Annotated in this window: 52 protein-coding genes (1 of these 52 running past the window's edge); 49 read left to right on the top strand and 3 right to left on the bottom strand. The window is 48.6% G+C overall.

The features are described 5' to 3' along the window. The 7 genes from BKD12_RS12840 to BKD12_RS12815 all read left to right on the top strand — a co-directional run. On the top strand, positions 1 to 1036 hold the 3' portion of the coding sequence (locus tag BKD12_RS12840) for a DNA polymerase Y family protein (RefSeq protein ID WP_070089741.1). Its footprint begins 161 nt before the window's first position; 1036 of the gene's 1197 nt are visible here — the last part of the coding sequence; the start codon falls outside the window, past its left edge; its stop codon occupies positions 1034 to 1036. A 141-nt stretch (positions 1037 to 1177) separates the two neighbouring features. Further along, entirely contained in the window at positions 1178 to 2047 is an 870-nt protein-coding gene (locus BKD12_RS12835; protein WP_070089740.1) for a YitT family protein, read from the top strand. Positions 2048 to 2232: 185 nt separating this feature from the next. Next, positions 2233 to 2589 (top strand): hypothetical protein, encoded by a 357-nt coding sequence (locus BKD12_RS12830; RefSeq protein WP_070089739.1) that lies wholly within the window; start codon positions 2233 to 2235, stop codon positions 2587 to 2589. A 42-nt stretch (positions 2590 to 2631) separates the two neighbouring features. Then, positions 2632 to 3330 (top strand): hypothetical protein, encoded by a 699-nt coding sequence (locus BKD12_RS12825; RefSeq protein WP_070089738.1) that lies wholly within the window; start codon positions 2632 to 2634, stop codon positions 3328 to 3330. Positions 3331 to 3340: 10 nt separating this feature from the next. Next, on the top strand, positions 3341 to 3478 hold the full coding sequence (locus tag BKD12_RS16995) for a hypothetical protein (protein ID WP_176730969.1): 138 nt from the start codon (positions 3341 to 3343) through the stop codon (positions 3476 to 3478). Between the two features lie 124 nt (positions 3479 to 3602). Then, entirely contained in the window at positions 3603 to 5528 is a 1926-nt protein-coding gene (locus BKD12_RS12820) for an RNA polymerase sigma factor (RefSeq protein WP_070089737.1), read from the top strand. A 24-nt stretch (positions 5529 to 5552) separates the two neighbouring features. Next, positions 5553 to 6011: a hypothetical protein gene (locus BKD12_RS12815; protein ID WP_070089736.1), complete on the top strand. Its 459-nt coding sequence runs from the start codon at positions 5553 to 5555 to the stop codon at positions 6009 to 6011. Positions 6012 to 6065: 54 nt separating this feature from the next. Here the strand turns inward: BKD12_RS12815 and pepT are convergent, their stop codons facing one another. Continuing rightward, positions 6066 to 7280, bottom strand: a complete 1215-nt coding sequence (gene pepT, locus BKD12_RS12810; RefSeq protein WP_070089735.1) for a peptidase T — start codon at positions 7278 to 7280, stop codon at positions 6066 to 6068. Positions 7281 to 7404: 124 nt separating this feature from the next. On the opposite strand from pepT, the gene BKD12_RS12805 reads away from it, so the two are divergent. The 41 genes from BKD12_RS12805 (at position 7405) to BKD12_RS12610 (ending at position 53970) form a co-directional block, all read left to right on the top strand. Beyond that, the gene (locus BKD12_RS12805; protein ID WP_070089734.1) at positions 7405 to 8871 is read left to right on the top strand and encodes a UDP-N-acetylmuramoyl-L-alanyl-D-glutamate--2,6-diaminopimelate ligase; all 1467 of its coding nucleotides are present in this window, start codon (positions 7405 to 7407) and stop codon (positions 8869 to 8871) included. Then, complete coding sequence (priA, locus tag BKD12_RS12800; protein WP_070089733.1) at positions 8861 to 11089, top strand: replication restart helicase PriA; 2229 nt, start codon at positions 8861 to 8863, stop codon at positions 11087 to 11089. Before BKD12_RS12805 ends, priA begins: the two co-directional genes overlap by 11 nt. Before the next feature lie 30 nt (positions 11090 to 11119). After that, on the top strand, positions 11120 to 11608 hold the full coding sequence (gene def / locus BKD12_RS12795) for a peptide deformylase (RefSeq protein WP_070089732.1): 489 nt from the start codon (positions 11120 to 11122) through the stop codon (positions 11606 to 11608). A gap of 14 nt (positions 11609 to 11622) precedes the next feature. Further along, the gene (fmt, locus tag BKD12_RS12790) at positions 11623 to 12585 is read left to right on the top strand and encodes a methionyl-tRNA formyltransferase (protein WP_070089731.1); all 963 of its coding nucleotides are present in this window, start codon (positions 11623 to 11625) and stop codon (positions 12583 to 12585) included. Positions 12586 to 12748: 163 nt separating this feature from the next. Then, positions 12749 to 13450: a zinc metallopeptidase gene (locus tag BKD12_RS12785; RefSeq protein WP_070089730.1), complete on the top strand. Its 702-nt coding sequence runs from the start codon at positions 12749 to 12751 to the stop codon at positions 13448 to 13450. Between the two features lie 3 nt (positions 13451 to 13453). Continuing rightward, positions 13454 to 14752: a 16S rRNA (cytosine(967)-C(5))-methyltransferase RsmB gene (gene rsmB, locus BKD12_RS12780; protein WP_070089729.1), complete on the top strand. Its 1299-nt coding sequence runs from the start codon at positions 13454 to 13456 to the stop codon at positions 14750 to 14752. Continuing rightward, a complete protein-coding gene (gene rlmN, locus BKD12_RS12775) occupies positions 14745 to 15815 on the top strand; it encodes a dual-specificity RNA methyltransferase RlmN (RefSeq protein ID WP_070089728.1) in 1071 nt (356 codons plus the stop codon). The genes rsmB and rlmN overlap by 8 nt, the downstream gene beginning before the upstream one ends. Further along, on the top strand, positions 15793 to 16536 hold the full coding sequence (locus BKD12_RS12770) for a Stp1/IreP family PP2C-type Ser/Thr phosphatase (protein ID WP_070089727.1): 744 nt from the start codon (positions 15793 to 15795) through the stop codon (positions 16534 to 16536). Before rlmN ends, BKD12_RS12770 begins: the two co-directional genes overlap by 23 nt. Beyond that, the gene (gene pknB / locus BKD12_RS12765; protein WP_070089726.1) at positions 16530 to 18596 is read left to right on the top strand and encodes a Stk1 family PASTA domain-containing Ser/Thr kinase; all 2067 of its coding nucleotides are present in this window, start codon (positions 16530 to 16532) and stop codon (positions 18594 to 18596) included. The genes BKD12_RS12770 and pknB overlap by 7 nt, the downstream gene beginning before the upstream one ends. Positions 18597 to 18599: 3 nt before the next feature. Then, positions 18600 to 19478 (top strand): ribosome small subunit-dependent GTPase A, encoded by an 879-nt coding sequence (rsgA, locus tag BKD12_RS16665; RefSeq protein ID WP_070089725.1) that lies wholly within the window; start codon positions 18600 to 18602, stop codon positions 19476 to 19478. A gap of 2 nt (positions 19479 to 19480) precedes the next feature. Continuing rightward, a complete protein-coding gene (rpe, locus tag BKD12_RS12755; protein ID WP_070089724.1) occupies positions 19481 to 20143 on the top strand; it encodes a ribulose-phosphate 3-epimerase in 663 nt (220 codons plus the stop codon). Next, on the top strand, positions 20136 to 20798 hold the full coding sequence (locus BKD12_RS12750) for a thiamine diphosphokinase (protein ID WP_070089723.1): 663 nt from the start codon (positions 20136 to 20138) through the stop codon (positions 20796 to 20798). The genes rpe and BKD12_RS12750 overlap by 8 nt, the downstream gene beginning before the upstream one ends. 97 nt (positions 20799 to 20895) lie before the next feature. Further along, positions 20896 to 21996 carry a redox-regulated ATPase YchF gene (gene ychF, locus BKD12_RS12745; protein ID WP_070089722.1) on the top strand — a complete coding sequence of 367 codons (1101 nt, stop codon included), beginning with the start codon at positions 20896 to 20898 and terminating at the stop codon, positions 21994 to 21996. 17 nt (positions 21997 to 22013) lie between these two features. Next, positions 22014 to 22886 carry a prolipoprotein diacylglyceryl transferase gene (lgt, locus tag BKD12_RS12740; protein ID WP_070089721.1) on the top strand — a complete coding sequence of 291 codons (873 nt, stop codon included), beginning with the start codon at positions 22014 to 22016 and terminating at the stop codon, positions 22884 to 22886. After that, positions 22883 to 24061 (top strand): N-acetylglucosamine-6-phosphate deacetylase, encoded by a 1179-nt coding sequence (nagA, locus tag BKD12_RS12735; RefSeq protein ID WP_070089720.1) that lies wholly within the window; start codon positions 22883 to 22885, stop codon positions 24059 to 24061. Before lgt ends, nagA begins: the two co-directional genes overlap by 4 nt. After that, positions 24061 to 24798, top strand: a complete 738-nt coding sequence (locus tag BKD12_RS12730; protein ID WP_070089719.1) for a DUF5714 domain-containing protein — start codon at positions 24061 to 24063, stop codon at positions 24796 to 24798. Before nagA ends, BKD12_RS12730 begins: the two co-directional genes overlap by 1 nt. A gap of 192 nt (positions 24799 to 24990) precedes the next feature. Next, positions 24991 to 26280 carry a substrate-binding domain-containing protein gene (locus BKD12_RS12725; RefSeq protein ID WP_070089718.1) on the top strand — a complete coding sequence of 430 codons (1290 nt, stop codon included), beginning with the start codon at positions 24991 to 24993 and terminating at the stop codon, positions 26278 to 26280. Between the two features lie 114 nt (positions 26281 to 26394). Continuing rightward, positions 26395 to 27903: a sugar ABC transporter ATP-binding protein gene (locus tag BKD12_RS12720; protein ID WP_070089717.1), complete on the top strand. Its 1509-nt coding sequence runs from the start codon at positions 26395 to 26397 to the stop codon at positions 27901 to 27903. A gap of 18 nt (positions 27904 to 27921) precedes the next feature. Then, the gene (locus tag BKD12_RS12715; protein WP_070089716.1) at positions 27922 to 29577 is read left to right on the top strand and encodes an ABC transporter permease subunit; all 1656 of its coding nucleotides are present in this window, start codon (positions 27922 to 27924) and stop codon (positions 29575 to 29577) included. 167 nt (positions 29578 to 29744) lie between these two features. After that, positions 29745 to 31355, top strand: a complete 1611-nt coding sequence (locus BKD12_RS12710) for a response regulator (RefSeq protein WP_070089752.1) — start codon at positions 29745 to 29747, stop codon at positions 31353 to 31355. After that, positions 31345 to 33213 carry a cache domain-containing sensor histidine kinase gene (locus BKD12_RS12705; RefSeq protein ID WP_070089715.1) on the top strand — a complete coding sequence of 623 codons (1869 nt, stop codon included), beginning with the start codon at positions 31345 to 31347 and terminating at the stop codon, positions 33211 to 33213. The genes BKD12_RS12710 and BKD12_RS12705 overlap by 11 nt, the downstream gene beginning before the upstream one ends. Then, complete coding sequence (locus tag BKD12_RS12700) at positions 33173 to 34171, top strand: substrate-binding domain-containing protein (protein WP_242872771.1); 999 nt, start codon at positions 33173 to 33175, stop codon at positions 34169 to 34171. The genes BKD12_RS12705 and BKD12_RS12700 overlap by 41 nt, the downstream gene beginning before the upstream one ends. Before the next feature lie 31 nt (positions 34172 to 34202). Next, complete coding sequence (locus BKD12_RS12695) at positions 34203 to 35237, top strand: galactose ABC transporter substrate-binding protein (RefSeq protein WP_070089714.1); 1035 nt, start codon at positions 34203 to 34205, stop codon at positions 35235 to 35237. A 447-nt stretch (positions 35238 to 35684) separates the two neighbouring features. After that, a complete protein-coding gene (locus BKD12_RS12690) occupies positions 35685 to 36296 on the top strand; it encodes a DUF3267 domain-containing protein (RefSeq protein WP_070089713.1) in 612 nt (203 codons plus the stop codon). Positions 36297 to 36339: 43 nt separating this feature from the next. Further along, on the top strand, positions 36340 to 37563 hold the full coding sequence (gene tyrS / locus BKD12_RS12685; protein WP_070089712.1) for a tyrosine--tRNA ligase: 1224 nt from the start codon (positions 36340 to 36342) through the stop codon (positions 37561 to 37563). Between the two features lie 269 nt (positions 37564 to 37832). Continuing rightward, a complete protein-coding gene (locus tag BKD12_RS12680) occupies positions 37833 to 38072 on the top strand; it encodes a hypothetical protein (protein ID WP_070089711.1) in 240 nt (79 codons plus the stop codon). 173 nt (positions 38073 to 38245) lie between these two features. After that, positions 38246 to 39034 carry a Uma2 family endonuclease gene (locus BKD12_RS12675; protein WP_070089710.1) on the top strand — a complete coding sequence of 263 codons (789 nt, stop codon included), beginning with the start codon at positions 38246 to 38248 and terminating at the stop codon, positions 39032 to 39034. 131 nt (positions 39035 to 39165) lie between these two features. Further along, positions 39166 to 39804 (top strand): zinc ribbon domain-containing protein, encoded by a 639-nt coding sequence (locus BKD12_RS12670; RefSeq protein ID WP_070089709.1) that lies wholly within the window; start codon positions 39166 to 39168, stop codon positions 39802 to 39804. Between the two features lie 58 nt (positions 39805 to 39862). Continuing rightward, positions 39863 to 40660, top strand: coding sequence for a lectin-like protein (locus BKD12_RS12665; RefSeq protein ID WP_070089708.1), 798 nt, complete (start codon positions 39863 to 39865; stop codon positions 40658 to 40660). A gap of 34 nt (positions 40661 to 40694) precedes the next feature. Continuing rightward, the gene (locus BKD12_RS12660; RefSeq protein WP_070089707.1) at positions 40695 to 41354 is read left to right on the top strand and encodes a zinc-ribbon domain-containing protein; all 660 of its coding nucleotides are present in this window, start codon (positions 40695 to 40697) and stop codon (positions 41352 to 41354) included. A 2-nt stretch (positions 41355 to 41356) separates the two neighbouring features. Continuing rightward, positions 41357 to 43390: a WG repeat-containing protein gene (locus BKD12_RS12655; RefSeq protein WP_070089706.1), complete on the top strand. Its 2034-nt coding sequence runs from the start codon at positions 41357 to 41359 to the stop codon at positions 43388 to 43390. A 31-nt stretch (positions 43391 to 43421) separates the two neighbouring features. Then, positions 43422 to 45731, top strand: coding sequence for an FHA domain-containing protein (locus BKD12_RS12650; protein WP_070089705.1), 2310 nt, complete (start codon positions 43422 to 43424; stop codon positions 45729 to 45731). A 12-nt stretch (positions 45732 to 45743) separates the two neighbouring features. Further along, positions 45744 to 46295 (top strand): FHA domain-containing protein, encoded by a 552-nt coding sequence (locus BKD12_RS12645; protein ID WP_070089704.1) that lies wholly within the window; start codon positions 45744 to 45746, stop codon positions 46293 to 46295. A 16-nt stretch (positions 46296 to 46311) separates the two neighbouring features. Continuing rightward, on the top strand, positions 46312 to 48324 hold the full coding sequence (locus tag BKD12_RS12640; RefSeq protein ID WP_070089703.1) for a serine/threonine-protein kinase: 2013 nt from the start codon (positions 46312 to 46314) through the stop codon (positions 48322 to 48324). After that, positions 48321 to 48467 carry a hypothetical protein gene (locus BKD12_RS16990; RefSeq protein ID WP_176730968.1) on the top strand — a complete coding sequence of 49 codons (147 nt, stop codon included), beginning with the start codon at positions 48321 to 48323 and terminating at the stop codon, positions 48465 to 48467. Before BKD12_RS12640 ends, BKD12_RS16990 begins: the two co-directional genes overlap by 4 nt. After that, entirely contained in the window at positions 48464 to 49471 is a 1008-nt protein-coding gene (locus BKD12_RS16550) for a hypothetical protein (protein WP_083262957.1), read from the top strand. The genes BKD12_RS16990 and BKD12_RS16550 overlap by 4 nt, the downstream gene beginning before the upstream one ends. 19 nt (positions 49472 to 49490) lie before the next feature. Next, complete coding sequence (locus BKD12_RS16545; RefSeq protein WP_083262956.1) at positions 49491 to 49826, top strand: zinc ribbon domain-containing protein; 336 nt, start codon at positions 49491 to 49493, stop codon at positions 49824 to 49826. Positions 49827 to 49852: 26 nt separating this feature from the next. Continuing rightward, positions 49853 to 51703: a WG repeat-containing protein gene (locus BKD12_RS12625; RefSeq protein ID WP_176730967.1), complete on the top strand. Its 1851-nt coding sequence runs from the start codon at positions 49853 to 49855 to the stop codon at positions 51701 to 51703. A gap of 28 nt (positions 51704 to 51731) precedes the next feature. Further along, the gene (locus BKD12_RS12620) at positions 51732 to 52568 is read left to right on the top strand and encodes a zinc ribbon domain-containing protein (RefSeq protein ID WP_070089701.1); all 837 of its coding nucleotides are present in this window, start codon (positions 51732 to 51734) and stop codon (positions 52566 to 52568) included. An 81-nt stretch (positions 52569 to 52649) separates the two neighbouring features. Beyond that, complete coding sequence (locus tag BKD12_RS12615) at positions 52650 to 53384, top strand: M15 family metallopeptidase (RefSeq protein ID WP_242872770.1); 735 nt, start codon at positions 52650 to 52652, stop codon at positions 53382 to 53384. 64 nt (positions 53385 to 53448) lie between these two features. Further along, positions 53449 to 53970 (top strand): flavin reductase, encoded by a 522-nt coding sequence (locus BKD12_RS12610; RefSeq protein ID WP_070089700.1) that lies wholly within the window; start codon positions 53449 to 53451, stop codon positions 53968 to 53970. A 115-nt stretch (positions 53971 to 54085) separates the two neighbouring features. On the opposite strand, the gene BKD12_RS12605 is transcribed toward BKD12_RS12610, so the two are convergent. Further along, complete coding sequence (locus tag BKD12_RS12605; RefSeq protein ID WP_070089699.1) at positions 54086 to 55393, bottom strand: alpha-amylase family glycosyl hydrolase; 1308 nt, start codon at positions 55391 to 55393, stop codon at positions 54086 to 54088. Between the two features lie 242 nt (positions 55394 to 55635). Here BKD12_RS12605 and BKD12_RS12600 point away from each other — a divergent pair, with 242 nt between their 5' ends. Then, positions 55636 to 56094, top strand: coding sequence for a DUF1307 domain-containing protein (locus tag BKD12_RS12600; protein WP_070089698.1), 459 nt, complete (start codon positions 55636 to 55638; stop codon positions 56092 to 56094). 99 nt (positions 56095 to 56193) lie between these two features. Here the strand turns inward: BKD12_RS12600 and BKD12_RS12595 are convergent, their stop codons facing one another. Beyond that, a complete protein-coding gene (locus BKD12_RS12595; RefSeq protein WP_070089697.1) occupies positions 56194 to 57543 on the bottom strand; it encodes an MATE family efflux transporter in 1350 nt (449 codons plus the stop codon). Between the last annotated feature and the right edge of the window lie 128 nt (positions 57544 to 57671).

Here is a 57671-nt window from a genome sequence, read left to right as displayed (position 1 = left end):
TCCGGCAAAAAAATACGGGATCACCACGGGTGAACCGGTGGCGAACGCCCTGCGTAAATGTCCGAACCTTCACATGGAGCCGCCGGACCATAAGATGTACCGGCGCTACAGCCAGAAGTTGATGGAGTTTCTTCGGACGTATTCGGAAGAGATCGAGCAGGTCAGTGTGGATGAGTGTTACATGGACTTTACGGAAGCCGCGGCCAGATTTTCTTCGCCGGTGGAAGGGGCGCTTGAACTTAAAAATGAGGTGAAACGCCGGTTTGGCTTTACGGTAAATGTTGGAATCTCCAGCAATAAGCTGCTGGCGAAGATGGCGTCAGATTTTGAGAAGCCGGATAAGGTACATACGCTTTTTCCCCAGGAGATCCAGGTGAAGATGTGGCCCCTGCCGGTGCGGGAGCTTTATATGGCGGGAAGATCCAGTACGGAAACCCTGAAGAAACTGGAGATCTACACCATCGGCGACCTGGCAAAGACAGATCCGGCAATCCTGGAGCTGCACTTAAAAAGTCATGGCCGGAGACTGTGGGAATTTGCCAATGGCCTGGGAGAAGACCGGGTGGAGTCCGAGCCTGCGGAAGCAAAAGGGATCGGCAATTCCATCACCCTGCCCCGTGACGCCGTGACAGAAGAAGAGGCAAAAGAAGTCTTAAAAGAGCTGGCGGCCAGTGTGGCCAGAAGACTGAAAAAGGCTGGCCAGAAGGCTGGGATGTTAAGTGTGGAGATCAAATACCATACTTTTGAGAGTGTGTCCCATCAGCGGCAGCTTGCGAAAGCGACTAACCAGGAGGGAGACATTTATACAGAAGCGGTGAGCCTGTTTCTGGAGCTGTGGAATCATCAGCCCATCCGGCTTCTGGGGATCCGAAGCTCCAAGCTTTCGGAGGAAAGCGAACCGGAGCAGCTCAGTATTTTTGATATAGAAGTGGAACCGGAGGAAAAGCGTAAGAAGCGGGAACAGATCCGCAAAGCGATGGATGAACTCCGGGGCAAATATGGAAAAGATGTGATCCACAAGGGTCCGGGGTATTGACAAATTCAGGAAAGGCCGCTATACTTAGGCACATAAGAGCATCGGCGAATTATAGTTTTTATAGTTTGCAGGTGTTCTTTTTTTGTGGATATCAGAAATTGAAAGTACAGATAATAGCATGAGAAAGAGAGGTATGATCCGATGAAACGTATTGATTGGAAAGAGTTGGGGCTGGACATTTTGGTGGATATTGCGGCAGGTCTTTTGATCGCCATAGGTGTGTATAATTTTGCTTTAAATGCGGATTTCCCGGTAGCAGGGTTTTCGGGTATTGCAATTATCATGTATCATCTGCTGAATATCCCGGTAGGTGTCGGTACTGTGATCCTGAATATTCCGGTGGCGATTTTCTGCTATAAATTTTTGGGAAGAACATTTTTCTTAAAATCCTTAAAATCTATCATAATTACTTCGGCGATCATGGACTATGTGGCGCCGCTTCTGCCGGTATATGATGGCAGCCGTTTTCTGGCGGCATTGTGTATGGGAGTGCTTTGCGGCATTGGATACGCCATTATCTTCATGCGCGGATCATCCACCGGAGGCCAGGATTTCATCAGTGTATCTATTAAGAAGGTAAAACCGCACATTACTCTGGGAATCATTACGTTTGTGCTGGATATGGTAACTATCGTGCTGGGAACTGCCCTGGTATTCCGTGATGTGGACGGCTTGATCTACGGTATCATCGTAACATATCTGATGGCTATCGTTATGGACCGTATCATGTATGGAATCGATGAAGGCAAGCTGACCTTGATCGTCACCGAGAAGGGTGAAGAGGTGGCAGAACGGATCGACGAATATTCCGGAAGAGGTTCTACCATCCTGAAGGGAATGGGAAGCTACAGCAAAAATAAAAAGGATGTAGTCATGTGCGCCTGCAACAATAAGCAGATGTATACAATTAAAAAGATGGTTCGTAAGATAGATCCGAAAGCGTTTACGATCATCATGGAGTCTAATGAGGTAGTAGGAGAAGGCTTTAAGGAAGAGATTTCGGAACTGTAAGACAGGATCCTGCAAAAGGGCTGAAACATTTGGAAACAGTGTTTCAGCCCTTTTTCTGTAAAAAAATATTTTTTTCATTTTTATAAAACTTTTTTGAAACTTTGCTTGTCCTGGTAGTGAAAACAAAAAAGGGATAATGGAAATTCTATAAAATCCCAACTACCATGAAAAAGGAGAGAAAGAAAATGAGAAAAACAAAAATCAGGAAAATGCTGTGTGGAGGAATGATCATCATGAGTATGGCGGCAATGCTAGTCGCATGCGGAGCAAACAAGTGGGTCGGAGTCTATGGAGGAACAAGCTCAAGTGGAAGCAAGATAGAGATCACGGTTAATAAGGACGGCACTGTGGAGTATAACGATGATGGCGATGTGGAAAAGGGAACATGGAAGGAAAACGAACACAGTATCGAGCTTGATTTTGATGGAGCGGTTTCCAGCAGCAGTGAACCACTGATCGTGACGATGTCTTCTGACGAAAATGTCATTACGGTAGAATCGGATAGCAGCCATTGGAACGCAGATATTTATCAGAGGAGATAGCTCCTTTGGCAGCTGAAAAATAAACTGGACGGAGGAAAAACAATGAAAAGAAAAATGGCAGTTTTGTTGGCAGTGTGTATGACAGCAGCGGGAATCTGGGGCTGTGGAAGCCGGGAGACAAACGAGAGTACAAAAATAGAGACAGTGGAGGCAAAAGAAGAGAGCAAAGATGCCGCAAAGGAGGAAGAAGAGACGGTTCCGGCTGTCAGCATCACACCCGTAGAGACAACGTCCGAGGCTCCGGCGAAGATCGGAGAGTGGGTGGCAACAAAGAAGCCGTCTTCTGTGGATAATCAATTCCATACCGTGTACTATCGGATTACAGATGTTGTGCGGGATGAAGCGGAGGTGATGGCTGCCGTAGAGGCGTCTGGCAGTACCTTTGAACCGGATCCGCTGGATGAACACCTGGAATACTGTATGCTGACTTATGAGGTATATTTCCCCTCTGATTTTCCCCAGGAAGAAGCCGGGATCATGGATACAGGCCTGTCATTTTATGTAGAGAATCCGAACGGTTTTAATTATTTTGAAGCAGATGAGGGGAGTTATCAGTTCTACAGTGGAAGTGCAACGGACATTAGCGAATGGCCAGATGTATTTGAATTAAATGCAGGGGAGATTTTTACAGAGGGGAAGGCAGTATTCGCTATGGTAAAGGATGGTTCTGATTACATTTTCGAAACGTCTTATATGACGCAGACCGGAGAAATCGGACGTTCTTTTGTGGCGGGAAAATAAGTGGCGGGAGATGAGTAAACTGAACAATAAAAATGTGATCCAATGGTTTGTCTGTCTGGTCAGGCGGGATATGGAAAGCTATGCAGAAGATAAAGGAGAGAAGCGAAAGCTGTACCAGCTTTTGAAACGAAAGCTGAACTTTCCGTGATAGATCGGAATGATTGACGATATGCGGCATTTGAATTATAATTTTGTCAGAAAAATCTGTACGAATAGTTGAAATGTCATTGGTTTAACGTATGCTTGTTATAAGGAACAGAGGAGGAAATGGTGTGAACTATACAGAAGCAGTCGCCCTTGCAAAGGCAGGGGATGAAAGGGGATACGGTTTTCTTTATGAGACTACCTATAAAAGTAAATATTATCTGGCGCTCCAATACGTAAAAAATGAGGAGACGGCCAGGGATGTTCTGCAGGAAGCCTATATCAGGGCTTTTACGAAATTAGATATGCTGGCAGAGCCGGAGGCGTTTCCGGGCTGGCTGGGAAAGATCGTGGCAAATACGGCGAAGAACGTTCTGGTAAAAAAGAATCCCATGCTGTTTTCTGAGATGGGAGCAGAGGACGAGGGGGAGGATTTTGAATACAGGATTGAAGATGACAGCATTGAAAGTCAGCCGGAACTGTCCTATACAAGGCAGGAGACACAGGAGTTGGTGCATCAGATGATCGACTCCCTTTCGGAAGAGCAAAGAATGTGTATCCTGATGTTTCATATTGAAGGAGTTCCGATCAGCGAGATTGCTTCCACCCTGGGATGTTCAGAAAATACGGTCAAATCCCGGCTGAATTATGGACGGAAAAATCTGAAGAGAAAAGCAGAAGAATTACAGAAAAAGGGATACAAGCTGTACAATGTGGCTCCGCTGCCGCTGTTCCTTTATCTGCTGCGTACGCAGGAAGGATATCTTATGGCAGACGGAAGCCTGGCTGCCGCGGGGAAATCAGTGGTCGATGCGGTCTTCCGGTCGGTCTCGCAGGCAGGACCCGGCGGAGCTGGCGGCACCGGTACGGTGGCGCAGGATTCCTTTGGAGCACAGCCGGAAGCTGGTGTGCAGCCACCGCCGGGCGCGAAGCAGGGTTCCGGTATGCAGCCCACCCTGGGCGCTGCGCAGACAGCCGTAAAGACTGGATTTTTGCATACAACGATCGGAAAGGTTGCAGCTGTGACAGTCGGGGTATGCCTGGCGGGAGGCGCTGCATTTTACGGGGTGTCTCAGATCCTGGGACAGCAAGAAGAACCGGAGATCGTCCAGGAGAAGCAGGAGCCGGAAGAAGCCGGGGAACAGCAGAAGCAAAAGCAGGAGGCGGAAGAAACGCCGGCAGAAGTAAAGGATGAAGATTATCCAGAATTAATTGCCGGAAATCTCACCAAAGAAGAAGTGGAATATGTGCTCGCTTACGGTCCGCAGGAGATTCCGGAGCAGGGATTTACGGAAGAGGAGATCAGGCAGATTTTAAATGCAGTCTGTGAAGCTTCCAGCCGCAGCGGGGACATTATAGAAAGCTATGGGGCAGATGCAAATTGGCATCCGATGTTCTCGGCGGCAGATGTAAACCGTATGTTTGCCTCCTTTAGTGACTACCAGTTTACGGAGGAAAACGATGAAGACGGCGTAGAGTACGGCGTGAATATTGACGGCGAGGTGCTCACGTTTGTTCCGGCGACACTCAGCTATGTCTGCGAGACGGAGATTATATCAGCGGAATATACAAAGGAAACGATGGAGATATATTATAACTATGAATGTAGAAGAGTAAGTGGGCAGGAGAATGTCCAGAAAAAGGCGGTGCTCATGCCAAATGAGGAAGGCCTATACCAGATTACAAGCATCGAGGAAGTAGGAACGCCAATAGCAGGAAACGAGGGGGAGGCCGGAAATGAAGAGACTGGTCAGAGCAGCCCGGGATTCCCGGTGGGAACTTACAGTTATGTGGCGATGGCAGGAGGAACGAGAGCTGAACTGACGATCGAAGAATCCGGACGCACTACGATCATAGAGATCATGTCTGCAAGCGGAAAGACTTATACACACACTTACCAGATGTCTGTGGATACGAGTGCGACTGCGAATGGAGTGATAACCTATATTCTCACGCCTGTGGATGGCGGCACAGAACGAAGTTTTACGTATAATGAAAACCAGGGGAGCCTGTATGATGTGACGAATGGATTTTCCTGGACGAAAGTAGAGTGATAGGATATGAAGGGGGGAGATGAAATGGCAGGCAGGAGAAAATGGATCGTGGTCTTATCTGTCATACTCGTACTGCTTCTGATCGTGGCTGGGTTGTGTTATGTCAAGGGCTGGAGCTTCACAGGAAACAAAGACGGAGCAGGTGAACGGGAGCGTTGGCAGGAGGTATTGTCGGAGGAAGTCCTGGAGCAGTATGATTCGGGGGTGAGTTACAAGGAGCTGGTCGAGAAACCGGAAAAGTATCAGCAGAAGACGACTGTAGTGCTGTCCGGAACGGCAGAGGCTGTCTCCGACGCGCAGGGAGGGAATCGGCAGGTGGATTTCCAGACGGAAGACGGGCGTCTGATCGCCTACGCAGAAGATAAGACCGGAAATCTTGAGATTGAGCAGGGGAAAGAGTATGTGATCTGCGGACACTTCCAGGGAATGGACGTAAGCGGGGAAGTGCCGATGGTACAGGTGTTGGTAATAGAACCATTGTAGAGAAAACAATCCGGCCGGGAAACTTATGAACGTTTCCCGGCCGGATTTCTTTTATTAAGCGTATAATTTTACTAATTCTACCAGTACGTCTACGGCCTTATCCATTCCTTCTACGGTGATGTGCTCGTATGGCCCGTGATAAGCGTGTCCGCCGGTTCCAAGGTTCGGGCACGGCAGGCCTTTGAAGCTTAACTGGCATCCGTCTGTACCGCCGCGGATCGGAAGTACCAGAGGTGTAACGCCGGCTTTTTCGCAGGCAGTCTTTGCATTGTCGATCAGGTGCATGCAGTCTGCGATAACTTCAGCCATGTTTTTGTACTGATCTGTGATCGTCAGCTTAACTGTGCCTTCGCCCCATTTTTCGTTCAGATCCTTCTCGATAAGGCGCAGGGTGTTCTTGCGGCCTTCGAAGAAGTGCTTGTCATGGTCGCGGACAAAGTAGTTAAGCTCAGCATGTCCGCAGTCGCCGGACATGGATACCAGATGGAAGAATCCTTCGTATCCTTCGGTTCCGCGTGGTGTCTCAAGACCTGGCAGCATCTGATTGATCTCCATAGCTACCAGGCAGGCGTTGATCATGGTGTCCTTGGAGGAACCAGGATGTACGCTGAAGCCGGTGATCTCGAATTTTGCCTTGCAGGCGTTGAAGTTCTCATACTGGATCTCGCCCTCGGTGTCGCCGTCCAGAGTATAGCCATACTGAGCACCGAACTGCTCTACATTGAAGTGAGAAGCGCCGGTGCCGATCTCCTCGTCAGGAGTGAAGGCAACAGAGATTGGTCCGTGAGGCATCTTTGTCTCATTTAAGATTTCGATCAGGGTCAGGATCTCGGCGATACCTGCCTTATCATCAGCGCCAAGGACAGTGTGACCGTTGGTGGTGATCAGGGTGCGTCCCTTCAGGTCTTTTAAGTGCGGGAAGGTTTCCGTGCTTAAGATCAGGCCGCTGTCGCCTAAAGGAAGGTCCTCTCCATTGTAATTTTCTGTGATGACAGGGTGAATATCCTGGTCACAGAAATCAGATACTGTGTCCATATGAGCGATGAAACCGATAGAGGTCTTGTCCTCATATCCGGGAGTGGCCGGAAGCTTTCCATAGAGATAGCACTGGTCGTCCAGCACTACGTCTGTAAGTCCCAGGCCTTCCATCTCATCCTTCAGAAGGCGTGCCAGGTCAAACTGGCACTGGGAGGAAGGAACCGTCTCGCTGTTTTCATCACTTGGTGTACGTACAACAACGTACTTTAAGAGTCTTTCGTAAGCTTTCATGTTAAGATTCCCCTTTGCTTTGTTTTTCTCCTATATACTATAGCACAAATTCAGCTTTTCGGCACATAAAATTAATGTTATACTATTAGAAGTACCATACCATACAAAAGGGAGGCATTAAGCTATGAAATTAACCAGACTGCTGGAACGGTTAGAATATGAAGTGAGACAGGGAAGTGACGAGATCGAGGTCACGGAACTGATCAATGATTCCAGAAAAGTAACGGAAGGAAGTGTGTTTGTCTGCATCAGCGGGGCGGTGTCAGACGGACATGACTATATAGAAGATGTGGCGGAAAAAGGAGCGGCGGCCGTGATCGTGGAGCGGCCGGTAGAGGCGCCGGAGGGAATGACAGTGATCCATGTAGACGATACCCGGTACGCTCTGGCCCTGATGTCCGCCGCATATTTCGGATATCCGGCAGAAAAGCTGAAAGTGATCGGCATTACCGGAACGAAGGGAAAGACCACGACCACCTATATGGTGAAATCCATTCTGGAAGGTGTGGGACATAAAGTGGGGCTGATCGGCACCATCGAAGCGATCATTGGCGACAAGTCGATTCCGGCTAACAACACGACGCCGGAGTCCTATACCATCCATCAGTATTTTGCACAGATGTTGGAAGCAGGCTGTGACTGCGTGGTCATGGAGGTATCATCCCAGGGGCTGATGCTTCACCGGACAGCGGGGATCCAGTTCGAGATCGGTATTTTCACGAATCTGGGCGAGGACCACATTGGGCCCAACGAGCATAAAGATTTTGAGGATTATAAGCGCTGTAAAGGGATTCTGTTTACACAGTGCAGGCTTGGGATTGCAAACGTGGATGACCAGTGGTTTGAGGATGTGTTCCGCAATGCGACCTGCAAGGTGGAGACCTATGGATTCTCGGAGAAGGCTGACCTTAGGGCCACCAATGTACAGCACATTGCCACACCGGGTTATCTGGGCGTGAAATACCATGTCAATGGATTGATGGATTTTGATGTAGAGATCGACATACCGGGGAACTTCAGCGTATACAATTCCCTGACGGCGATCGCTGTATGCCGGCATTTCGGCGTTCCGGTGGAAAATATCAAGGCGGCTCTTAAGGAAGCAAAGGTCAAGGGAAGGGTAGAGATGGTCAAGGTATCCGATGAATTTACCATGCTGATCGACTACGCCCACAATGCCATGAGTCTGGAGAGCCTGCTGAATACGTTGAGAGACTATAACCCCGGACGGATCGTCACCATCTTTGGATGTGGAGGAAACCGTTCCAAGACCCGCCGTTACGAGATGGGAGAGGTGTCAGGGCGTCTTGCGGACTTTACGGTTATCACGTCGGATAACCCAAGATTTGAAGAGCCCCAGGATATCATCGACGATATCATTGTGGGCATGAAGAAGACAGATGGAAAATACATCGATATCTGCGACCGGAAAGAGGCGATCCGCTATGCCATCGAGCACGGACAGCCGGGAGACATCATTGTGCTGGCCGGAAAAGGCCATGAGACTTATCAGGAAATCAAGGGCGTCAAGTACGATATGGATGACAGAGTCCTGATCAGAGAAGTATTAGAGGAGTTACATGTACGCTGATATTATCATCGACATTACACATGAGAAACTGGATAAGATTTTCCAATACCGCATCCCCTCTCATCTGGAGGGGATGCTTAAAATTGGTATGGAAGTTCTGGTCCCTTTTGGAAGATACAATAAAGAGACCAAGGGCTATGTGACCGGATTTTCGGAAAAGGTGGATTACGATCCTGAGAAGATCAAGGAAATCAGCGGGATCGTGGAGGGAAGCATCGCCATTGAAGCGAAGCTGGTGGCGCTGGCTGCCTGGATGAAGGAATATTATGGCGGGACTATGATCCAGGCCTTAAAAACGGTGATTCCGATCAAGAGGCAGGAGCGGACCAGAAAACGGCGGACCGTTGTGCTGAAGCTTTCAGAGGAAGAAGGAAAAGAAAAGCTTAAGCTGTATCTCCATAAAAACCAAAAAGCCAGGGCCCGCCTCCTTTCAGGCCTTTTAGAGCAGCCAGGCCAGGATTACGAGTTGCTGACGAAGAAGCTGCATGTGACAGCCGCGGTCATTAAGGCACTGGAGGAGCAGGGTGTCATCGAGATCCGGACGGAGCAGATGTTCAGAAATCCTATTCCTGCTGCGGCAAAGGAAAAAGAAAGTGTCACACTGACTGGGGAGCAGCAAAAAGCAGTAGAGGCCTTCTGGCAGGATTACGAGCAGGGAAGGACCGGTACTTATCTGGTATATGGCGTCACCGGAAGCGGTAAGACAGAAGTTTATATGGAAATGATCGGCCGGGTCCTGAAAAAGGGAAAACAGGCTATTGTGCTGATTCCGGAGATCGCATTGACCTATCAGACGGTCATGCGGTTTTACGGAAGATTTGGAGACCGGGTTTCTATCCTTCATTCCCGCATGTCTCAGGGAGAACGCTATGATCAGATGGAGCGGGTGAAAGCAGGAGAAGTGGATGTGATGATCGGGCCAAGGTCCGCACTGTTCACGCCATTTCCGAACCTGGGACTGATCGTGATCGATGAGGAGCATGAGGGCACCTATAAAAGTGAACAGGTGCCGAGATACCATGCCAGAGAGACGGCCATCCACCGGGCACAGGAGGAGGGGGCCAGCGTGGTCCTGGGATCTGCGACGCCCTCGCTGGAAAGCTTTTATGCCTGTAAGACCGGCAGGTTTACGATGCTGGAGCTAAAGAACCGGACAGGGGAAAGCGCTCTTCCGGAAGTGTTTATTACAGATATGCGGGAAGAGCTGCGCCGGGGGAACCGCTCGATCTTAAGCGGAAAGCTGGAGGAAATGATCCGTGACCGTCTTGAAAGGAAGGAACAGATCATGCTCTTTTTGAACCGGAGAGGCTATGCAGGGTTTGTCAGTTGCAGGGCCTGCGGATATGTAGTAAAATGTCCTCACTGCGACGTTTCCTTATCTGCCCACCGGAACGGGAAACTGGTCTGCCATTACTGTGGTTATGAAACACCGCTTCTTCGGAGCTGTCCGTCCTGCGGTTCCTCTTATATCGGAGGATTCCGGGCAGGGACCCAGCAGGTGGAGGAGCTGGTCCGCAGGACGTTTCCGGAAGCGCGCATATTGCGCATGGACATGGATACCACACGGAAAAAGGACGGATATGAAAAGATCCTGGAGACCTTCGCGGACGAGGAAGCCGACATCCTGATCGGGACACAGATGATCGTCAAAGGCCATGATTTCCCCAAGGTGACTCTTGTTGGAGTCCTGGCGGCAGATCTTTCGCTGTACAGCGATGATTACCGTTCGGGAGAGCGGACCTTCCAGCTTCTGACGCAGGCGGCCGGAAGAGCAGGCCGGGGAGCGGCGTCCGGCCAGGTGGTGATCCAGACCTACAGCCCGGACCACTATAGTATCCAGATGGCGGCGGCCCAGGACTATGAAGGGTTTTATGAAGAAGAAATGGGCTACAGAAAGCTGATGGGCTACCCGCCGGCATCCCACCTTCTGGCGGTGCTTCTTACGGGGCCGGAAGAAGAGCGGCTTTTAGAGGCGGCAGGGTACCTGAAGGAATTCCTTGGGCGGATCGACCCGGGGGGACGGATACAGGTGATAGGGCCAGCCAGCCCTTACGTGGGAAAGGTAAACGATGTGTACAGGAAAGTCCTGTATCTGAAAGAAAAAGAAGCGCACATCCTGATTGAGGCAAAGAACCGGATGGAACAATATATAGAAGCAAACCGGGGATTTCAGACCTTAAGGATCCAGTTTGACCTGGATCCCATGGGCGTGTTCTAAATAGAAAAATATGGAGAAGAGAGGTAAATTATGGCAACGAGAAAAATCAGAGAAATCGGCGATGAAGTGCTGACAAAACCATGTAAAGAAGTAACGAAGATGAATCTTCGGACAAAGATCCTGATCAGCGATATGCTGGACACGATGTATGAAGCTATGGGCGTAGGCCTTGCGGCGCCCCAGGTGGGGATCTTAAAAAGGATCGTGGTGATCGATGTGGGAGAAGGCCCGATCGTGCTGATCAACCCCAGGATCGTTGAGACCTCCGGAGAGCAGACCGGCGAGGAAGGATGCTTGAGCGTGCCTGGAAAAGCCGGGCAGGTGACAAGACCGGATCATGTCAAAGTGATCGCCCAGAATGAAGATATGGAAGAGATCGAGCTGGAGGGAGAAGGACTTCTGGCACGTGCTTTCTGCCATGAGATTGACCACTTGGACGGACATTTATATGTGGATCTGGTGGAAGGAGAACTCCATGATGTAGAATACGCAGATCCGGAAGACGAGGAAGAAGTATAGAAGGAGGGACCAGGATGAAAGTCATATTTATGGGGACACCGGAGTTTTCCGTGGGGACACTGGAAGCTCTGATCGAGGCCGGGCATGAGGTGGTGCTGGCAGTGACGCAGCCGGATAAGCCAAAGGGCCGCGGCGGGAAGATGCAGTATCCGCCGGTGAAGGAAACAGCCCTGAAATACGATATCCCGGTCTATCAGCCAAAGAAGATCCGGGAGGAGGCGTGTATCGAAGAACTGCGGAAATATCAGGCGGATATTATGGTGGTGATCGCCTTTGGACAGATCCTGCCGCAGGCCATTCTGGATATGACGCCTTATGGGTGTGTGAATGTTCATGCGTCTCTGCTTCCCAAATACCGCGGGGCGGCACCGATCCAGTGGGCGGTCATAAATGGGGAAAAGGTCTCCGGCGTGACGACCATGCAGATGGATGCGGGGCTGGATACCGGTGATATGCTGTTAAAGACAGAAGTAGTCCTGGATGAAAAGGAAACGGGAGGAAGCCTTCATGACAAGCTGGCCGAAGCCGGAGCCAGGCTCTGTGTGGAGACGCTGAAAGGGCTGGAAGCCCACGCCATCACTCCGGAAAAACAGGGGGAAAGCCCTACGGAATATGCCAGGATGCTGGATAAGAGCTTAGGGAAAATCGACTGGACCAGGCCGGCAGAAGAGATCGAACGGCTGATCCGGGGATTAAATCCCTGGCCCAGCGCCTATACAGACTGGACGGGCAAGACCATGAAGATCTGGGAAGCCCAGGTGATAAGCCAGGAAGAGGCGAAAGCTGCACAGCAGCAGGAAACAGCAAAACCAGGCACCGTGGTGAAGGTAGAAAAAGACGGATTCCTGGTGCAGACGGGAAAAGACCTGCTGAAGGTCTGCGCACTTCAGAGTCCTGGGAAGAAGCGGATGGACGCTGGTGCGTTCCTGCGGGGATATACGATGGAAGCCGGAGAGAAGCTGGGATCAGAGGGATAAAGTGATGCCTACGGATTGTTCCGTGCTTCGCACTTCCACAATCTCATGTGGGTTCAGACTTTTCGACCCTGGCATTAAGTTTATTAAGAATTATTAAAATTGTATGAATCCACGGTTTTTTTCTCGCTTTTCTATTATAATGTAATACCAGGAGGCGGTAACTATGTATTATCCAATGTATTTTGATCCAACATATATGTTAGTGCTGATTGGTGTGGTCATCTGTCTGGCGGCATCGGCGAAGATGCGTTCCACATTTTCCAGATATTCCAGGATACGCAATCATTCCGGGATGACCGGAAGAGAAGCGGCGGAGCAGGTGCTTCACCGGGCGGGCATTTATGACGTCAGGGTAGAGCATGTGTCCGGAAACCTGACGGACCACTATGACCCCAGAAGCAAGGTGCTTCGCCTGTCGGATACGACGTATGGATCTGCATCTGTGGCGGCAGTGGGTGTGGCAGCCCATGAGTGCGGCCATGCGATCCAGCATGCCACCGGCTATGCGCCGCTTGCGTTCCGGAGCGCTCTGGTTCCGGTGGCGAACTTTGGCAGCACGATTGCCTGGCCCCTGATTCTGATCGGACTTTTATTTAACAGCCAGTCATCGGTCTTATTTTTAAATCTTGGGATCCTGGCTTTTTCGCTGGCGGTATTGTTCCAGATCGTGACGCTGCCGGTGGAATTTAATGCATCCAGCCGGGCCATCCGCATGCTGAGCGGAAACGGGATGCTGTATGAGGATGAAGTGCAGGCTACCAGGAAGGTCCTGACGGCAGCCGCGCTTACTTATGTGGCGGGAGCAGCGTCGGCGATCCTGCAGCTTCTCAGGATTATTTTAATATCAAACTCGAGGAGAAGATAGGAGATGAATGAAAGAGAACTGGTGCTGGAAGCGTTGCTTTCCATTACCCGCGACGGGGAATACAGCCATATCGTTTTGAAGAATCTTCTGGATCTTTATCAATATCTGGACAAACGAGAGCGTGCGTTTATCACGAGAGTGGTAAACGGCACGCTTGAACGCATGATCGAAATTGATGCGGTTATCAATCAGTTTTCCAAGGTGAAAGTAAATAAAATGAAGCCGGTGATCCGGACAATCTTACGGTTCAGCGTCTATCAGCTGAAATACATGGACAGTATCCCGGACTCCGCGGTATGCAATGAGGCGGTGAAGCTGGCAGCCAAAAAAGGATTCCATAATCTGAAGGGATTTGTCAATGGCGTTTTAAGAAACATCAGCAGAAATCTGGATCAGATTACATACCCGGATCCGTCGGATCCTGTTTCCTGTCTGTCTGTCCGGGAGTCCCTGCCGGAGTGGCTTGTAAGCCAGTGGCTGGAAACCTATGATTTTGACACGGTGCAGAAGATGGGAGAGGCTTTCCTTAAGGCAGACCCGTTGTCTGTGCGTTTTGATCCGCAGAGGATCACGAAAGAGGCGCTGATGGACATGCTGGAAAAGGAAGGGGTAACAGTCCGGGAAATCCCGGATACTCCCTGTGGGCTTTATCTGTCAGGCTTTGATCATCTGGCGGCTCTTTCCAGTTTTCGCCAGGGGTATTATCAGGTACAGGATGTAAGCTCCATGCAGGCGGCGCTGTGGGCGGATCCCAAGCCGGGGGACGAGATCATCGACGTCTGTGCGGCGCCGGGCGGCAAAGCGATCCATCTGGCGGAGCTCCTTTCCGGGACCGGTCATGTGGAGGCCCGCGACCTGACGGAATATAAGGTGGGACTGATTCGGGAAAATATTGAAAGAAGCGGTCTTACTAATATAGAAGCGGTTGTACAGGATGCGCTGGAGACGGATCAGGAGTCGGTAGAAAAGGCGGATATTGTCATTGCGGATCTTCCCTGCTCTGGTCTTGGAGTGCTGGGAAAGAAGCCGGATCTGAAGCTTCGGATGACCAAAGAGGCGCAAGAAGAGCTGGCGGCTCTGCAAAGGCGGATCCTGGCCGTGGTGAAGGACTATGTAAAGCCGGGCGGGAAGCTTTTGTACAGTACCTGCACGATCAACCGGAGAGAAAATGAAGAAAATGCACAGTGGTTTGCCGGAAAATATCCGGAATTTTCCCTGGTGCGGGAGCAGCAAAGACTTCCGGGAAAAGACGAAGGGGATGGATTTTATCTCGCACTGTTTCGGAGGAGAGATGATGAGTAAGCAGGACATCTGTTCATTGAATTATGAAGAAATACAAGAAGAGATGAAGCGGATCGGTGAGAAGGCCTTTCGGGGCCGCCAGATCTACGAGTGGCTGCATGTAAAGCTTGCAGATGATTTTTCGCAGATGACGAACCTGTCGAAGTCCCTGAGAGAAAAGCTGGAAGCTCATTACGAGATTCCGAAGCTTCATGTGGCGGCGCATCAGATATCCAGAAAGGATCCGACGGAAAAGTTTCTGTTCGAGCTCTCTGACGGCAACATGATCGAAAGTGTACTGATGAAATATGAGTATGGCAATTCTGTCTGCATTTCATCCCAGGCCGGCTGCCGGATGGGATGCAGGTTCTGCGCCTCGACGATCGGCGGGCTGAAGCGGAATCTTGCAACCTCAGAAATGCTGCGGCAGATCTACCAGGTGCAGAAAATAAGCGGAGAGCGGGTATCCAACATCGTCATCATGGGAACCGGAGAACCGCTGGATAACTATGAGAATTTCGTAAAATTCTTGCATATGATCAGTGATGAACACGGACTACATATCAGCCAGCGGAGCATCACGGCGTCTACCTGCGGTATTGTGCCGAAGATGCATGAGCTTGCAGAGGAAGGCTTACAGATCACTCTGGCCCTGTCTCTCCATGGATCCAGCCAGGAGAAGAGGCGGGAACTGATGCCGGTGGCGAATAAATATGCACTGCCCAAGGTGCTGGAAGCCTGCGACCACTATTTTGAGAAGACCGGCCGCAGGGTAACCTTTGAGTACAGCCTGGTAAAAGGAGTCAATGACCGGGAGGAGGATATCCGGGGACTGAAGGGGATCCTGCGTCACAGGAACTGCCATCTGAACCTGATTCCGGTCAATCCGGTCCGGGAACGGGATTATCAGAGGCCCACCAGTGAAAATGCGCTGGAATTTAAAAATAAACTTGAAAAAAACGGAATTAATGTTACTATAAGAAGGGAAAGAGGCTCTGATATTGACGGAGCCTGCGGACAGCTGCGGAGAAGATACGCAGCTGGGAATAAAGGAGAAACAGATGAAACTATATGCAATGACTGACGTGGGGAGAAAGCGTGAGGTCAATCAGGATTACGTATATGTGACGGATCAGCCGGTAGGGCCGTTCCCGAATTTCCTTGCGGTGGCCGACGGAATGGGCGGACATAAGGCGGGGGATTTTGCGTCAAAATATACGGTAAATACGGTATTGGAAGAATTGGAAAAGACGCCGCTTGACAAACCGGAAGAGATCCTGCGCAATATTGTCAGCATTGCCAACCATAAGCTGATCGAGGTGGCGGCAACGGATGTGAAACTGGAAGGGATGGGGACCACGCTGGTGGCAGGCACGATCATAGGGAATACCTTGTATTTTGCCAATGTAGGAGACAGCAGGCTCTATCTTATCAATGAAAAGATCCGTCAGATATCCAAGGATCATTCTCTGGTAGAGGAGATGGTCCGTTTAGGGGGGATCAAGGCGGAAGAGGCAAAGAATCATCCGGATAAAAATATCATCACACGGGCGATCGGCGTAAAAGAAGATGTGGAAGCTGACATCTATGAATACCGGCTGAAAAAAGGAGATGTGATCCTGATGTGTACCGACGGACTCAGCAACATGGTGGAGGACGAGGATATGTTTGACATCGTCAAGGGTTCAAGAGATGTGGTGGAAACAGTAGAAATGCTGATCGAGAAGGCGAACAGCAACGGTGGAAGAGATAATATAGGGGTTGTGATAGCGGAACCGCTTTCGGATGAGGTGAGTGTATGGTAAAAGATGGTATTGTTCTTGGAAAACGATATGAAGTGCTGAGTAAGGTCGGAGCCGGGGGCATGGCTGATGTCTATAAGGGCCGTGACCAGATGCTGAACCGGTATGTGGCAATCAAGGTGCTGAAAAAGGAGTTCCGGGAGGATGAAAATTTTGTCCGGAAATTTCGGTCGGAGGCGCAGGCGTCCGCCGGACTACTGCACCCAAATGTGGTAAATGTTTATGACGTGGGGGAAGACCGGGGCCTGTACTATATGGTTATGGAACTGGTGGAAGGGATTACTCTGAAAGAATATATAGAAAAGAAAGGCAGGCTGTCCCACAAGGAAGTGATCAGCATTGCCATTCAGATGTGTTCCGGTATCGGGGCGGCTCATGCGGCCGGGATCATCCACAGGGATATTAAGCCGCAGAATATCATTATATCCAAAGATGGGAAGGTAAAGGTTACGGATTTTGGTATTGCAAAGGCCGTGACTTCTAATACGATCAGTACGAATGCGATGGGATCTGTCCATTATACGTCGCCGGAACAGGCCAGGGGCGGATTCAGCGATCAGAAAAGCGATATCTATTCCATCGGTATTACTCTATATGAAATGGTAACCGGACAGGTGCCGTTCGACGGTGATTCTACAGTATCTGTAGCGATCAAGCATCTTCAGGAGGAGATTACAGCGCCGTCGGAGCTGGTTTCGGATATTCCATACAGTCTTGAACAGATCATACTAAAATGTACCCAGAAAAACGCCGAAAGACGATATCCGAATACTGATGAACTGATCCAGGATCTGAAGAGATCCCTGGTAGATCCGGACGGGGATTTTGTCGTGATCCCGCCTCTTGGAAATGCGGATACTCTTATCATCACAGATGAAGAGCTGGATGAGATCCAGAACTCTTATGATGAAGATGAATACGATGAAGACGAGTATGACGAAGACGAATACGACGAAGATGAATACGATGAAGATGAGTACGACGAAGACGAATATGACGTCGATGACGGAAAGCGGGGAAAGGGATCGGATGAAGTTAATCCGAAGATGAAAAAACTGACCCGTATCCTGACCGTCGTTGTAGCGATTATTATCGCCTTTATCGTGATCTTTGCGATTGGACGGGCTGCCGGAATCTTTCGGATTGGACCGGAGAGCCCTAACGAAACAGAAGATATGGTGGAAGTGCCCAATGTGGTGGGCATGACCGAGGATGACGCGAAAGAGACACTGAATGATGAGGGACTTGGCTTTAAGGTAGTCTCAAGAGAAGAGTCGAAGGAGTATGAAAAGGGAAGGGTTTCCGAGCAGAAAACAGAGGCCGGTGAAGAGGTGGCAAAAAACACGACCATTGAAGTGGTGGTGAGCTCCGGACTGGTGGGTGACAGCATCACCGTGCCGGACGTCAGCGGCATGACGGAGGATGAAGCCCAGAGTGCACTGGAGAATGCAGGATTCCGGAATATTTCTTCTGAATTTACCTATCATGACAGCGTGCCGAGCGGTCAGGTCATCGGTACGACTCCGGAGGCAAATGCCGAAGCTACAGAGGATACGGAGATCGTGATGCAGGTCAGCAAGGGCGCTGAGAGGAAGACAGTGCCAAATGTGGTAGGACAAAAGGATGCCGATGCGCAGAATGCGATCAAGAGCGCAGGCCTGTCAGTCGGAACCGTTACCTATGAGTATAGTGACAGCGTAGCACAGGGAATCGTTATTTCCCAGAGCGTGGACGGCGGGAAAAAGGTAAGCGCCGGAACGACGGTAGATCTGGTGATCAGCAACGGACCGGAACCGGCGGCAAAGGTAAATGTGCCTCCGGTAACAGGAACCTCTGAGAGCAATGCAAGACAGCTGATCCAGAATGCGGGACTGAGCGTGGGTACTGTTACCTACCAGCACAGCAGTTCCGTGGCGGCAGGCTATGTGATCAGCTGCAGCCCGGGTGTGGGAAGCAGCGTGGATGAAGGAACGTCTGTAAGCCTGGTGGTCAGCACCGGGCCGGAACAGACTAGTCCTGATCCCGGAACCGGAGGAGATGATGGGGATGGAGAGACAGACTAACAGATGAAGGGAAAGATCGTAAAAGGAATTGCCGGATTCTACTACGTTGACGTGGTAGGATCCGGTGTTTATGAATGTAAGGCAAAAGGTGTTTTCCGCAAGGAAAAGAGAAAGCCCCTGGTGGGGGATAATGTGGAGATAGAGGTGCTGGATGAGAAAGACAGGGAGGGAAATATTACGGAAATCCTTCCCAGAAAGAATGAGCTGGTGCGTCCGGCGGCGGCCAACGTAGATCAGGCGCTGGTGGTTTTTGCCGTGGCGAAGCCGGATCCGCATTTTCACCTTCTGGATCGTTTTCTGGTGATGATGGAAAGGAAAGAAATCCCTGTGATCCTGTGTTTTAATAAGGATGATCTGGGAACGGAAGAAAGGATTAAGGAACTCCGGGACATTTACCGGGACTGCGGATGTACGCTGGTGTTTGCCAGCGCAGGCATGCAGCGCAATATCGAGGAGATCCGCGGACTGCTTGCAGGGAAGACTACGGTGATCGCAGGGCCTTCCGGAGTGGGAAAGTCAACACTTATCAATCTTCTGCAGCCGGAGGCCAATATGGAGACAGGATCTATCAGCACAAAAATTGAACGGGGAAAGCATACTACGAGACATTCGGAATTATTCGCACTGGGAGATCATTCGTACATTATGGATACGCCAGGGTTCAGTTCCCTGTACGTGGAAGATCTTGAAAAGGAAGATCTGAAGTACTATTTTCCGGAATTTGCGCCTTATGAAGGAAGCTGCAGATTTAACGGATGTGACCATATCCACGAACCGGGCTGTGCGGTGAGGCAGGCCGTGGAAGAGGGAAAGATCCATCCCTCCAGATATGAGAATTATAAAGCGTTTTATGAAGAACTAAAAGGACAGAGGAGGTATTAGGTATGGAGTACATACTGGCGCCGTCGATCCTTGCGGCGGATTTTAAAAATCTGGGCTGTGAGATGAAAAAGACGGAAGAAAACGGGGCAGAGTATCTGCATTTTGATGTAATGGACGGTATGTTCGTTCCCAGTATTTCATTTGGGATGCCGGTGCTTGCGTCAATCTGCGGGGCGACAGAACAGGTGATGGATGTACACCTGATGATAAAGGAGCCGATCCGTTATATCGAAGACTTTAAGAAAGCAGGAGCCGATCTGATCACGATACATCTGGAGGCCTGCGAGGACGTACATGCGACAATCGCAAAAATCCGGGAGTGCGGGATGAAGGCAGGGCTTTCTATCTGTCCGGAAACGGATACAGAAGAGCTGGCGCCGTATTTAAAAGAGATTGATATGGTACTGATCATGAGTGTGCATCCGGGATTCGGGGGACAAAGCTTTATTCCGGAGTCCCTTTCCAAGATCCGCCGGACCAGACAAATGATCGCGGAGCAGGAGCTTTCTGTGGATGTTGAGGTAGACGGCGGCATTTATCTTACGAATGTAAAAGACGTGCTGGATGCGGGAGCAAATATCATCGTGGCAGGGTCTGCGGTGTTTAAAGGGGATGCCGGGGAGAATACTAAGAATTTCATGGAGATTTTAAAAAGCTATGAGTAAGAGAATTGTGATCGTAAGCGGCGGAAAGCTGGAAGAATCAGTGTGCCTTCCGATCCTGGAAGGACAGAAAGAGGGGTACATCATTGGTGTGGACAGGGGATTGGAATTCCTGTATCAGCACCAGATTATGCCGGATTACATTGTCGGAGATTTTGACAGTGTAAAAAAAGAGGTGGTGGATTACTACCGTGAAGAAACACATGCAGGTATCCGTGAGTACAACCCGGTAAAGGATGCGTCTGATACGGAGATCGCCATCCGCCTTGCCATGACGCTTGGAGGAACCGATCTGGTAATCCTGGGAGCGACCGGCGGACGGATCGATCATCTGTGGGCGAATGTACAGTCCCTGGCTATTCCGTTTAAGGCAGGCGTGCATGCCGAGATCCTGGACAGTCAGAACCGGATCTTTCTTCTGGGAGAGGGGGAAACCCATATTAAGAAGAGTGAGGCATATGGGCCGTACTTTTCGGTTTTTCCGCTGGGAGATGAAGTGTTTGGTTTCACGATCGAAGGAGCGAAATATCCGCTGCATGATCATGTGCTGACTCCGTACAACAGCCTGTGCGTCAGCAACGAGATTGCAGGGGAAGAGGTGGTGATCAGTTTTGGGGCGGGAATCGTGATCCTGATGGAGACCCGGGATAAGGAATAGGCAATGGACTTTTAGGCTCTGGTATGGTAAGATGTATCTGCTGTACCAGAGTTTTTTTCTGGTATTAAAATATATGGATGAGGAGATGTAACGATAGATGAAGCTTGGAATCGTAGGACTTCCGAATGTAGGAAAGAGTACATTATTTAATTCACTGACAAAGGCCGGGGCAGAGTCCGCCAACTATCCGTTCTGTACCATCGACCCCAATGTGGGCGTGGTAACGGTGCCGGACGAAAGGCTTAAGGTATTGGGAGACATGTACCACACAAAGAAGATCATCCCGGCGGCGATAGAGTTTGTAGATATTGCGGGACTTGTAAAAGGAGCCTCCAAAGGAGAGGGACTGGGGAATCAGTTCCTGGCGAATATCCGCGAGGTAGATGCCATCGTGCATGTGGTGCGCTGTTTTGAGGACAGCAATATCGTCCACGTGGACGGCAGCATTAATCCCCTGCGGGATATTGAGACGATCAATCTGGAACTGATCTTTTCGGATCTGGAGATTTTGGAGAGGCGGATCGCCAAGACGACCAAGGTGGCGAGAAACGATAAGACAGCTGCAAAGGAGCTGAAGCTTCTGGAAAAGATCAAAGCTCATCTGGAGGAAGGAAAGCTTGCCAAGACCTTTGACGGTGCGGAAGACGAGGATGAAGAGGCATGGCTTGCAAGCTATAATCTGCTGACTTATAAGCCGGTGATCTATGCGGCGAATGTAGCTGAGGATGACCTGGCGGACGATGGAGAGAGTAACGAAGGGGTACAGGCTGTCCGGGAGTATGCGGGGACAGAGCAGAGCGAGGTGTTTGTGGTCTGTGCACAGATTGAGCAGGAGATTGCAGAGCTTGACGATGATGAGAAAAAGATGTTTCTGGAGGATCTGGGATTATCAGAGTCCGGACTGGAAAAACTGATAAAGGCAAGCTATCGTCTGCTGGGGCTGATCAGTTACCTGACGGCGGGAGAGCCGGAGGTCCGGGCATGGACGATCACGAAGGGGACGAAGGCGCCTCAGGCGGCTGGAAAGATCCATACGGATTTTGAACGTGGATTTATCCGTGCGGAAGTGGTGTCTTATGATGACCTGATCGCATGCGGCAGTCATAATGCTGCAAAGGAAAAGGGACTGATCCGTCTGGAAGGAAAGGACTATGTGGTGCAGGACGGTGATATCATGCTGTTCCGCTTTAATGTATAAGGGAAGAGGGATAGAGGATGCACACGTTTATTGATTTTCCGAATCTGGGGATTCACCTGGAAAATGTTGGAAAGACAGTGACTGTATTTGGCTTTGATATTGCATATTACGGAATTACGATCGCTGTCGGCATGCTGGCGGGAATCCTGGTGGCAACCCAGGTGGCAAAAAGGACCGGGCAGAAGCAGGAGGACTATATTGATCTTGCGATTTTCGGGATTATTTTCGGTATTATCGGCGCCCGGATTTACTATGTGATTTTTGCCTGGGATATGTATAAAGATAATCTTCTGGAAATTTTTAATACCCGGCATGGGGGACTTGCCATCTACGGAGGTGTGATCGCGGCGGTGATCACGGTCTTTGTGGTAGCCCGTGTGAAGAAGATCCCGGTGGGACTGATGCTTGATATCGGCGGATGTGGATTGATCACGGGGCAGATGATCGGGCGCTGGGGCAATTTTTTCAACAGGGAAGCATTTGGGGAATATACCAATGGTCCTCTTGCCATGCGGCTGCCGCTGGATGCTGTACGAAGCTCTGACGTGACCCAGATGATGAGGGATCATGTACAGACGGTTGACGGAGTATCCTGTATCCAGGTGTCGCCTACTTTTCTGTATGAGTCCTTCTGGTGTTTGCTGGTGCTGATCCTGATGCTTCTCTACACCAGACGTAAGAAGTTCAATGGAGAAGTGTTTTTGCTGTATCTGGCCGGATACGGGGCAGGCCGGTTCTGGATCGAGGCCCTTCGGACGGATCAGCTGTGGATTCCGGGAACTGAGATTCCGGTATCCCAGGTGCTGGCTGGAACGCTGGTTATTGTATCGGTGATATTGATCATCTGGGGAAGAAAAAAGCAGAAAAAAGTAAGGGAGGCACAGGCATGATCGTAAAGAACGTAAAGGTATATCGGGAGGATCAGACATTTGCAGATGGAGAGATCAGAATCTTAGACGGCGTATTTGAAAAAGTCTGTACGGGAGCCGGAAGAGGGGAAGGAATCCTGGCGGAAAAGGATGAAACTGTGATTGACGGTGACGGCGCATATGCGATTCCTGGTCTTATCGACCTTCATTTTCACGGCTGTATGGGAGATGATTTCTGCGATGGCACCAAAGAGGCAATCGGAAGGATCGCAGAGTATGAGGCGTCAGTTGGCGTAACGGCGATTGCACCGGCTACTATGACGCTGCCGGTGGAGGAACTTGTGCGGATCCTTTCTGTGGCAGCAGAGTATAGAAGAGAAGAGGCTTCCGGGCAGGACGCCAAAATTCGTGCGGATCTGGTCGGTGTTAATATGGAAGGCCCGTTTATCAGTAAAATGAAAAAGGGGGCGCAGGATGAGCGGAATATTCTGCCCTGTGATGCTTCTATCGCACGCCGTTTTCTGGAAGCTTCCGAAGGACTGGTAAAATTTATTGGCATCGCTCCGGAGGAAAGTGAACATTCAGCTGCATTTGTGAAAGAAATGAAGGACGATGTCCATATTTCTCTGGCGCATACAAATGCGGATTATGACAGTGCAAAGGCTGCTTTTGACGCGGGTGCCAGTCATGCGGTACATCTTTATAACGCTATGCCGCCGTTTACACACCGGGCGCCGGGCGTAGTAGGCGCTGTGGCAGACAGCCCGCAGGTAATGGCAGAGCTTATCTGTGACGGTGTGCATATTCATCCGGCGGTCGTAAGAGCGACGTTTCAGATGATGGGGGCGCAGCGGATGATCCTCATCAGCGACAGTATGCGGGCTACGGGTATGCCGGACGGAAGATATACGCTGGGCGGTCTGGATGTTGATGTGGTGGGGAACCGGGCTACTCTGGTTTCCGATGGTGCATTGGCAGGATCTGCGACTAATCTGATGGACTGCCTGCGGACGGTGGTAAAAAAGATGGGAATCCCGCTGGAGACGGCAGTGGCCTGTGCGTCCGCCAATCCTGCAAAAAGCCTGGGAATCTACGACAGCTACGGTTCTGTCACGCCTGGGAAGAAGGGACATCTGGTGCTGCTGGATAAAGACCTGGAACTAAAAGCAGTGATCAAAGATGGGAAGGTGCTGTAATGGGAGAAACAGAACGACGCGGAGCCTGCCTGATCTGCGGGGCGGATCTGGTTTATTTTCAGGAGGCAAAGGAAATGACCTGTGTTTTCTGTGGGAAAAGGGAGTTAAGCCATGCATCCTGTAAAGACGGGCATTATGTCTGTGATGCCTGCCATGCCAGAAAAGGCATCGAGGCGGTTATGCGGGAGTGCCGGACTACAAAATCCAGAAATCCTATTGAGATCATGCAGAAGATCATGGCAGATCCGTACATTTATATGCATGGCCCGGAGCATCATGTGATGGCAGGTGCGGCGCTTCTGGCCGCGTATCATAACAGCGGCGGAGAAGTGGATCTTGACTGGGCGCTTGCGGAAATGAAAGAACGGGGCGGACAGGTGCCGGGCGGCGTGTGCGGGTTCTGGGGATGCTGCGGAGCAGGTGTCAGCACTGGCATCTATATGAGTATCATAACAAAAGCCACGCCTTTAAGCGGGAAATCCTGGGGGCTTTCCAACCGTATGACATCCAGAGCTTTAAACGCCATCGGTGAGATCGGCGGTCCCAGGTGCTGTAAACGTGATACCTTTACGGCTGTAAAAGAAGCCGTGCAGATGACAAAAGAAGAACTGGGCATAGAAATGGAACTGCCCGAAAAAATAGAATGTGGATTCCATGTGGAAAACCAGCAGTGTCTGCGTGGAAAATGTCCTTATCATCCAAAGGAAGATGCCACACGGGCGATGTCGAGAAGTTAAGCTGATCGACATCGCCCGTGTGGCATCTTTTTCTAAATAATATCATTTGATTTTCCATTTCAAGGAAATTATAAAATCTTAAAAATTTGAAGGTAGAGCCAAAAATATTCTATGTTTTCTCAAAGACAACTCCGATATACTGACAATATCAATAAAGGACGATAAAAGTCTTTAAAGAAGGGAGAAAAGTATATGAAAAGAAAGATGGCTTTATTGACAATCGCAGCAATGCTCAGCCTTTCTGTAGCTGCATGCGGTTCAAGCGGAGACTCGGGAAGCGGAGATTCTGGATCAGGGGAAAGTTCCAGTTCAAGCGGGGATGTGGCGAACAAGGACAAACCTCTGGTTTGGTTTAATCGTCAGCCTTCCAATAGTTCGACCGGAGAGCTGGATACGACCGCTCTGAACTTCAATGAAAATACATATTATGTAGGCTTCGATGCAAATCAGGGTGCAGAGCTTCAGGGAACCATGGTTAAAGATTATATTGAGGCTAACATTGATACTATTGACCGGAACGGTGACGGAGTGATCGGATATGTTCTGGCAATCGGAGATATCGGACATAACGATTCTATCGCACGTACGAGAGGTGTCCGCAAAGCCCTGGGAACCGGCGTTGAAAAAGACGGCAACATCAACAGCGATCCAATCGGAACAAACACAGATGGTTCTGCATCTGCTGTACAGGATGGGACCCTTGAAGTTGACGGCACATCTTATGTAGTCCGCGAGCTTGCTTCACAGGAGATGAAGAACTCCGCAGGAGCTACCTGGGATGCAGCAACAGCAGGAAATGCGATCGGAACATGGTCTTCTTCTTTTGGAGAGGATATTGATGTTGTTGTTTCTAATAATGACGGAATGGGAATGTCTATGTTTAATGCATGGTCCAAAGATAATGAAGTTCCTACTTTTGGATACGATGCTAATAACGATGCAGTAGCAGCTATCGCTGAAGGCTATGGCGGAACCATCAGCCAGCATGCGGATGTACAGGCTTACCTGACACTTCGTGTTCTGCGTAATGCCCTTGACGGTGTAGACATTGATACTGGTATCGGCACGGCAGATGAGGCTGGAAATGTTCTGAGTGAGGACGTATACAGATACAGCGAAGAAGAGCGCTCCTACTATGCATTGAACGTTGCAGTTACCGCAGATAACTATCAGGACTTCACAGACTCTACTAAGGTTTACGAGCCTGTTTCCAAACAGCTTGACGAGAGCGCATCTCCGGTGAAGAAAGTATGGCTGAACATCTACAATGCTTCTGATAACTTCTTAAGCTCTACTTATCAGCCGCTGCTTCAGAACTATGATGATCTTTTGAATCTGGAAGTTGAATACATCGGTGGTGACGGACAGACAGAGTCCAACATTACAAACCGTCTTGGAAATCCAAGCCAGTATGATGCGTTTGCCATTAACATGGTTAAGACAGATAATGCGTCTTCCTACACATCAATACTTAGTCAATAACAGTTATTGAAACAGGAATGAAGGGGTTATTAGGGAGAAGAAATTCTCCCTAATAACTTATTAAAAAGAGTTACTGAAAATTAATATAGCAATATGGGAACAGGAGTAAAAAGAATGGCAGATAAGAAAGATGATATCGTCTTATCGATCCGTGGCATGTGTAAGTCGTTTGGCCGCAACCGGGTACTGGATCACATAAATCTGGATGTAAAACAGGGAACGGTCATGGGACTGATGGGGGAAAACGGTGCCGGTAAGTCGACTATGATGAAGTGCCTGTTCGGTACTTATCAGAAAGATGAGGGAAAAATCTTTCTGGACGGGAAAGAAGTAAGCTTTTCCGGGCCTAAGGATGCTCTTGAAAATGGGATCGCAATGGTCCATCAGGAATTGAACCAGTGCTTGGAAAGAAATGTAATGGATAATTTGTTCCTGGGACGCTATCCGGTCAATTCTGTGGGAATCATTGATGAAGGCAGAATGAAAAAAGAAGCTTCCGAACTTTTCCGAAAACTGGGTATGACAGTCAATCTTACCCAGCCTATGCGGAACATGTCTGTGTCACAGAGACAGATGTGTGAGATTGCAAAAGCGATCTCCTACAATGCCAAGGTGATCGTTCTTGACGAGCCCACGTCCTCACTGACGGTGCAGGAAGTGGAAAAGCTTTTTGATATGATGCGGATGTTGAAAGAGCAAGGGATTTCTTTGATTTATATTTCTCATAAAATGGATGAGATTTTTGAAATCTGTGATGAGATCTCTGTGCTCCGTGACGGAAATCTTGTTATGACTAAAAGCTCCAAAGAGACAGATATGAACGAACTGATTGCAGCGATGGTAGGACGTTCTCTAGAGAACCGGTTCCCACCGGTAAACAACACGCCAAAGGATGTGATCTTGTCTGTTCAGCATTTGTCTACTAAATTCGAGCCGTATTTGCAGGATATTTCCTTTGACGTAAGAGAAGGAGAGATTTTTGGACTGTATGGTCTGGTAGGAGCGGGACGAACAGAACTTCTGGAAACCATTTTTGGTGTGCGCACCAGGGCGGCAGGGCGTGTGTATTTTAACAATCGTCTGATGAATTTTAACAGCGCAAAAGAAGCGATGGATCATGGCTTTGCTATGATCACAGAGGAGAGAAAGGCCAATGGGCTGTTTCTGAAAGGAGACCTGACCTTTAATACGACGATTGCAAATCTGGACAGCTATAAGACGGGACCAGCCCTCTCTGATGCCAAGATGGAGAAGGCGACAATGAAGGAAATCAAAGTCATGCGCACTAAATGTATGGGGCCTTCAGACATGATCACAAGTCTTTCCGGCGGTAATCAGCAGAAGGTGATCTTTGGGAAATGGCTGGAGCGGGAACCACAGTTGTTTATGATGGACGAACCGACCAGAGGAATCGACGTAGGTGCAAAGTATGAAATCTATGAACTGATCATCAATATGGCAAAACAGGGAAAGACGATCATCGTTGTTTCCTCGGAAATGCCGGAGATCCTGGGAATTACAAACCGTATCGGCGTAATGTCCAACGGTCATCTGTCCGGGATTGTCAATACCAAAGAAACGGATCAGGAGGAGCTTTTGAGACTCAGTGCGAAATACCTATAGTGAGGGAGATGGATAGATATGGCAAATGGAAACAGTAAAGTTCTGACGGCTGAGCAGGAAATGAAGCTTCGCCAGCCGATCGAAGAACATGTGGGAGAGATTCAGGCAAAGATCAACAGTTTGAGAGAAGACGGTACGGACCAGGTCGTGTCTCTTCAGAACAAGATTGATGGGATCAGGAGAGATAAGAGCCGGACAAAGAGTGAGCGGGAAAGCGCGATCGCAAAGCTTCAGAAGGAACTGGAGACGGCGAAAGCGGTAGAAGCAAAGAATAAAGACGAGATATCCAAACTGATTGCCAGGGCAGAGGCATATCTCAAAGAACATTTTGACAAAGACTATTATGAATCAGTAAAGGCCAGCTGCGAAGCTGAGAAGGCCGAAGCAAAAGCGGCATATCAGAAGAGGCTGGCAGAGCTGGAAAAAGAACATAAGGAGACGGTTGCAAAGCTTTCTGACCACCAGGAGGTCAAGGATGAGAATTATGTTTATAAAAATCGTCAGTTTGACGCGAAGGTAGGGCTGGAGCAGAACCTTCAGCAGATCAAGGACCGCAGGCATGCTGCATATACCTATAAATATCATCTGATCGATATGCTGCGTATGTCCAAATTTACATTCCTGGAGACAACTGCACAGAAATGGGAGAATTACAAGTATACATTCAACCGGAGGGCATTTCTTTTACAGAATGGATTGTATATTGCTATTATCCTGATTTTTGTTGCCCTGTGTGTCATTACACCGATGGTCAAAGGAGCGCCGCTTCTTACATATAATAACGTGTTGAACATTCTGCAGCAGGCATCGCCGAGAATGTTCCTGGCGCTGGGAGTAGCAGGCCTGATTCTTCTGGCAGGAACAGATCTGTCTGTCGGACGTATGGTAGGTATGGGCATGACAACGGCCACGATTATTATGCATCAAGGCGTCAATACAGGAGGCGTATTCGGACATATTTTTGATTTTACAGGAATGTCTATTGTAGGAAGAATGATTCTGGCGCTGGTAATGTGTATTCTTTTATGTACATTTTTTACAACGCTGGCGGGATTCTTTACTGCTAAGTTTAAGATGCACCCGTTTATCTCTACCATGGCAAATATGCTGATGATCTTCGGTCTTGTAACTTATGCGACCAAGGGAGTGTCCTTTGGAGCTATCGAGCCTTCGATCCCGGCGATCATTATTCCAAAGGTAAATGGTTTCCCGACCATTATCCTTTGGGCAGTAGCCGCTATCGTGATCGTGTGGTTTATCTGGAATAAAACCACTTTTGGCAAGAATCTTTATGCAGTCGGAGGAAATCCAGAGGCAGCGGCAGTATCAGGAATCTCTGTATTTGCTGTAACTGTAGGAGCATTTGTACTTGCCGGAATTCTCTATGGATTTGGTTCCTGGCTGGAATGTGCGAGAATGGTTGGTTCTGGTTCCGCAGCTTACGGACAAGGATGGGAAACTGATGCAATTGCAGCCTGTGTAGTAGGTGGTGTGTCCTTTACAGGTGGTATCGGTAAGATTTCCGGCGTGGTAGTCGGTGTGCTGATCTTCACAGCCCTTACCTATTCTCTTACAATCCTTGGTATTGATACCAATCTGCAGTTTGTATTCTCGGGTATCATCATTCTTGTGGCGGTAACCTTGGACTGCCTGAAATATGTACAGAAAAAGTAATAAGTGAACCGGATAATATACAACAAAAACCAGATCCGCATTGGACAGAGACGGACCTGGTTTTGTTGTATTTGCTGAAGATAGAGAAAAATGCTGACATGGATTTATGCATTTGGTATAATGAGAAAGGTTTGGCAGGTGAAATAGAAACAAAAGGAATGAGAAATATGGATAAATACACGGTACTGTTGGTAGATGACGAGGAAGAAGTTATTCAGGTCATTATGAAGAAAATAGACTGGGAAGAGCTTGGACTTTCCGTGATCGGCTACGCAAGTAACGGAGTCAAGGCTCTGGAGCTAGTGGAAGAATTTCAGCCGGACATTGTGATGACGGATATTAAGATGCCCTATATGGATGGGATGGAATTATCCCAGCAGATCAAGCGAGAGTTTCCGGCAACAAAGATTTTGATCTTTACAGGCTTTGATGAATTTGAATATGCCAAGGAAGCGGTCCATCTGGAGGTGGAAGAATATATCTTAAAGCCGGTCAACGCGGCAGAGTTAAAAGAAGTTTTTATTCAGGTAAAGAACAAACTGGATCAAGAGATCAGTGAAAAGAGAAGCGTGGAGGTTCTGCAGAGATATTATATGGAATCCCTCCCTGTTCTGCGGGCAAACTTTTATTCGACTCTGATCGAAGGAAGGATCCAGGAAAATGAGCTTCCGAAATATCTCCAGGATTATCAGATCGCGTTTGCGGGCCCATTATTTTGCTGTCTGGTGATCCATACATCTTCCAGACAGGTGCCGGAAGGCATGAACCCCCTTCTGCTGGACACGTCTGTGCGAAAGCAGGCGGAGGAACGGCTTGGAGAAAAGTGGCGGGCGAAATCGTTCTCTTATCTTGGGAATACCGTTATGATCGTTCAGTTTGAGGAGGAGTGGCAGGTGGCAGACTTGACGGATGAATGTGACAGATTCTGCAGATATGCCCGCCGTATGATCGGAGCGGTAGTCACTGTGGGAGTGGGAAAGGTGTGCCGGGATGTCCTGGAACTGGCCAAGTCCTACATCGGAGCAAGGGAAGCAGTTTCCTACCGGGCAATCTATGGTGCTTCGCGGGCTGTTAATATTCGGGAGATCGATCCGCAGGAGACAGCCGGAGGCAATCCGACAGATGATACCAGGCTGGGGGAACTGTTTAAAAGAATCTGTCTGGGATCTGAGCAAGAAGTGCGGGAAGCTGCCGACAGATATCTGGCGAAGAATTCATTTCCTGCCCAATCTCTTCAGGGGCACCAGATTGCGATTATGGAACTGGTGAGCGGGCTGTACCGGTTTTCCGCAAATCACGACATTTCAATGGAGGCGTTTGGGAAAAGAGTCGATGATCTTTACAGAACGTTTCTTGACCTGGAGCCGGAAGCGCTGAGAGAAAGACTTATAGACATCTGTCTTTCTCTGCATGAACAGATGATCCGTGCGAGAAGTATGTCTACGCAGTCTTTTGTCACAAAGGCGAAGGAGTATGTGCAGACCCATTATTTTGAGGCGGAGCTTTCGCTGGATACGGTATGCAGGGAGCTGGGCGTGTCGAATTCCTATTTTTCTACGGTCTTTAAAAAAGAGGTGGGAAAATCTTTCATTGGATATTTGACAGAATACCGCATGGAACAGGCTTTGCGCCTCCTTCTGGAAACCAATGACAAGAGCTATACCATCGCAAAAAGCGTAGGATATACAGATCCAAATTATTTCAGCTATGTATTTAAGAGACAGTTTGGCGTATCACCTTCAAAGTACAGGACGGAGTATACAGGAAGTGAAAGATAAGTATATTGCTCGTTTAGAAAAGTTAAAGCCGGAAGGGATCCAGTCAACACTTATGATTGCGTTTTCTGTGATTTCTATCTCTATCATGATGGTCATTGGGATCGTCATGTATATGTGGTTCTCCATGTCGACCCGTCAGGAAGTGGTACATACTTCCCGGACAATGATGGAGCAGACGGGGGAGAATCTGGAGGATTATCTGATCCGTATGCGCCAGATTTCGGATGTGGCTTACTACAATGTGGTAAAAGAGAACGATTTCTCTGGCCAGTCAGAGAAAATCCAGGAGGGTATGAATCTGCTGTATGAGGCCAACCGGGATAACCTAAGGAGTATTGTAATCTATAATAATTACGGAAGCCTTCTGGCGGCGGAACCGATTGTCTCCCAGAAGGAGGACCCGAACGTTACGAAGCAGGAATGGTTTATACAGGCAATGGATGAAATGGAAAATATGCATTTTTCTACTCCTCATATTCAGAACCTGTTTGACGATGGAACCCAGCGGTATTACTGGGTGATCTCCTTAAGCCGGGTAGTGGAACTGACGAATCGGGGAGAATCACAGCTTGGGGTATTGCTGGTAGACATGGACTACAGCGGTATCTCGCAGATGATGACGCAGATTAATTCTACCAGCAGCGGGCAGTATTATTATCTATGCGACAGCAGCGGGAAGATCATATATCATCCCAAGCAGATACAGATCAGCGATGGGATCATCAGTGAAAATAACAAGGTCGCCGCCCAGTGGGATGACAATGTTTATGATGAATACTTTGGGGGAGAACACCGGAAGGTTATCGTCAATACCGTCAGCTATACAGGATGGAAACTGGTGGGAGTGATTCCATATTCCACATTTACCCACGGAATGGCTGATCTGAGGTATTTTATCATCATTCTGATTCTTTTGATGGTCATGATGCTCATGGTGATCAACCGGGTGATTTCCGTACGTATCTCCAGGCCTATCTTAAGGCTTAACGATTCTGTTGTGGAGTATGAGGCGGGAGAGAAGCCCAGTATCTATATCGGCGGTTCACAGGAAATCCGGCATCTGGGTTATTCGATCCAAAAGTCCTATGAACAGATTGATCTGCTTATGAAAGAGATCGTATGGGAACAGAATGAGAGGAGAAAAAGTGAACTGGAAGCACTCCAGAGTCAGATCAATCCTCATTTCCTGTATAATGCGTTGGAGTCGATTACATGGATGGTGGAGGGAGAGAAAAATGACGAGGCTGTATTTATGATCTCACAGCTTGCCAAGCTTTTCCGGATCAGTCTGTCAAAAGGGCGGACGGTGATCACGGTAAGGGATGAGCTTCAACATGCGGAAAGCTATATGAATATCCAGAAGATCCGGTATAAAAATGCCTTTTCTGTTACCTTTGATGTGGACCCGGCGGTATATTCCTACTGTACAGTAAAGCTGATCCTGCAGCCGATTCTGGAAAACGCCATCAATTATGGTGTGAGTGGTCTGGATGATTCGGGAGAGATAAAGATCACGGGCAAGCTGGAAGGAGAAAGGATCATACTGGCTGTGGAGGATAATGGCATTGGCATGCCGAAAGAGGAAGCGGATCTTCTGCTTACGGACAGTCAGAGAGTGCAGAAGAAAGGATCAGGAGTAGGGCTTGTAAATGTAAAGAACCGGATCCAGATTCTGTTTGGAAAGGCATATGGGCTGGTTATCGAGAGTGAACCGGATGAAGGCACTACCGTCTTTGTTCACCTTCCGGCAGTACCATATACAGAAGAAAACCGGACAATACTGGAACAGGGCCGGGCTATTTTTGCGGAGGAAGAAAATGAGAATAAGACAAAGAATCGGAAAGATGAAAAACAGTAAAAAGATGTTTATTCTCATAGAAGCAGCCCTGGCAATGGCGGTGATTATACTGGCGGTCATCATGTTTCTTGGGAACAATGTCAATGACAGAGAAAGAGTGTCTGTGATCGTACAAAACTCTGACGACAGCCAGTGGGCGGCGTTTAAATATGGCCTTAAGATGGCGGCAGAAGACCAGAAAATTGAAATGTTTGTTGTGGGCACTGAAGGGGCGATGTCTGCGGAAGATGAGAAAAATGTCATTGAGCAGGAGATTGATAACGGAGCGGATGCACTTATTATACAGCCGGCAGCAGGGGAAGATACGGAGGAGATGTTAAAGGATATTTCCCAGAGAATCCCTGTACTTCTCGTAGAATCTGAGACGCTGGGTGATAAAGAATCACCTGAAATCCCGGTGATACAGGCGGATAATTACAGCATGGGAAGAACTCTGGCAGAAGAGCTCTTAAAGGAATATGACGGGAATCTGGAAGGAAAGACCATAGGGATTGCGGTGGAGACAGAAGCGTTGGAAGCGACCAGGAGTCGAAGAGAAGGGTTTATGGATGGCCTGGAGGAATCTGGAGCTGATGTACGCTGGTCGGTTTCAGGAGCATTTGGACAAGGAAGGAAAAGTTTAGAAGCTCAGCCGACAGTGGATTTGGTCGTGGCGCTTGATGACCGCAGCTTGACGGCAGCAGGAGAGGCAGCGGCAAAAAATGATCTTCATGGAGCACTGGTATATGGGATTGGAAACTCTTCGGAGGCAGTATACTATCTGGATATAGGTGTAGCAGAATGTCTGGTGGTACCGGACGAGTTTAGTGTGGGATATCAAAGCCTGACAAGGCTTGCGGAGAATCTGAGACGGTTTTTTAAATCAGCAGAAGGTAGTACTGTTACACACACGGTGATCAGAAAGGAGAATCTGTTCACGGAAGAAAACCAGGAGATTATTTATACAATGAGTCAGTAAAAGTCTGAATAACTAACAGGGGAATGAAGAAATGAACGGGAAGAGGTTTCTGGCAGCAGTAGTTTTGTGCTGTTTTAGTATTTTAGGAATGTCTGCCTGCAGGAGTCAGCAGGCGGGCGGGAGTGATAAAATTTATGTGGGAGTTGCCAGCTATAACCAAAGCGATACCTTTATCAGCGAATTGGTGGGCTGTTTTGAGGAGCAGCTGAATAGGCTTGAGAGCGAGAAACGGCGGACAGTAGTAACGATCCGGGATGCGGCCGGGCAGCAGCGCAAGCAGAACGATCAAGTAAAAGAAATGCTGGATGCGGGATGTAATGTGCTTTGTGTGAACTTAGTAGACCGGTCAGATCCATCGGAGATCATTGATCTTGCAAGGGAACATGATGTGCCTATTATATTTTTTAACAGAGAGCCTGTGGCGGAAGATCTGCTGCAATGGAACCGGCTTTATTATGTGGGGGCGTATGCGAAAGAGTCCGGTATCATGCAAGGGGAACTGGCGGCGGATCTGATACAGGAAGATGCCTCGATTGATCGAAACAGAGACGGACAAATCCAGTATGTGGTACTGGAAGGAGAGCCCGGGCACCAGGATGCAATCATTCGGACAGAAAATGCGGTAGATACTTTGAAGAGCAGGGGGGTGAAACTGGAAAAGCTGAGTTATGGGATTGCCAACTGGAATCGGGCGCAGGCCCAGAACCGGATGCTTCAGATGATCGGGCAACACCAGAACCAGATAGAGCTTGTTCTGGCTAATAATGATGATATGGCACTTGGTGCAATTGAAGCCTACGAGAAGCTCAATCGCACAGAGGCCAGTATGCCGGCCTTTTTGGGGATTGACGGTACGGATGTAGGATTAAAGGCCGTGGTAGATTTGAAACTGGACGGGACTGTATACAATGATAAGGAAGGCCAGGCGGAGGCAATGGCAGAATTGGCGGTCGCAGCAGTGACAGGTACAGGAATGGATAAAATTGAATTTGTAAATGAAAGATACATATACCTGCCCTATGAGAAGGTGACAAAAGAAAACGTCCGGGAGTTCCTTGCGGAGTGAAAGAGAAAACGGAAGGCGCCACAGAATGGGGCGGCCTAATTTTAGGCTTGACAAATATCCACAAATAGCATAAGATTGCAATCAGATGAAACAAATATGTCGAAAGGCTTGGAAGAGAGCAAGTAGTATCCGGGACACCCGAACAGAAAGCTGCCGGCTGATGAGAGGCGCACGAAGGAACCGCATATGAATACGTCTCGGAGCCTCGCACTGAACCCTGGGACAGGAAGTAGGCAGCGACGGGTTGGCGCGCGTTAAAGTGCCAGGCTGTGAACGGATAAGATATGCGGGAGCAGCCGGATGAGGTCGGCATCGCAAGATGCCGGTGAAGCAAGGTGGTACCGCGGAAAATGTAGATTCGCCCTTACTGTGAAAGCAGTAAGGGCTTTTTATATGTTTTGAAACATGTCGGCAGGAGATCCTGCGAAGAGAAAAGGAGGGGGGAATATGGAGAAGCAAAAGAAAGTGAGTAAAGCAAAACAGAGGATTGTCGATAATTATGAAAGGCAGAAGGCAGATTTTGAGCAGCGTGGATATAAAGAATATTCGGAGGTGTTTTCGGCAGCAAAGGCCAATGCAATGGTCTTTGTGACATCTTTTCCAGTGGCACTGATCCTGATTCTGATCTGGGTTTTGGCGGACCGGGGGCCGATCTGGACTGCCGATCTGAATTTTATATTGGTGCTGGCTCTGGTACTTGTCACAGTATACATTCACGAAGTGCTTCACGGCGTAGGCTGGTGCCTGGGAACAAAAGAAAAGTGGAAAAGTATCTATATCGGCATGATGTGGTCGAGCCTTACGCCTTACTGTCATTGTAAAGAACCACTGGAGCCGGGGAAATATTTATTTGGATGTCTGTTTCCGGGAACAGTTTTGGGGATTGGAATCTACGTGGCGGCTTTCGCTACGGGAAGCAATTTCCTCTTGTGGGTTAGCCTTTTTAATGTACTGGCGGCGGGAGGGGATCTGCTGATCGCCTGGTATGCCAGGAAATACCGGACCGGCTATGTGCTGGATCATCCTACGGAATGTGGGTTTGTCATATTTCAGAAGTAAATAAATAATTAAAATAAGTTCAGAAATGAAAAGGAGAAAAGATATGGGAATCTATGAAGAATTACAGGCAAGAGGGCTGATTGCCCAGGTAACGGATGAGGAAGAGATCCGTGAACTGATCAACAACGGAAAAGCAACTTTCTATATCGGGTTTGACCCAACTGCAGACAGTCTTCATGTGGGACATTTCATGGCACTGTGCCTGATGAAGCGTCTCCAGGAAGCTGGAAACAGGCCGATCGCACTGATCGGAGGCGGAACCGGTTACATCGGCGATCCGTCCGGAAGAACGGATATGCGTTCTATGATGACGCCGGAGCAGATCCAGCATAACTGTGACTGTTTTAAGAAACAGATGAGTCGTTTTATTGATTTCTCGGAAGGGAAAGCATTGATGGTCAATAATGCAGACTGGCTGCTGGATCTGAACTACATTGAGATGCTGCGTGAGATCGGACCTCATTTTTCCGTCAACCGTATGCTGACAGCAGAGTGCTACAAGCAGAGAATGGAAAAGGGGTTAAGCTTCCTGGAGTTCAACTACATGATTATGCAGAGCTATGATTTCTATGTGCTGTACCAGAAATACGGCTGCAACATGCAGTTTGGCGGCGACGACCAGTGGAGCAATATGCTGGGCGGAACAGAACTGATCCGCCGGAAGCTGGGCAAAAACGCCTGTGCGATGACCATTACGCTGCTCTTAAATTCTGAGGGCAAGAAAATGGGCAAGACTCAGAGTGGAGCTGTCTGGCTGGATCCAAATAAAACTTCGCCTTTTGAGTTCTACCAGTACTGGAGAAACGTGGCGGATGCAGACGTGCTGAAATGTATCCGGATGTTAACTTTCCTTCCGCTGGAGGAGATTGACAAGATGGACGCATGGGAAGGCGCTAAGCTTAATACGGCAAAAGAAATCCTGGCATTTGAACTGACCAAGCTGGTACATGGTGAGGAAGAAGCCAGAAAGGCCCAGGAGTCTGCAAGGGCACTGTTCAGTCAGGGAGCGGCGGCGGAAATGCCGACCACAGAACTTACAGAGGCAGACCTGACGGACGGAAACATTGATATCCTGACCATGCTGGTAAAATCCGGTCTGGTACCGTCAAAGTCAGAGGCCAGACGTGCGGTTCAGCAGGGCGGCGTGGCCGTAGACGGTGAGAAGGTAACGGATATCTATGCAGCATTTGCCGGTGAGACTTTAGGAGGCGACGGCGTGGTGCTGAAAAAAGGAAAGAAAAATTTCCGTAAGATCGTATTGAAATAAAAGGATATAAAACTCCATATAGTCACTGCCAGAGATTTATGCTACTATATACACAAAGCATTATATTTCTGGCAGTTTTTCTTTAGCGGCAGTTGCCGTGTCTGAATTTCTAAAAAGATCTAAAAGAAATCTCAATGCTTTTCATTTCCATTTATAAAAAGGCAGGGAGATTTCCTATAAGGTTGCATTTTTGCCGGAAATCTCCTGTAAGAAAAAGGAGGTTTTTATGAGCAGGAATTCCTGAGAAAAACCGGGCGGAGGCGAAGAGAATGAGCATTTACGAATATGACCAGGAAAAACATTTAAGGCAGGAGCGAGAAGCATCCTGGGAAAAAGGAAGAGAGGTGGGGAAAGAAGAGGGAAGAGAAGAGGGAAGAGAAGAAGGCATGAAGCTGTTGGATGATTTGTATGGGCTTCTGGCGGAAAGCGGCCGTACCGATGATATTCTCCGGGCGACAAAGGAACCGGAGTACAGGGATAAGCTGCTGCAGGAATTTTTGGGAAGATAATGGCTGCAAACCAATATAGAAATGTAAGAATTTTAAGAAAGAAGAAGAACGGAGTTGCTGTGTCAAATTATGGACGCAGCAGCTCCTTTATAATATCCATATATTGAAAACGGACATTTAATGGAGTATAATATTAAAAAATATCCAATTATGGAAAGTAAAGGAGGCCATTTATGGATATTCAAGATCTGAAACGAATGAAAAAGGAATCAGGGATGACAAATGCCAAAATAGCTGAACTGTCAGGCGTTCCTTTAAGTACGGTGAATAAAATCTTCTCCGGGGCGACAAAGAATCCTCGTTATGCTACGCTGCTGGCTGTTGAGCAGGTACTTGTTTCAAAGGAGAAAATTCCATTCAGCTATGACCGGTTTAAAGAGGAGCCTGTCCTCTTGCGGGAAGAGACCGCTCCTTATGCGTATTCCGCACGCGAATATGACGGTAAAGATATGGAGAATCTTTCAGAGTACAGCCGGGCGGAACTCATTAACGGGAAATTGTATATGCTGTCCTCTCACAGCCGGCAGCATCAGTATTTGACAGGAGAACTGTTTTTTGAGATTAAAAGTTTTATCCGGAAGCATCAGGAGGACTGCGAAGTATACTTGTCTCCTTTTGATGTACGGCTTTTTAAAGATGATTCGGCAGTCGTGCAGCCAGATCTTCTGGTGGTATGTAATCGTGATATCCTGACAGAAAAGGACTGCTCTGGTCCGCCGGACTGGGTGGTCGAGATTACATCAAAGAGCAACTCTTCCCATGACTATGTGCGTAAGCTCATGCTGTATCAGAAAGCAGGGGTCAGAGAATACTGGATCATTGATCCATTCCGGGAACAGATCCTGGTTATTAATTTTGAAGATCCGAAGAAAAGCGGTGAGTACACATATGCCGACCCGGTGCCTTCCGGGGTGTTGGAAGGATTGAAGATCCGGCTTGGCGGGATACAGGAGAGGTTTTAGCTTTTTCCGGCTGCATTATGCTTGGCATTACGCTTAATAGTTTCTTTGTTAAAATTAGAAAAATTATACGTCTGTTCTGCAAAAATATGCTAAAATAAAATGACTATATTTTTTTCAGGAGGGTACATGAGATGGCTGTTTTGGACGAAATGAAGAATCTGGAAAATCAGAAAAAGGAATTTATGGCACAATTAGGAGAAGTTTATTATAAAAACTGTAAGGCGGATGGCGCAGATGTTCCTGGAGAGGCAGCCGGGATCATTGCAAAGATCGATGAGACGGACAGACAGATGAAGCTTTTGATAGAGCCGGAAACAGTCCGGGCAGGAGAACAGGAGCCCCCGGTTGAAGAAGCGGAAGAAGTGCAGTCTGAGTATCAGGGAAGTGTATGCCCTAAATGTGGCGCTCCGGTGGAACCGGATCAGATATTCTGTGTGAATTGTGGTACAAAACTCGAAGAAGAGGCTGCAGAGCAGACGGAAATCATCAGCGATATTCTAAATGATATCCAGTCAGAAGAAAGAGAAAAAGCTGCGGCCAAAGAGATTGATGAGCCGGAGGAGAATGTATGCCCAAGGTGCGGTGCTCCTGTGGAGGAAGATCAGGGCTTTTGCATCATCTGTGGGGCAAAATTGGAAAAAGCAGGGGCAGGCGCTGCATATCAGGCGGAGCCGGAGCGCCCGGCAGGACCGAGGATCTGCCCGAACTGTGGGAAGGTGCTTCCGCCGCAGATGCGTTTTTGTACATCCTGCGGGACAAAAATGAATTAGTCAGGCGACGTTTTTATACATAAGAATATGAATGTGGGAAGAGAGAGAAGTTAGTACGATGAGATGCAAAAGATGTGGCAGTGAAATTCAGGACGGGGATATGTTCTGCGGGAATTGTGGATGGAAGGTAGAAGAAAAGAAAAAGCCGGTGATCCCGATCATCATAGGGATCGTGGTGGTCGTGCTGATCGCCGTAATCGGTATCTTCTGGTATCTGCATCATCAGGAACAGAAAAAGGTAGAAGAGAATCTGGCAAAGTTCCAGGAAAGAGTAGAAGAGGGAAAGAAAGAGTCTGAAAGCGATCAGGCGGATACGGCGGACCAGGAGAAAGCAGAAGATGCTGATGAGGCAGAAGAAGATACAGAGGATGCGGAAAATACAAGGCAGGCTGCGGATCCGACAGAGGGTGGGATCCACAGATATGAGTATATGATCAGCGACGTGACATGGACACAGGCATACCAGGAATGTCTGGACCGGGGTGGATATCTGGTCAGGATCAACAGCAGAGAGGAGTATGATTATATCATTTCACAGCTGAACAGCCGGGGACTTTCCAATATCCAGTTTAAGATTGGCGGTATGAGAGCGACAGATTCAAGAGATTATTACTGGGTGGATGAATCCGGCCAGATGTATGGGGACGTGATCAATTCCGGAAGCTACTGGTGCGCGTCTGAATGGATGGCAGGGGAGCCCAGCTACCAGGACGGAGCGACACAGGAGCAGTATCTGGATATCTTCTATCATCAGAACTCAGGGAAATGGGTATGGAACGACGTGCCGGATGATATTCTGGCGGCGGTTCCATCATTTAGCGGGAAACTGGGATATATTTGCGAATATGAAGAATAGGAAAACGAGAGAGTAAAGTGAGGAGGGAACGGATATGTTTTGCAGTCATTGCGGACAGGAATTAAAAGAAGGAGGAAAGTTCTGCCCAAGGTGCGGTGCGCCGGTTGACCCGGCAGCGGGAGCAGGCTTTAGCACAGGATATCAAAAAATGAATCCAGGGCCTCAGGGGGCAGTGATGAAAAAAGGCGTATCCCCGGCGGTGGCGGCTGTGATTATCGGAGTGATCCTGGTGTGTATCGCAGGGGCCGTATTTATGGCATATTTCCTGTTTTTCAGGAATACTTATAAGACGCCGATCAAAAATCTGGTAAAAGTCATGGAAGATCAGGATACAGATGCCGCCCTGGCGCTGATCCCGGAACGGTACCTGAAGGTGATGGAGGGCGTTACCGGTATGGATTCGGATGAGCTGGCAGATATGCTGGAAGATGAACTGATCAGCGGTTTTGACGAATATACCGGAGATATTAAAGTAGATTATGATATAGGAGACGCCAGAGATCTGACCGATTCTGAGATTCAGAGCCTGGAGTCTGATTATATGGGATATTTGGGCGATATTGAGGATGCAAAAGAAGTAGAATTTTCCTATGAAATGTATGTGGACGGAGAACTCCGGGATTCAGGAGAAGATGAGCAGCTCACAGTCATTAAGCTTGATGGAAAATGGTATCTTAATCCGGGAGATATGTAAAAATGTTTTGTCAGAAATGTGGAACCGAAAATGTAGAGGGAGCGAGATTCTGTAAAAACTGCGGGGCGCCCCTCAAAAGATGGAACGGCACTTCGGCGGGCGGAGGGGGTCTGCCGCAGGGGGGAGATCCCGCAAGGGGCGGGAAGCCGCCTGCGGCTAAGAAGCCCGGGTATGCCAGATGGGCGGCTGCGGCAGGCGGCATAATCCTGGCTGCAGTAGTGATTGCAGGGGTCTTTGCATTCCGAAGCTATGCAGAGCGCAGAGACTATGAGAATTATATTGCCCAGGCAGAAAATTATCTGGAAGAAATGGATTATGAAAGTGCAGAAGCTGCATATATGAAAGCGATTGAGATCGATCCAAAAAAGGAAGATCCGTATCTGGGTCTTGCGGATGTGTACATTGCCCAGGACGACTATGAAAAGGCGGAAAAGATTATCGCCCAGGGTGAAAAGGCTGTTTATGGCAGTGAGGAGCATAAAAGCGGCAGCGGAAAAACAGAGAAAAACGAAGGGGAAGAAGAAAATACGTTTACGGACAAAGAGAATGACGTGACAAATAAAAGCCGTTACACCTGGGCTGTAGAGCCGACGGATCTGGCCGACGATATCTATTATATCCGGAACGAAAATACGTTTGATTACCCGGCAAATGATCTGTCCCGTCAGATGGATACTTCCTATGCCGTAATCCGCAAGGAAGATTCCTATGGACTGATCGGTCTGGACGGGCAGCTGGCAGCAGAGCTGGAATATCGGGGAATAGACGCCCTGTCAAGATTTTATCTGCTGGAACGCAAAGAAGCAGTCTATGACCCGGAATATCAGACAGAAATGACGGACTACTATTTTGTGGAAGAGGAGAAATCAATAAAGCCGGCAGTAGCGGTAATCGGAGATGCAGGGAATTATTACCGGGGCGTTTTTTATTACTGTGACGGCCTGCATAATACAGGTGAGTACCAGGTAGAGCAGGGATATATGGAAGATTATCAGAGAATACCTTCCGGAGTGATCCCGGTCAAGCGCTCCGAGGAGATTTATGACGGCAGCGTGTATGATATAGACTGGTATGACAGCCTGGAAAGTAAATATGCGCTTTGCGATACAGAGGGAAATCTTATCACTGATTTTATCTATGATGACTGCGGAAGCTTAAGTTCCGGTCTTCTGGCGGTGAAAAAGGATGATAAGTGGGGATATGTTAATGAAAAGGGTGAAGTAGTGATCCCTATCGAGTATGATGCCTCCTGGTGCTATGATACTTACGTGTTCAGCTATGACAAGGAGAGTGAGTCAGAGAGGATCGAAGCCTGCTACGGGGCTACAGACGGCTATGTGCCCCTGTGCAAGGATGGCAGATGGGAGCTTTGGGATACTTCCGGAAAGCAGTTTATTGCACCGGGCACCTTTGAAGAGATCCGGCCGGTATATGACGGGAAATGCTGGGTGAAAAAAGATGGCAAATGGGGCGTGATCGAATTGACCGGACAGAATGACAGCAAGGAGGAGACAGCGGGGACGGAGAACTGGAAGAAGCTGTATACCGATTACGTACAAAGTGCTCAGTCGGAGGGCTATGCGGGATACAGTTTGATCTATCTGGACGGGGATGACGTGCCGGAGTTATATCTTTATGGGAGCAGTACGGCTCAGGGAGATCAGATATGTACGGTAAAAGACGGTCAGATAAGGGCCCAGGCGCTGGGGAACGGAGGATTGTCCTATATTGAAAAGCAAAATTGCTTCTGTGACAGCGGCGGACGTATGGATGTTTACTACGACCATATCTATCAGATACGGGATGGAAGTTTTGTAAAGACGGCAGAAGGAAATTATGGGGCGGAGGACAATACGAATGTTCAGACCGACGCACAGGGGAACCCCATATACCAGTACTCCTGGGACGGGACCGAGATGACAAAGGAGGAGTATGAACAGCGGTTTGCAGAGCTGTTTGATAAGGACAGAGCCGTATGGGCATCTAAGGGAACGGTGGATGCCGCAGAGATCCTCCGGCAAATAGAGGATCGGTAAAATCATAAACGAAAGACAAGGAAGCAGTCAGATGAACGAGCATATTTTGACGATCATTGATACAAAAGGTGAATTAAGAGAACTGAATCTTGACCATTTCCGAAAATCAGATATCACATTGGGAAGAGACGCTTCCCGATGTGATATTGTGATTCCGGATCAGATTGTATCCAAGGTTCACGGAACATTTTCTATGGAAGGCGGACAGATCCGGTACCAGGATCTGGACAGCCGTAACGGGACTTTTCTGGGAATCGGATCCGGACGGCGGTTATTATCCGGTGAGGATGGATTTGTGGAAGTCTATGATAAAAGTATTCTGTGCATCGGCAATCTGAATCAGGCGGAAAACATGGTTCTTTTGCTGTATTCCACAAGTGTGGAGAGGGAGCTGTGGAAACGGGAGTCTCTGGAACGGCCGACGACGACGATCGGGCGGGATCAGGCTAACCATATCTGTCTGCCGGGGCCGGGAGTGTCAAAGCTGCACTGCCGCGTCTATCGGCGTGAGGACGGCTATGTACTGGAGGATGCACACAGTACCAATGGCGTTCTGTTAAACGGAAGCTATCTGAAAGGAGCGGAACGGCTCCGGGACAAAGACGTGATCCAGATTCTGGGATTCCAGCTTTTATTCTGCCGGGGATGCATTTATTATAAGTCGGCGGCAAAAGGAATCTCGCTGCAGGTGCAGCAGGTGACAAAGGTGGTCGGAAAAGGAAAGCAGAAGAAGCGGATCCTGAACCGGGTAAGCTGTGAGATCCAGGGAAATGAGTTTGTAGCGATTATCGGAGGATCCGGCGCGGGAAAGACTACACTGATGAATGCCATCAGCGGATTTGAGCCCACATTTGAAGGAAAGGTCTACTGCAACGGCACCGACCTGGTGCAGAATTTTCAGGCACTGAAAAGTGTGATCGGTTTTGTGCCGCAGCAGGATATCATTTACGAAAATCTGACATTACAGAAAATGCTGTATTATTCCGCCAAGATCCGAATGCCAAAGGATACCCGCCCTGCAGAGATCCAGAAACGGATCAGCGAGGTGCTGGATATGGTGGATTTAAAAGCTCATAAAGATACTTATATCCGGAAACTTTCCGGAGGTCAGAAAAAACGTGCCAGCATTGCGGTAGAGCTTTTGGCGGATCCCAAGCTGTTTTTCCTGGATGAGCCCACCTCCGGCCTGGATCCGGGGACAGAGAAGAATCTGATGATCAGCCTGAAGAAGCTGGCAAGAGAGCAGAATAAGACCATTATCATGGTAACCCACACCACGGCCAATCTTCATCTGTGCGATAAGATCATCTTCATGGGGCCGGGCGGACGCCTCTGCTTCTGCGGAAATGTAGAAGAGGCAAAGCAGTTCTACAAGACGGATGATCTGGTCAATATTTATAATATGATCGCGGCGGATCCTATGAAATGGGAACAGGATTATCAGAGATACCGGAGGATGGACGACCGGACAAGAGGGCAGGGGCAGAGAACAGAAAAGCTGTCCATGACAAAGGAGAAGGCAGGATTCCGGCAGTTCCTGGTACTTCTCCAAAGATACACAGAACTGATGTTCAATGACAGGCAAAGGCTGTTTGTCCTTCTTTTACAGCCCTGCCTGATCGCGGTGCTGCTCTATATCGTGGCGGATGAAAATATATTTAAGATCTATGAAAGCACCAAATCCATGCTGTTTGCCTTAAGCTGCTCCGGCATCTGGATCGGGCTTTTCAATTCCATACAGGAGATCTGCAAAGAACGGACGATCGTAAAAAGGGAATACATGGCAAATTTGAGGCTGTCAGGATACGTGCTTTCCAAGTTCGTGTTCCAGATGGCGCTGGGAGGCCTGCAGGCAGTCCTTTTGACGATGATTTTCCTGAAGCTTGCAGGAAATGAAAAGGAAGGGATCTTCCTTGATCATTTTTCCCCGGAAATGCTTCTGACCGTGTGGCTGACCGTGCTGGCATCCATTGCGCTTGGCTTTGTGATCTCGGCGGTGGTAAAGACCGGGGACAAGGCGATGGCGATCGCTCCGTTTGTGCTGATCATCCAGCTGCTGTTTTCCGGTATCCTGTTTACACTGGAAGGGGCCGGAGAGGTGATCTCCTATGTGACCGTAAGCCGCTGGTCGGTAGAGGGACTGGGGAGCATCGCCAAACTGAACCGGCTGGATCTGAAGCTGCAGGCGGACTACCCTATGCTGGAGCATGAGGCGGAATCCTTTTTCAAGGCTACAGGCGCTCATGTGACACAGTGCTGGGGAATCCTGATCTTTATGACTTTATTGTTCCTGGTGGTGAGTATGATTTCCCTCAGGCGCATTGCGAAAGATACAAGGTAGGAGGTTAGAATCATGAGAGAATATCTGAAAGGCTGGAAGGAAAAAGGAGAGATCCATATTCCTCCCATACCAGATACCGGGGAAGAGGACGTGGTAATCCGGGCCTATATACCGCCTTACAGAAAAGAGACAGTGGAAGAGCCGGAAAAAGAGAAGGAATACACGGATTTTCCGGAAGCGGACGATGAGATGACCGTGCCGCTGAAAACAGGTGTAGAGCCGGAGGGAGATGATGCGCCGACAGTGCTGCTTCGCCGGGAAGTGAAGGGAACGCTTTATCTGACAAGATGCAGTACAGGGGAACGGATCCTGGTTTCCAAAGATTCCTATATCATAGGGAAGGGGTCTGAATGTGACTACATAATCAAAGGGAATCCGTCTGTCAGCCGGATGCATATAAAGATTTACCAAAAGGACGGGGCCCGCTATCTGGAAGACCTGGTGTCACTGAATCACACGTATGTGGGAGAGCAGGAGGTGACAGAAGACATAAAGCTGGAAGATGGGATGGAGATTATGCTTGCGGATGAAGCCTTCCGGGTGGAGATTGAAATAGAGAAGTAAAAGGAAGTAAAAAGTTATGAACCGGTTTGAAGAGTTTTCAAATACATATCAGATTCTGGAAAAGCTGGGCGAAGGCAGCGGAGGGGTCGTTTACCTGGCATATCACAGGAGACTCCAGAAGGAAGTGGTTTTAAAACAGATTAAGAGCAAAGGGCTTTCCATGGCGGATAAGCGCCAGGAGGTGGATATCTTAAAAAATCTGAACCACTCTTTCCTGCCTCAGGTGCTGGATTTTCTGATGATGGGCGATGAGGTTTATACGGTGATGAGCTATATTCCGGGGAAATCCCTGGCAAGGCTTATGAGAGAGGGGGCCAGATTTTCGCTGGGACAGCTGATCCGGTGGGGGATGCAGATCACAAGTGCGCTCAACTATCTCCACAGTCAGCGCCCGCCGGTGATCCATGGAGATATCAAACCTGCCAATATCATGCTGACGCCGCAGGGGAATATCTGTCTGATCGACTTTAACATTTCCTTTTTCCTTGACGAAAATGCGATCCTTGGATATACAGACGGCTACAGCTCTCCGGAGCAGTACATCATTGCGCTGGACAGTGCGTCGGAGCGCCCGATAGGAAATTACAGGAAGATTGATGAGAAGGCGGATATCTACAGTGTGGGCGCTACCTTTTATCATCTGGCGACAGGCCGGAGGATGAGAGACTATCGGGATCAGATAGACTATGATCTGTTAGTGTCCCGTACCAGCGAGGCTTTTGCACAGATTATTGCAAAAGCGGTGGAAAAGGATCCGAACAAGCGGTTTAACAGTGCTTTTGAAATGTTCCAGGCCTTCCAGAATGTGGAGAGGAAGGACGGGAAATACCGGGCGCTTTTGAAACGTCAGACGGCTGTAAGGATTGCGCTTTTTGCCTGTATGGCCGGATTTATCGTGATGGGGGGATTGGGGATCCATACCATCCGGGTGGAGCGGACGGATGAATACAATGACCTGGTAGAAAAACAGGAGGAATACCGGGAGGCCGGAGATTATGAAAAGCAGGAAGAGACCTTCGAAGAGGCATCCGCAATCCTTCCCTCCTCTCTGGAAAGCTATTATCAGAATGCCTGTGCGCTGTATGAGCAGGAAGCATATCAGGACTGTATTTCCTTTATCGAATATGATGTGGAACAAAACGAAAAGATCGACCTGATGCAGCCAAGAATGGCAGATCTCTATTACCTGGAGGCGGAAAGCCATATGGAGCTTGAAAACTATGAAAATGCGGTCCGTACATTTGATAAGCTCTTCCAGGTGGGCGGATTTGAAGAGGAATATTACCGGGACTATGCCATAGCGCTGGCATATAATGGAGAGTCTGAGAAGGCACAGGACGCTCTGGATGAGGCGGTTGAGCTTGGCCTTACCGAGGATTCTGTCTACTATGCAAGAGGAGAGATCGACCGTTCTCTTGGCGAACTGGAGCGAGCGGAGTCAGACTTCCAAAGCTGTATTAATATTTCCGAAGACCCGGAGATAAAAGCCAGAGCCTATGTGACCCTGGGCGATATCTATGAAGAGCAGGGCAGGGATCAGGATCAGCGGGATATTCTGGCGGAAGGCCATGAGAACCTGCCTGTGGAAAACCAGATGATCCTCTTGCAGCGCCTGATCCAGGCGGATATGGATCTGGCGGAGCGGACCGGAAACAGCACCTATGCAGCTGAGGCCGCTGCCTTGCTGCAGCAGGTGATCGAGCAGGGGTGGGATACCTACGACACCTATGACAATCTGGTAGTCCTTCATGAAAGAATGGGGAATTATCAGGAGGCAAAAAATTATCTTGATCAGATGGTAAAGAAATTCGGAGAAGATTATAATATTTATAAACGCCTGGCGTTTCTGGAGATAGACTATCAGGAGACAAAAAGCAATGCTCAGAGAAACTATCAGACCTTTGCAGAATATTATCAGAAAGCAGAAAAAATGTATCAGGAGCAGTTGAAAAATAATGATACAGATGAAGAAATGCAGCTTCTTCAGAATGTATATCAGCAGGTAGCAGCAGGAGGGTGGTTGAATTGACAGCAGGATGGATATTGACGATCATAAGCGCGCTGGGGATCATAGGGTGTCTGGCGGCACTGATCGCAACGATTAAGATATTTCCCAGGCAGAGGAGAGAGCTGCTGGAAGAGATTGAAGAGGAATGGGAGGGCAAAAGATGAAACAATATATGAAATATGTAACAGCACTGCTGTTTGTACTATCGCTGGTGATTCTTTTGTTCCTGCCGGTGATCACGGTAGCGTCGATGGATATTTCAATGATGGATGTTCTGCGGCTGGGAGGACAGGCCGGAAGCGGCAGCGGTGTGTTTGCGGAGCTGCTGCAGAGTTATCTGGAGCCGTACTTTTTTGGGATTCTGCTGGTACTCCTTGTGATCCTTGCGGCGGCAGTTCTCAGTGCGGTACTGCCCTGGCGATATGCGTATCTGGAAGCCCTGATCGGAGCCATTGCGGCGAATCTTGCAGTGATCATCTGTGTGGCATCTTTGTATTCAAAGGTCAGTGAACTCCGAACGGGACTTGGGTTTTTCGGGATGGGAGATGTGGTGGAAATCCATATACTTCCGGTTGTTTGCTGGGCGATCTGTTATGTGGCAATCTTAGGGATCAGCATCTGGGGGATCGTTATGACAGCGAAACGTCCAAGAACCTATGTGAACCGTCAGATCCTGCCGGAGAATTTCCATCAGCGGAAGAATCCGTGGGAAGACCGCCGGGAGCTGACGGAGCAGGTGAAGCGAGGGACTGTAAATGCCACAGCACAAAATGATCTCCAGGCGAAGCATCAGCTGACGGAGCAGGTGAAGCGAGGGACTGTAAAAGAGAAGGAGATTTACACCGGAGAGACCGGCTATGACTTTCACGGTGCACTTCTTGGGATGCAGGATATCTATCGGGACAAAGTGTATCCGCTGGAGGAAAAGGTGCCGGTTTTTCTGGCGCAGGAAGAGGCGGGGATCTATGTTTCCGAGAGGAAGGAGCCGGAGGCTTTGGTGGAAATTTATTATATCAGCGAGTATGGAGAGTACTGTGTAACACCGGAGAAAAAGGGAGTGTGCTTTCTGGAAAGCGGGCAGCCCCTGGGAGGAGGACGCCATTATTATCTGAAGCGTGGAACCAGAATCTGTGCGGGAGAGAAACGTATGATCTTTGAACTGGCATAGAACAGGAGGAGTAGAAGAGATGGAATATCAAGATGAGACTGTATTTGTCAATTATGAAAAACTGGATCAGAGGCAGAACAGACAGAACAGGGACGGGCGCCGTGAACCGGTGGAGAGCAGGCAGGACTGTCCGGCACCCGGAGAACTGGATCAGGCCTACATGAAACTTGGAAAGGCCTATTATGAAGGCGGATTTGAGGAACCATTGCCGGAGCTTCTGCCGCTGTTTGATCAGATTACGAGACTTCGGAAGGCCAGAGAACAGGCAGAGGAATCACAGTTTTGCCCAAATTGCGGACAGAAGGTGGAAAAGAGTTCTGTTTTTTGCGGGAAATGTGGACAACGACTTAAATAGCCGGTGATGGATGGAGGATGAGAGAGGTGCGCTGTAGAAAATGTGGAAAAGATAATCCGGAAGGCAGCCAGTTCTGCGGATATTGCGGGGAGGCCCTGCAGCAGGACAATATGAATCTTCAGACCAAGATGAACGGCGGGGAGGACAAAAAAGAACAGAAGAAGGATCGGGGCAGAAAGGGCGGAAGAAAGTGGATCTGGGCTGCGGGTGCGGTCCTTGTCATCGGCGTGGCGGCTGCATCATTTTTTATTACCCGCAGCGTGCAGGAACGGCAGGCCTATGACGATAATCTTGCGTCCGGAGAAAAATATCTGGAAGAGCTGGATTATGAAAATGCGGAGGCCTCCTATCTGAAAGCGATTGAAATTGACCCGAAGCAGGAAAGGCCCTATGTGGCGCTGGCACAGATGTATATGGACCAGGGAGAGGTACAGAAAGCGAAGGATATTCTGGAGCAGGGAGAGAAAAATGTTCCGGAGGAGAACCGGGGCGGCGGCAAAGAGGCGGATAATACTAGCGATGGAGAAGAGGAGAAAAGTATTCCGGATCTGATAGAAGAAATCGAGAATGTGATTCCTTATCAATGGGTGACAGAGCCGACGGTAGAAGCAGATAATATCGAGTATGTTAAGAGCAATGATTTCCCGGACTTTTCTCAGAATGAGCTGTACCTGCAGAAAAATTCGGAGTATGCAGTTGTAAGAACCGGGGAAAGTTATGGATTGATCGGATTCGACGGACAGATGCCGGCAGAATTAGAGTACGTACAGATCACGGACTTTGTAGGATCTTCTTATCTGATGTATCTGGAAGAAGAACAATATGAGCCGGCGTTTAATGGAATGTGGAGTGTTTATCTCTTTAACGAGAATACCGGGGAAATCACGCCGGCAGAAGGGCTGGGCGGAGACTATGACCCTAACGGCTACTATTATTATTGTGATGGACTTCATAACTGGAACGAATCCTATAGTTATGGAAATTATCAGTTAGAACCGCCGGAGAATGCAATCCCTGTACGGCAGACGGAAAGCCTGCATGAATCTTTCGATTCCCGGGATAATTCGGGCCTTGAATCCTGGCAGACCCAGATCGGTGATAGTAAATATGCAGTTTACTATCAGAATAAGCTTGTGACAGATTTTATTTATGAGGAATGTGGCTCTGAATCCGACGGCCTGCTGGCTGTGATGCAGGACGGCAAATGGGGCTATGTTAACACAGAAGGAGAAGTGGTTATCCCCATTGAGTATGATGGCTCCTGGAAAGGGTTGTCTTTTAATGATCCGGCTACGGGAGAGTTGAAGGAGATGGATTACTGCTACGCTTTTTCCGACGGTTATGTGCCGGTCTGCAAAGACGGGGAATGGGAGCTGAGGGACACAGAAGGAAATACCGTGATCCTGGCGGGAACTTTCGAGGAGATCCGGCCGGTACAGGACGGCAGATGCTGGGTAAAGAAGGACGGCAAATGGGGAGTGATTGAGTTGGAAGATGGCGAAGCGTCAGAGACTCAGAATAATCAGGAAAAGGAAGTGGCGGAGGATGATCAGAGGAGCGAAGCAGTTACCACACTTTCTGAGGATGAGATTATGACAGAAGTGGTAGATCATCTGAATCAGGAGCTTCTGGAAGAAGGAAGCGGAACGTATTCCATTTTCCGTGCGGAAACACAGCAGACAGATACAGAATATGTTTTCATGCTCCGATATGCGATGTCGGATGAAGAAGCGGAGGCCATCATTGAGAGAGGCGGAAGTCCGTCGGCGAATCAGATGGCAGGAACAGTGACCGTAAATAAAGAAACGATGGATGCGGTCTATGAGGATACAACGGGTGAAGAGGTATTCCGCTGGAATCTGATCACGGGGGAATAGATGTATAAGGGATAAAGGAGGAGATGGTATGAAGTGTCCGGTATGTGGATTTGAAAACGAAAATGATTCCCAATTCTGCGGGAACTGCGGGACGCCGCTGATTCCGGAGGAGCCGGAAAAGAAAGGATCCAAAAAGACGCCGGTGATCATTGCGGTCGTAATCATTGTTGTGATCATAGCGGCAGCTCTGATCGGGTATTTTGCCTATGACATGATTTCTGACAACGACGATATGATAGTGATGGAGGAGACAGAAGAAGAGGCCACAGAGCAGGATGCGAAAGAGGAGTCGGATAAGGATACAGGAGAGGACGGAACCGATGAAGAGGAGACCGAGACAGCGGCCGCGGAAGAGACAGAGCCGGAAGACGGAGTCTGGACATTTTCCTATACATCGGCGCCGGTTTCCCTGGGAACATCCTTTGAGCTTCCGGTGGCACAGGCTATGGCAACGTCTGTGATTGATCAGGAAGGTCATGACAATAGCGCTGCCATGGTCCTGGATGGCCGGGATGAAACTTCTTGGCAGGAGGGAGTCGCCGGAGAAGGCATCGGGGAGGGAATCTCCCTGTATCTGGACCGGGAATATGAGGTAAAGTATCTTGCTTTTAAGCTCGGTAACTGGAGATCAGACGACTATTATCTTCAGAACAACCGTCCGGAGACGCTGAAGATCACCATGGGCGGACAGGAAACGGAAGTGTCCTTTTCCAATATGAAGCAGGAGCAGTGGATAGCCGTGGAAGGCGACTGTGACACTTCGGAGATTAAGTTTGAAATCGTGTCTGTTTATCAGGGAACGAATCCGTCCTGGAATGATACCTGTATTGCGGAGATCAGTGTTTATGGAGAGGAAGCTGAGTAAATGGGCTTGAAAAGGAAATGGGCCGCATTGGCGGCTGGCTGTCTTTGTATGAGCCTGTGCCTTCTATCATGTGGAAATCCCGTGAAACCAGAAAAAGCAGAACAGGGCACGGAGGTTAAAGAAGAGACAAATGAAGAGCCCCTTTTGTCAGATATCTCCGGGATAGAGCCCGGAACGGTGCTGGATGCAGAGGAACTGGATCTTTCCCGGCCAGAGCAGTATTTTCAGATCCAGGAGATTAACGAAGAAATACGTGGAGAGATTTCCGGAAAGTCCTATACGGAAAATCCGGATATATTCCTGGAGGATTTGCGGTATCTGAAGGTTCTCCATTATAATTATGAACACCAGATCCAGGTTGGAGAGCTGATTGTGAACAGGAAAATTGCCGAGGACTGTAGAAATATTTTTCTGGAGCTTTTCCGGGCAGAATATGAGATTTTTTCGATGTATCTGGTGGACAGGTACTGGACAGGAAACGGAGTGGACTCTGATACAAATTCCATCGGGCATAACAATACCTCGGCGTTTAATTACCGGGTGGTGCCGGGGACGGATCGTTTGTCTAACCATGCCATGGGATTTGCCATTGATCTGAATCCGGTAGAAAATCCTTATGTGCAGTATGCGGCTGACGGATCATTTGCTGTATATTATAAAGATATGGAACTTTATATTGACCGGGAATCCGGGAAACCACATATGATAAATCATCAGGATATTGCGTATCAGACATTTTCGAAATACGGATTTACTTGGGGTGGAGACTGGACAAGCACAAAAGATTATCAGCATTTTGAGAAGAAGGTCCCTTGATAATTTAAAAATTTTGTACTAAAGTATATATGTAATTTTTATGAGATTCGAAGGAGGAAGAAATATGGCGTTTCGGGAAACAGATATTCATACATTAAAGTTCAATCCTTTTGACAAGATCAGTAAACAGTGGATGCTAATTACAGCCGGAGACCGGACGAAGTCCAACACTATGACCGCCAGCTGGGGCGGTGTAGGAATCATGTGGGGGAAGCCGGTGGCAACTGCTTATATCCGCCCGCAGAGATACACGAAAGAATTTGTAGACCAGAACGAATATTTTACCCTTTCTTTCCTGGCAGAAGAATACCGGAAAGCACTGAACGTGTGCGGCAGCGTGTCCGGAAGAGACGTGGAAGACAAGTGGCAGGAGGCGGGGCTCCACCCGTGTTATGTGGCCGAAGGGACACCAGAGGAAACAGCTGCCGTGGAAGAGGCAGAGATGATCTTCGTGTGCCGGAAGCTGTATGCACAGGAAATGTATCCGGAGTGCTTCACCGAAGATGAGTGTGATGCCAAGTGGTATCCGCAGCAGGATTATCATACTATGTATATTGCGGAGATTGTAAAGGTGCTGGTAAAATAGCAAGTGGTGACAGCAAATGACAGCAAATGGGGACGTACACTTTTGCAAAAGGTGTACGTCCCCATTTGCGTTTGCCGGTGTCCCCATTTGCGTTTATCCCTGTCCCTTGCCGTCACTAAAGTTGAAGGTACTGGATACTGTATGCCGGCATTTCCAGGCTGCCAGCCAGAGATATCCCGTCTCCGGAGAGTAATTCCCGGGCGGAACCGGTCAGATCACCATGGCAGGCGGTATAGGGAGTATCGGAAGCATTGATGGCCACCAAAACCTTCTCGGATTCTGTGGCGCGTTCAAAGATCAGCTGATGGTTGGTCAGCACTACGTTTCGGTAGGAACCGCTGCAGAGCGCGTCGCTTTTCTGACGGATCCTGATCAGCTTCTGGATCAGCTCTGTGAGTGCATTAGGCTTTGGCTCTTCAAAGCAGGGACGTAAGGCATAGTCGTTATCCGGCGCTTTTTCTCCGGGCTCGCCCCACTCACTGCCGTAATAGATACAGGGAATCCCCGGCATGCCCATCATAAGCCCATAAGTAAGCGGAAGATGATTTTTGTTATTCAGAATAGTGGCAATCCTGGTCACGTCATGGTTATCAACAAAATTCATGAGATGTTTTCCCCGGTAAAGACACCACTGCTCGGCCCCGTATTGACGCTGGAGGGAATGAGCAATTTCAAACATATTCATAGAGTTAAAGCTGGAGTAAATGCCTTTATAACATTCATAATTGGTGCAGCTGTGGAGCATGTCGTCATTGACGATCCGGTTATAGTCTCCGAACAGAACCTCCCCGATCAGAACAAAATCGCTTTTCAGATTCTGTGTATAAGACCTGAGACGGCGCATGAAATCCGGATCCAGGCTGTAAGCCACATCCAGGCGGAGCCCGTCGATATCAAAGGTGTCTACCCAATATTTTACACATTCCAGCAGATAATCTGTGACCGCGGGATTCTTCAGGTTCAGCTTGACCAGTTCAAAGTGTCCTTCCCAGCCTTCATACCATAAACCATCATTGTACCCGTTATTGCCGTCAAAATTAATGAGGAACCAGTCTTTATAGGGTGAATCCCATCTCTTCTCAAGGACATCCTGAAAAGCCCAGAATCCCCTGCCTACATGATTAAACACACCATCCAGCACCACTTTTACATGGTGTCTGTGAAGATCCTGACAGACCTGTGCAAAATCTTCGTTGGTTCCCAGCCGACAGTCGATTTTCTTAAAGTCTCTAGTGTCATAGCCGTGATTGTCGGATTCAAATACCGGATTCAGAAGGATGGAATCTACCCCCAGATTTTCCAGATATTCGCTCCAATCCAGCAGTTTTCGGATGCGGGGAGTACAGATGCCATCATTGTGTACTGGCGCACCGCAGAATCCGATTGGATAAATCTGATAAAAAATGCCGTGATAAGCCCACATAAATAAGTATCTCTCCTTTTTCAACATTTATAAACGACGCCGGCATCCGGAAGGAACCGGATTCTATTTGGCGGCGCCAGAAATATTATAACAGAAATCATAGGAAATACAAATATTTAACTGAGAAAAAGAAGAATTTACAGAAAATAGACAAGTTTTTGGTTGTGAAAACAGACGAAAGCAGATATAATGAAGCTAGATGTTTATTTAACATTTATACTTTATGAGGAGGGAAATTTAATATGAGAAAATTGATGTGTGTGATGCTGTCATGCATGATGCTTCTAGGCCTGACTGCGTGCGGCGGAGAGGAAGAAGTAAAAAATGCAGCGGTGGGAACGTTTGAACAGAATGGTATTACGATTACCATGAGTTTTGACGCAAAAGGAGATAAGGTTACAAGACTGACCCAGAAGTCTGTGATCCCGACAGAGGGTTATACTGAGGAACAGCTTCAGGCTCTTCGGGAGGTGGTCGATCAGGCAGCCGCTACCTATGATGATTTTGAAAGTGTAGAATATACTTCAGAAGAGGAAGAGGGTCAGATGGTTGAAACGATCGTTATCCCTACGGATGAAGAAACTTTGAAGCAGGTAGTTGAAGCAGGACTCCTTCCGGTTGACGATGAAAATGTGACGGAGCTTTCCTTGGAGCAGACAAAGAAAAATCTGGAAGACACCGGATGGACATTTGAAGAGTAAATAAATATGGGCAAGAAAGAGACTGTCATGGGACAGTCTCTTTTGATATCAGTAATTGGGGACGGGGGATTTTCAGAAATCCCCCGTCCCCAATTGGCGTCAGGAAGTTTTTATCATTTTTTTCAAAAACCTCAAAAACCAGCATAAAAGGATAATTCCTTTTAAGATACTGGAAATCGTAATGCTCCACCAGATTCCGTTCAGGCCAAGAGCCGTGTTCACCAGGATCAGGGCCAGCGGGATCCGGATGGCGGTAAACAGAATACTGACAACAGATGGAGGCACGGTTTTGCCGAATCCGGCGAAAGCTCCGGCAGTGGTGATCTCTACACTCATAAATAGCTGAGACACACCGAGGATTACAAGATAATCCACGCCCATGGGCAGCACATCCGCCTCTGTGATAAAGATACGGAAAATAGGCGCCGGACATCCGATCAGCAGGAAGGTGCAGAACAGTCCCCAGATGAGGACAATGACCATTGCGTTTTTGTAGCCCTTTCTAATACGCTTCGAATTGCCGGCTCCATGATTCTGGGCAATGAATGAATTTACCGCAGCAGCAAAGCCATCCGCGGTCATCCAGGAGATGGATTCGATCTGAGAACCTACTTTCTGAACAGCCACTGCGGCGTCTCCATATCCTGCCACCATCCGTGCGATGATCATAGAAATGCCAGTAAACAGCATGTTCTGGAGACAGGAGGGAACTCCAATAGTGATAAGTGACCGCAGCTTTTTAAAATCCGGCCGGCTAAATAGCCGCATATGGTTAAAGAGCAGGTCGTCCCGAAGGGCAAACAGAATGAACATACAAGTTACGATCATCTGAGCAAACACTGTGGCAATGGCGGCTCCCATGACGCCAAGTTCCGGGAAAAAGCCAATACCAAAGATCAGGACAGGATCCATAAAAAAGTTGATAACAAGCCCGGTGGTAGTAGCAAGAAAAGCGGCCCGGCTATTGCCGATCGCAGTAAAAAGTCCGGTAAAGGTCTGGTTTAAAAACGAGAACAGGACCAGACCGCAGGTAATCTTAAGATAAATCTGTGCGTCTGCAATGACTTGTGGACTGTTCAGTTTAAAAAAGCCAATCAGTGGTACGGAGAATATGGCACAGATAAGACCAAAGAGGAGGCCTGTAAAAGCGGCCAGCTGCAAAGCTCCGGACGCATATCCGGCGGCCTCTCCGGCATCGCCTGCCCCCAGTGAATGTCCGGTAGTTACCTGTCCGCCCATCTTTGAAAGAACGGCCAGACCATTGGAAAGCCACATGTACATTCCGGCAGCTCCAACTGCGGCAACGGCATTGCTGCCAAGTCGTCCGATCCAGATCATATCGGTAAGGTTGTAAGCCATCTGAATCAGGGAAGTGGCCATGATCGGAATTGCCAGCCTGGTCAGAGAAGAAAGAACAGGACCGTGCAGCAGATCAATATGTTTTTGCATTTCTCATTCCCCCAGCAATAGTTATCGTAGATGTAAATGCATACAGGCAAAAGCTGCCTGCCGTGCAGAGAAAAGTATAGCACATCAGGAGAAAGGGCTGCAATAAAAAACGCTGAAGTGAAAAGTTT

The sequence above is a fragment of the Merdimonas faecis genome (assembly GCF_001754075.1).
Taxonomy (GTDB): Bacteria; Bacillota; Clostridia; order Lachnospirales; family Lachnospiraceae; genus Merdimonas; species Merdimonas faecis.
This window is presented reverse-complemented; position numbering and strand designations above follow the sequence as displayed.

What these genes read in the sequence shown, in the direction of transcription:
- lgt (WP_070089721.1), top strand. Translation starts at nt 22,014, where the DNA reads ATGCACACGTTTATTGATTTTCCGAATCTGGGGATTCACCTGGAAAAT.
- rpe (WP_070089724.1), top strand. Translation starts at nt 19,481, where the DNA reads ATGGAGTACATACTGGCGCCGTCGATCCTTGCGGCGGATTTTAAAAAT.
- fmt (WP_070089731.1), top strand. Translation starts at nt 11,623, where the DNA reads ATGAAAGTCATATTTATGGGGACACCGGAGTTTTCCGTGGGGACACTG.
- BKD12_RS12605 (WP_070089699.1), bottom strand. Translation starts at nt 55,393, where the DNA reads ATGTGGGCTTATCACGGCATTTTTTATCAGATTTATCCAATCGGATTC.
- rsmB (WP_070089729.1), top strand. Translation starts at nt 13,454, where the DNA reads ATGAATGAAAGAGAACTGGTGCTGGAAGCGTTGCTTTCCATTACCCGC.
- BKD12_RS12680 (WP_070089711.1), top strand. Translation starts at nt 37,833, where the DNA reads ATGAGCATTTACGAATATGACCAGGAAAAACATTTAAGGCAGGAGCGA.
- def (WP_070089732.1), top strand. Translation starts at nt 11,120, where the DNA reads ATGGCAACGAGAAAAATCAGAGAAATCGGCGATGAAGTGCTGACAAAA.
- BKD12_RS12785 (WP_070089730.1), top strand. Translation starts at nt 12,749, where the DNA reads ATGTATTATCCAATGTATTTTGATCCAACATATATGTTAGTGCTGATT.
- BKD12_RS12600 (WP_070089698.1), top strand. Translation starts at nt 55,636, where the DNA reads ATGAGAAAATTGATGTGTGTGATGCTGTCATGCATGATGCTTCTAGGC.
- pepT (WP_070089735.1), bottom strand. Translation starts at nt 7,280, where the DNA reads ATGAAAGCTTACGAAAGACTCTTAAAGTACGTTGTTGTACGTACACCA.
- BKD12_RS16550 (WP_083262957.1), top strand. Translation starts at nt 48,464, where the DNA reads ATGAAACAATATATGAAATATGTAACAGCACTGCTGTTTGTACTATCG.
- BKD12_RS12620 (WP_070089701.1), top strand. Translation starts at nt 51,732, where the DNA reads ATGAAGTGTCCGGTATGTGGATTTGAAAACGAAAATGATTCCCAATTC.
- BKD12_RS12660 (WP_070089707.1), top strand. Translation starts at nt 40,695, where the DNA reads ATGTTTTGCAGTCATTGCGGACAGGAATTAAAAGAAGGAGGAAAGTTC.
- rsgA (WP_070089725.1), top strand. Translation starts at nt 18,600, where the DNA reads ATGAAGGGAAAGATCGTAAAAGGAATTGCCGGATTCTACTACGTTGAC.
- BKD12_RS12665 (WP_070089708.1), top strand. Translation starts at nt 39,863, where the DNA reads ATGAGATGCAAAAGATGTGGCAGTGAAATTCAGGACGGGGATATGTTC.
- BKD12_RS12715 (WP_070089716.1), top strand. Translation starts at nt 27,922, where the DNA reads ATGGCAAATGGAAACAGTAAAGTTCTGACGGCTGAGCAGGAAATGAAG.
- BKD12_RS12670 (WP_070089709.1), top strand. Translation starts at nt 39,166, where the DNA reads ATGGCTGTTTTGGACGAAATGAAGAATCTGGAAAATCAGAAAAAGGAA.
- BKD12_RS12710 (WP_070089752.1), top strand. Translation starts at nt 29,745, where the DNA reads ATGGATAAATACACGGTACTGTTGGTAGATGACGAGGAAGAAGTTATT.
- BKD12_RS12770 (WP_070089727.1), top strand. Translation starts at nt 15,793, where the DNA reads ATGAAACTATATGCAATGACTGACGTGGGGAGAAAGCGTGAGGTCAAT.
- BKD12_RS12825 (WP_070089738.1), top strand. Translation starts at nt 2,632, where the DNA reads ATGAAAAGAAAAATGGCAGTTTTGTTGGCAGTGTGTATGACAGCAGCG.
- BKD12_RS12730 (WP_070089719.1), top strand. Translation starts at nt 24,061, where the DNA reads ATGGGAGAAACAGAACGACGCGGAGCCTGCCTGATCTGCGGGGCGGAT.
- BKD12_RS12675 (WP_070089710.1), top strand. Translation starts at nt 38,246, where the DNA reads ATGGATATTCAAGATCTGAAACGAATGAAAAAGGAATCAGGGATGACA.
- BKD12_RS12835 (WP_070089740.1), top strand. Translation starts at nt 1,178, where the DNA reads ATGAAACGTATTGATTGGAAAGAGTTGGGGCTGGACATTTTGGTGGAT.
- BKD12_RS12640 (WP_070089703.1), top strand. Translation starts at nt 46,312, where the DNA reads ATGAACCGGTTTGAAGAGTTTTCAAATACATATCAGATTCTGGAAAAG.
- nagA (WP_070089720.1), top strand. Translation starts at nt 22,883, where the DNA reads ATGATCGTAAAGAACGTAAAGGTATATCGGGAGGATCAGACATTTGCA.
- BKD12_RS12695 (WP_070089714.1), top strand. Translation starts at nt 34,203, where the DNA reads ATGAACGGGAAGAGGTTTCTGGCAGCAGTAGTTTTGTGCTGTTTTAGT.
- BKD12_RS12815 (WP_070089736.1), top strand. Translation starts at nt 5,553, where the DNA reads ATGGCAGGCAGGAGAAAATGGATCGTGGTCTTATCTGTCATACTCGTA.
- BKD12_RS12610 (WP_070089700.1), top strand. Translation starts at nt 53,449, where the DNA reads ATGGCGTTTCGGGAAACAGATATTCATACATTAAAGTTCAATCCTTTT.
- BKD12_RS16545 (WP_083262956.1), top strand. Translation starts at nt 49,491, where the DNA reads ATGGAATATCAAGATGAGACTGTATTTGTCAATTATGAAAAACTGGAT.
- BKD12_RS12645 (WP_070089704.1), top strand. Translation starts at nt 45,744, where the DNA reads ATGAGAGAATATCTGAAAGGCTGGAAGGAAAAAGGAGAGATCCATATT.
- BKD12_RS16995 (WP_176730969.1), top strand. Translation starts at nt 3,341, where the DNA reads ATGAGTAAACTGAACAATAAAAATGTGATCCAATGGTTTGTCTGTCTG.
- BKD12_RS12650 (WP_070089705.1), top strand. Translation starts at nt 43,422, where the DNA reads ATGAACGAGCATATTTTGACGATCATTGATACAAAAGGTGAATTAAGA.
- BKD12_RS12690 (WP_070089713.1), top strand. Translation starts at nt 35,685, where the DNA reads ATGGAGAAGCAAAAGAAAGTGAGTAAAGCAAAACAGAGGATTGTCGAT.
- BKD12_RS12655 (WP_070089706.1), top strand. Translation starts at nt 41,357, where the DNA reads ATGTTTTGTCAGAAATGTGGAACCGAAAATGTAGAGGGAGCGAGATTC.
- BKD12_RS12700 (WP_242872771.1), top strand. Translation starts at nt 33,173, where the DNA reads ATGAGAATAAGACAAAGAATCGGAAAGATGAAAAACAGTAAAAAGATG.
- BKD12_RS12725 (WP_070089718.1), top strand. Translation starts at nt 24,991, where the DNA reads ATGAAAAGAAAGATGGCTTTATTGACAATCGCAGCAATGCTCAGCCTT.
- BKD12_RS12750 (WP_070089723.1), top strand. Translation starts at nt 20,136, where the DNA reads ATGAGTAAGAGAATTGTGATCGTAAGCGGCGGAAAGCTGGAAGAATCA.
- priA (WP_070089733.1), top strand. Translation starts at nt 8,861, where the DNA reads ATGTACGCTGATATTATCATCGACATTACACATGAGAAACTGGATAAG.
- ychF (WP_070089722.1), top strand. Translation starts at nt 20,896, where the DNA reads ATGAAGCTTGGAATCGTAGGACTTCCGAATGTAGGAAAGAGTACATTA.
- BKD12_RS12595 (WP_070089697.1), bottom strand. Translation starts at nt 57,543, where the DNA reads ATGCAAAAACATATTGATCTGCTGCACGGTCCTGTTCTTTCTTCTCTG.
- pknB (WP_070089726.1), top strand. Translation starts at nt 16,530, where the DNA reads ATGGTAAAAGATGGTATTGTTCTTGGAAAACGATATGAAGTGCTGAGT.
- BKD12_RS12830 (WP_070089739.1), top strand. Translation starts at nt 2,233, where the DNA reads ATGAGAAAAACAAAAATCAGGAAAATGCTGTGTGGAGGAATGATCATC.
- BKD12_RS12720 (WP_070089717.1), top strand. Translation starts at nt 26,395, where the DNA reads ATGGCAGATAAGAAAGATGATATCGTCTTATCGATCCGTGGCATGTGT.
- tyrS (WP_070089712.1), top strand. Translation starts at nt 36,340, where the DNA reads ATGGGAATCTATGAAGAATTACAGGCAAGAGGGCTGATTGCCCAGGTA.
- rlmN (WP_070089728.1), top strand. Translation starts at nt 14,745, where the DNA reads ATGAGTAAGCAGGACATCTGTTCATTGAATTATGAAGAAATACAAGAA.
- BKD12_RS12805 (WP_070089734.1), top strand. Translation starts at nt 7,405, where the DNA reads ATGAAATTAACCAGACTGCTGGAACGGTTAGAATATGAAGTGAGACAG.